This window comes from Sporosarcina sp. P19, from assembly GCF_002743165.1.
GTDB classification, from domain to species: domain Bacteria; phylum Bacillota; class Bacilli; order Bacillales_A; family Planococcaceae; genus Sporosarcina; species Sporosarcina ureae.
Genome location: NZ_PDYR01000015.1, coordinates 1 through 57,671 on the forward strand (window position 1 = coordinate 1; position 57,671 = coordinate 57,671).

At 42.5% G+C, this 57,671-nt stretch carries 62 protein-coding genes, 1 other RNA gene, 1 riboswitch and 1 other annotated feature (1 of these 65 running past the window's edge); of the genes, 12 read left to right on the plus strand and 51 right to left on the minus strand.

Annotation, left to right across the window (positions count from 1 at the left end; translation table 11 throughout):
* The 3 genes from CSV74_RS13805 to CSV74_RS13815 all read right to left on the minus strand — a co-directional run.
* Nucleotides 1–415: glutathione S-transferase N-terminal domain-containing protein (locus tag CSV74_RS13805; RefSeq protein ID WP_199170358.1), on the minus strand; the 415-nt coding region annotated here is incomplete at its 3' end.
* 194 nt (nt 416–609) lie between these two features.
* Nucleotides 610–1,026, minus strand: a complete 417-nt coding sequence (locus tag CSV74_RS13810; RefSeq protein ID WP_158231808.1) for a DUF5412 domain-containing protein — start codon at nt 1,024–1,026, stop codon at nt 610–612.
* Between the two features lie 32 nt (nt 1,027–1,058).
* Nucleotides 1,059–1,610 carry a hypothetical protein gene (locus CSV74_RS13815; protein WP_099692137.1) on the minus strand — a complete coding sequence of 184 codons (552 nt, stop codon included), beginning with the start codon at nt 1,608–1,610 and terminating at the stop codon, nt 1,059–1,061.
* Nucleotides 1,611–1,755: 145 nt separating this feature from the next.
* Here CSV74_RS13815 and CSV74_RS16670 point away from each other — a divergent pair, with 145 nt between their 5' ends.
* Nucleotides 1,756–2,025 (plus strand): hypothetical protein, encoded by a 270-nt coding sequence (locus tag CSV74_RS16670; protein WP_158231809.1) that lies wholly within the window; start codon nt 1,756–1,758, stop codon nt 2,023–2,025.
* Nucleotides 2,026–2,534: 509 nt separating this feature from the next.
* On the plus strand, nt 2,535–2,951 hold the full coding sequence (gene arr, locus CSV74_RS13830) for an NAD(+)--rifampin ADP-ribosyltransferase (protein WP_029055251.1): 417 nt from the start codon (nt 2,535–2,537) through the stop codon (nt 2,949–2,951).
* Nucleotides 2,952–3,199: 248 nt separating this feature from the next.
* Here arr and CSV74_RS13835 read toward each other — a convergent pair whose 3' ends face one another.
* The gene (locus CSV74_RS13835; RefSeq protein WP_099692140.1) at nt 3,200–3,706 is read right to left on the minus strand and encodes a MepB family protein; all 507 of its coding nucleotides are present in this window, start codon (nt 3,704–3,706) and stop codon (nt 3,200–3,202) included.
* A gap of 367 nt (nt 3,707–4,073) precedes the next feature.
* On the opposite strand from CSV74_RS13835, the gene CSV74_RS13840 reads away from it, so the two are divergent.
* Nucleotides 4,074–5,048, plus strand: coding sequence for a siderophore ABC transporter substrate-binding protein (locus CSV74_RS13840; RefSeq protein WP_233190963.1), 975 nt, complete (start codon nt 4,074–4,076; stop codon nt 5,046–5,048).
* 144 nt (nt 5,049–5,192) lie between these two features.
* Here the strand turns inward: CSV74_RS13840 and CSV74_RS13845 are convergent, their stop codons facing one another.
* From CSV74_RS13845 to CSV74_RS13890, 10 genes are all read right to left on the minus strand, one after another.
* Nucleotides 5,193–5,495 (minus strand): TIGR04104 family putative zinc finger protein, encoded by a 303-nt coding sequence (locus CSV74_RS13845; protein ID WP_099692142.1) that lies wholly within the window; start codon nt 5,493–5,495, stop codon nt 5,193–5,195.
* A 70-nt stretch (nt 5,496–5,565) separates the two neighbouring features.
* The gene (locus CSV74_RS13850) at nt 5,566–6,126 is read right to left on the minus strand and encodes a class I SAM-dependent methyltransferase (RefSeq protein WP_099692143.1); all 561 of its coding nucleotides are present in this window, start codon (nt 6,124–6,126) and stop codon (nt 5,566–5,568) included.
* Nucleotides 6,127–6,320: 194 nt separating this feature from the next.
* Complete coding sequence (locus tag CSV74_RS13855; protein WP_099692144.1) at nt 6,321–8,543, minus strand: transglutaminase domain-containing protein; 2,223 nt, start codon at nt 8,541–8,543, stop codon at nt 6,321–6,323.
* Nucleotides 8,540–9,586: a DUF58 domain-containing protein gene (locus CSV74_RS13860; protein WP_099692145.1), complete on the minus strand. Its 1,047-nt coding sequence runs from the start codon at nt 9,584–9,586 to the stop codon at nt 8,540–8,542. The genes CSV74_RS13855 and CSV74_RS13860 overlap by 4 nt, the downstream gene beginning before the upstream one ends.
* A gap of 11 nt (nt 9,587–9,597) precedes the next feature.
* On the minus strand, nt 9,598–10,542 hold the full coding sequence (locus CSV74_RS13865) for an AAA family ATPase (RefSeq protein ID WP_099692146.1): 945 nt from the start codon (nt 10,540–10,542) through the stop codon (nt 9,598–9,600).
* A gap of 3 nt (nt 10,543–10,545) precedes the next feature.
* Nucleotides 10,546–12,177, minus strand: coding sequence for an ABC transporter ATP-binding protein (locus CSV74_RS13870; RefSeq protein ID WP_099692147.1), 1,632 nt, complete (start codon nt 12,175–12,177; stop codon nt 10,546–10,548).
* A complete protein-coding gene (locus CSV74_RS13875) occupies nt 12,150–13,019 on the minus strand; it encodes an energy-coupling factor transporter transmembrane component T (RefSeq protein WP_099692148.1) in 870 nt (289 codons plus the stop codon). Before CSV74_RS13875 ends, CSV74_RS13870 begins: the two co-directional genes overlap by 28 nt.
* Complete coding sequence (locus tag CSV74_RS13880; protein WP_099692149.1) at nt 13,020–13,574, minus strand: DUF4430 domain-containing protein; 555 nt, start codon at nt 13,572–13,574, stop codon at nt 13,020–13,022.
* A gap of 9 nt (nt 13,575–13,583) precedes the next feature.
* Nucleotides 13,584–15,419 (minus strand): prenyltransferase/squalene oxidase repeat-containing protein, encoded by a 1,836-nt coding sequence (locus CSV74_RS13885; RefSeq protein ID WP_099692150.1) that lies wholly within the window; start codon nt 15,417–15,419, stop codon nt 13,584–13,586.
* Between the two features lie 18 nt (nt 15,420–15,437).
* On the minus strand, nt 15,438–17,483 hold the full coding sequence (locus CSV74_RS13890) for a DUF4430 domain-containing protein (protein ID WP_099692151.1): 2,046 nt from the start codon (nt 17,481–17,483) through the stop codon (nt 15,438–15,440).
* Between the two features lie 155 nt (nt 17,484–17,638).
* A riboswitch (cobalamin riboswitch) is annotated at nt 17,639–17,780 on the minus strand.
* Between the two features lie 250 nt (nt 17,781–18,030).
* On the opposite strand from CSV74_RS13890, the gene rpmJ reads away from it, so the two are divergent.
* Both rpmJ and CSV74_RS16785 read left to right on the plus strand, forming a co-directional pair.
* Nucleotides 18,031–18,096: a 50S ribosomal protein L36 gene (gene rpmJ / locus CSV74_RS17140; RefSeq protein WP_369802809.1), complete on the plus strand. Its 66-nt coding sequence runs from the start codon at nt 18,031–18,033 to the stop codon at nt 18,094–18,096.
* 88 nt (nt 18,097–18,184) lie between these two features.
* Entirely contained in the window at nt 18,185–18,340 is a 156-nt protein-coding gene (locus CSV74_RS16785; protein ID WP_169535192.1) for a hypothetical protein, read from the plus strand.
* Nucleotides 18,341–19,357: 1,017 nt separating this feature from the next.
* On the opposite strand, the gene CSV74_RS17170 is transcribed toward CSV74_RS16785, so the two are convergent.
* From CSV74_RS17170 to CSV74_RS13925, 8 genes are all read right to left on the minus strand, one after another.
* Nucleotides 19,358–19,456: a hypothetical protein gene (locus tag CSV74_RS17170; protein ID WP_483315651.1), complete on the minus strand. Its 99-nt coding sequence runs from the start codon at nt 19,454–19,456 to the stop codon at nt 19,358–19,360.
* A 148-nt stretch (nt 19,457–19,604) separates the two neighbouring features.
* Nucleotides 19,605–19,733, minus strand: coding sequence for a PIN domain-containing protein (locus CSV74_RS17175; RefSeq protein ID WP_483315652.1), 129 nt, complete (start codon nt 19,731–19,733; stop codon nt 19,605–19,607).
* Between the two features lie 6 nt (nt 19,734–19,739).
* Nucleotides 19,740–19,922 (minus strand): UPF0175 family protein, encoded by a 183-nt coding sequence (locus CSV74_RS13900; RefSeq protein ID WP_099692153.1) that lies wholly within the window; start codon nt 19,920–19,922, stop codon nt 19,740–19,742.
* A 235-nt stretch (nt 19,923–20,157) separates the two neighbouring features.
* Nucleotides 20,158–20,820, minus strand: a complete 663-nt coding sequence (gene deoC / locus CSV74_RS13905) for a deoxyribose-phosphate aldolase (protein WP_099692154.1) — start codon at nt 20,818–20,820, stop codon at nt 20,158–20,160.
* 19 nt (nt 20,821–20,839) lie between these two features.
* Nucleotides 20,840–22,144, minus strand: a complete 1,305-nt coding sequence (locus tag CSV74_RS13910; RefSeq protein ID WP_099692155.1) for a pyrimidine-nucleoside phosphorylase — start codon at nt 22,142–22,144, stop codon at nt 20,840–20,842.
* Nucleotides 22,145–22,181: 37 nt separating this feature from the next.
* A complete protein-coding gene (locus CSV74_RS13915) occupies nt 22,182–23,363 on the minus strand; it encodes a NupC/NupG family nucleoside CNT transporter (protein ID WP_099692156.1) in 1,182 nt (393 codons plus the stop codon).
* Between the two features lie 196 nt (nt 23,364–23,559).
* Nucleotides 23,560–24,501 (minus strand): DNA-binding transcriptional repressor DeoR, encoded by a 942-nt coding sequence (locus CSV74_RS13920; RefSeq protein ID WP_099692157.1) that lies wholly within the window; start codon nt 24,499–24,501, stop codon nt 23,560–23,562.
* Between the two features lie 808 nt (nt 24,502–25,309).
* Nucleotides 25,310–25,570, minus strand: coding sequence for a hypothetical protein (locus tag CSV74_RS13925; protein WP_029053750.1), 261 nt, complete (start codon nt 25,568–25,570; stop codon nt 25,310–25,312).
* Between the two features lie 99 nt (nt 25,571–25,669).
* Between CSV74_RS13925 and CSV74_RS13930 the strand changes: the two genes are divergently transcribed.
* On the plus strand, nt 25,670–26,686 hold the full coding sequence (locus CSV74_RS13930; RefSeq protein WP_099692158.1) for a DUF1646 family protein: 1,017 nt from the start codon (nt 25,670–25,672) through the stop codon (nt 26,684–26,686).
* Nucleotides 26,687–26,770: 84 nt separating this feature from the next.
* Here the strand turns inward: CSV74_RS13930 and CSV74_RS13935 are convergent, their stop codons facing one another.
* From CSV74_RS13935 to CSV74_RS13965, 8 genes are all read right to left on the minus strand, one after another.
* Nucleotides 26,771–27,208 (minus strand): hypothetical protein, encoded by a 438-nt coding sequence (locus CSV74_RS13935; RefSeq protein ID WP_099692159.1) that lies wholly within the window; start codon nt 27,206–27,208, stop codon nt 26,771–26,773.
* 73 nt (nt 27,209–27,281) lie between these two features.
* Nucleotides 27,282–27,938, minus strand: a complete 657-nt coding sequence (locus CSV74_RS13940; RefSeq protein ID WP_099692160.1) for a bL19 family ribosomal protein — start codon at nt 27,936–27,938, stop codon at nt 27,282–27,284.
* Between the two features lie 47 nt (nt 27,939–27,985).
* Entirely contained in the window at nt 27,986–28,159 is a 174-nt protein-coding gene (locus CSV74_RS16790; RefSeq protein WP_199170360.1) for a hypothetical protein, read from the minus strand.
* A 22-nt stretch (nt 28,160–28,181) separates the two neighbouring features.
* Nucleotides 28,182–28,400 (minus strand): hypothetical protein, encoded by a 219-nt coding sequence (locus tag CSV74_RS13945; RefSeq protein ID WP_099692161.1) that lies wholly within the window; start codon nt 28,398–28,400, stop codon nt 28,182–28,184.
* Nucleotides 28,401–28,419: 19 nt separating this feature from the next.
* A complete protein-coding gene (locus tag CSV74_RS13950) occupies nt 28,420–28,890 on the minus strand; it encodes a GNAT family N-acetyltransferase (RefSeq protein WP_099692162.1) in 471 nt (156 codons plus the stop codon).
* A gap of 27 nt (nt 28,891–28,917) precedes the next feature.
* Entirely contained in the window at nt 28,918–29,340 is a 423-nt protein-coding gene (locus CSV74_RS13955) for a hypothetical protein (protein WP_099692163.1), read from the minus strand.
* A 336-nt stretch (nt 29,341–29,676) separates the two neighbouring features.
* A complete protein-coding gene (locus CSV74_RS13960) occupies nt 29,677–30,687 on the minus strand; it encodes a proline dehydrogenase family protein (RefSeq protein WP_099692164.1) in 1,011 nt (336 codons plus the stop codon).
* An 88-nt stretch (nt 30,688–30,775) separates the two neighbouring features.
* A complete protein-coding gene (locus tag CSV74_RS13965; protein WP_232321234.1) occupies nt 30,776–31,396 on the minus strand; it encodes a DUF3298 and DUF4163 domain-containing protein in 621 nt (206 codons plus the stop codon).
* 116 nt (nt 31,397–31,512) lie between these two features.
* On the opposite strand from CSV74_RS13965, the gene CSV74_RS13970 reads away from it, so the two are divergent.
* Nucleotides 31,513–31,890 carry a nucleotide excision repair endonuclease gene (locus tag CSV74_RS13970; RefSeq protein WP_085426351.1) on the plus strand — a complete coding sequence of 126 codons (378 nt, stop codon included), beginning with the start codon at nt 31,513–31,515 and terminating at the stop codon, nt 31,888–31,890.
* 34 nt (nt 31,891–31,924) lie between these two features.
* On the opposite strand, the gene CSV74_RS13975 is transcribed toward CSV74_RS13970, so the two are convergent.
* Together CSV74_RS13975 and CSV74_RS13980 are read right to left on the minus strand one after the other, a co-directional pair.
* Nucleotides 31,925–32,275, minus strand: a complete 351-nt coding sequence (locus CSV74_RS13975) for a YolD-like family protein (RefSeq protein ID WP_099692165.1) — start codon at nt 32,273–32,275, stop codon at nt 31,925–31,927.
* Between the two features lie 107 nt (nt 32,276–32,382).
* Nucleotides 32,383–34,095 carry a methyl-accepting chemotaxis protein gene (locus tag CSV74_RS13980; protein WP_099692193.1) on the minus strand — a complete coding sequence of 571 codons (1,713 nt, stop codon included), beginning with the start codon at nt 34,093–34,095 and terminating at the stop codon, nt 32,383–32,385.
* Between the two features lie 232 nt (nt 34,096–34,327).
* Between CSV74_RS13980 and CSV74_RS13985 the strand changes: the two genes are divergently transcribed.
* Nucleotides 34,328–34,753 (plus strand): MarR family winged helix-turn-helix transcriptional regulator, encoded by a 426-nt coding sequence (locus tag CSV74_RS13985; protein WP_029053741.1) that lies wholly within the window; start codon nt 34,328–34,330, stop codon nt 34,751–34,753.
* Between the two features lie 122 nt (nt 34,754–34,875).
* Here CSV74_RS13985 and CSV74_RS16675 read toward each other — a convergent pair whose 3' ends face one another.
* The 3 genes from CSV74_RS16675 to CSV74_RS13995 all read right to left on the minus strand — a co-directional run bounded on the left by CSV74_RS16675 (nt 34,876) and on the right by CSV74_RS13995 (nt 37,011).
* Complete coding sequence (locus CSV74_RS16675) at nt 34,876–35,052, minus strand: hypothetical protein (protein ID WP_158231810.1); 177 nt, start codon at nt 35,050–35,052, stop codon at nt 34,876–34,878.
* A 127-nt stretch (nt 35,053–35,179) separates the two neighbouring features.
* A complete protein-coding gene (locus CSV74_RS13990; protein ID WP_099692166.1) occupies nt 35,180–35,932 on the minus strand; it encodes an SDR family NAD(P)-dependent oxidoreductase in 753 nt (250 codons plus the stop codon).
* Nucleotides 35,933–36,012: 80 nt separating this feature from the next.
* On the minus strand, nt 36,013–37,011 hold the full coding sequence (locus CSV74_RS13995) for an EAL domain-containing protein (protein WP_099692167.1): 999 nt from the start codon (nt 37,009–37,011) through the stop codon (nt 36,013–36,015).
* Nucleotides 37,012–37,234: 223 nt separating this feature from the next.
* Between CSV74_RS13995 and CSV74_RS14000 the strand changes: the two genes are divergently transcribed.
* Nucleotides 37,235–37,648 carry a DUF948 domain-containing protein gene (locus tag CSV74_RS14000; protein ID WP_232321273.1) on the plus strand — a complete coding sequence of 138 codons (414 nt, stop codon included), beginning with the start codon at nt 37,235–37,237 and terminating at the stop codon, nt 37,646–37,648.
* A gap of 5 nt (nt 37,649–37,653) precedes the next feature.
* Nucleotides 37,654–38,091 carry a DUF948 domain-containing protein gene (locus CSV74_RS14005; protein WP_099677266.1) on the plus strand — a complete coding sequence of 146 codons (438 nt, stop codon included), beginning with the start codon at nt 37,654–37,656 and terminating at the stop codon, nt 38,089–38,091.
* Nucleotides 38,092–38,284: 193 nt separating this feature from the next.
* Here the strand turns inward: CSV74_RS14005 and CSV74_RS14010 are convergent, their stop codons facing one another.
* The 5 genes from CSV74_RS14010 to CSV74_RS16680 all read right to left on the minus strand — a co-directional run bounded on the left by CSV74_RS14010 (nt 38,285) and on the right by CSV74_RS16680 (nt 41,054).
* Nucleotides 38,285–38,536 (minus strand): hypothetical protein, encoded by a 252-nt coding sequence (locus CSV74_RS14010; RefSeq protein ID WP_099692168.1) that lies wholly within the window; start codon nt 38,534–38,536, stop codon nt 38,285–38,287.
* Between the two features lie 767 nt (nt 38,537–39,303).
* On the minus strand, nt 39,304–39,798 hold the full coding sequence (locus tag CSV74_RS14020; protein WP_233190966.1) for a DUF948 domain-containing protein: 495 nt from the start codon (nt 39,796–39,798) through the stop codon (nt 39,304–39,306).
* Between the two features lie 19 nt (nt 39,799–39,817).
* Nucleotides 39,818–40,240 (minus strand): DUF948 domain-containing protein, encoded by a 423-nt coding sequence (locus CSV74_RS14025; RefSeq protein ID WP_029053733.1) that lies wholly within the window; start codon nt 40,238–40,240, stop codon nt 39,818–39,820.
* Between the two features lie 316 nt (nt 40,241–40,556).
* Nucleotides 40,557–40,688 carry a protein YhfH gene (gene yhfH, locus CSV74_RS14030; RefSeq protein WP_099627541.1) on the minus strand — a complete coding sequence of 44 codons (132 nt, stop codon included), beginning with the start codon at nt 40,686–40,688 and terminating at the stop codon, nt 40,557–40,559.
* 216 nt (nt 40,689–40,904) lie between these two features.
* Nucleotides 40,905–41,054 carry a hypothetical protein gene (locus CSV74_RS16680; RefSeq protein WP_158231811.1) on the minus strand — a complete coding sequence of 50 codons (150 nt, stop codon included), beginning with the start codon at nt 41,052–41,054 and terminating at the stop codon, nt 40,905–40,907.
* Nucleotides 41,055–41,375: 321 nt separating this feature from the next.
* Between CSV74_RS16680 and ilvA the strand changes: the two genes are divergently transcribed.
* The gene (ilvA, locus tag CSV74_RS14035) at nt 41,376–42,644 is read left to right on the plus strand and encodes a threonine ammonia-lyase IlvA (protein ID WP_029053731.1); all 1,269 of its coding nucleotides are present in this window, start codon (nt 41,376–41,378) and stop codon (nt 42,642–42,644) included.
* Nucleotides 42,645–43,559: 915 nt separating this feature from the next.
* Entirely contained in the window at nt 43,560–44,102 is a 543-nt protein-coding gene (locus tag CSV74_RS14040) for a GDYXXLXY domain-containing protein (protein WP_158231812.1), read from the plus strand.
* Between the two features lie 49 nt (nt 44,103–44,151).
* On the opposite strand, the gene CSV74_RS14045 is transcribed toward CSV74_RS14040, so the two are convergent.
* The 11 genes from CSV74_RS14045 to secDF form a co-directional block, all read right to left on the minus strand.
* Nucleotides 44,152–45,570, minus strand: coding sequence for an NAD-dependent succinate-semialdehyde dehydrogenase (locus CSV74_RS14045; RefSeq protein WP_099692172.1), 1,419 nt, complete (start codon nt 45,568–45,570; stop codon nt 44,152–44,154).
* Between the two features lie 14 nt (nt 45,571–45,584).
* Nucleotides 45,585–46,352, minus strand: coding sequence for a tRNA threonylcarbamoyladenosine dehydratase (locus CSV74_RS14050; protein WP_099692173.1), 768 nt, complete (start codon nt 46,350–46,352; stop codon nt 45,585–45,587).
* A gap of 133 nt (nt 46,353–46,485) precedes the next feature.
* Nucleotides 46,486–46,666, minus strand: a non-coding RNA gene (gene ssrS / locus CSV74_RS14055) — 6S RNA.
* Nucleotides 46,667–46,741: 75 nt separating this feature from the next.
* Nucleotides 46,742–48,511 carry an aspartate--tRNA ligase gene (gene aspS / locus CSV74_RS14060; protein WP_099692174.1) on the minus strand — a complete coding sequence of 590 codons (1,770 nt, stop codon included), beginning with the start codon at nt 48,509–48,511 and terminating at the stop codon, nt 46,742–46,744.
* 419 nt (nt 48,512–48,930) lie between these two features.
* The gene (gene hisS, locus CSV74_RS14065) at nt 48,931–50,193 is read right to left on the minus strand and encodes a histidine--tRNA ligase (RefSeq protein ID WP_099692175.1); all 1,263 of its coding nucleotides are present in this window, start codon (nt 50,191–50,193) and stop codon (nt 48,931–48,933) included.
* A 74-nt stretch (nt 50,194–50,267) separates the two neighbouring features.
* Nucleotides 50,268–50,486, minus strand: a binding site (T-box leader).
* A 240-nt stretch (nt 50,487–50,726) separates the two neighbouring features.
* Entirely contained in the window at nt 50,727–51,167 is a 441-nt protein-coding gene (dtd, locus tag CSV74_RS14070) for a D-aminoacyl-tRNA deacylase (protein WP_099692176.1), read from the minus strand.
* Between the two features lie 14 nt (nt 51,168–51,181).
* Entirely contained in the window at nt 51,182–53,380 is a 2,199-nt protein-coding gene (locus CSV74_RS14075) for a RelA/SpoT family protein (protein WP_029053724.1), read from the minus strand.
* Between the two features lie 149 nt (nt 53,381–53,529).
* Nucleotides 53,530–54,042: an adenine phosphoribosyltransferase gene (locus CSV74_RS14080; RefSeq protein WP_085130996.1), complete on the minus strand. Its 513-nt coding sequence runs from the start codon at nt 54,040–54,042 to the stop codon at nt 53,530–53,532.
* Nucleotides 54,033–56,378, minus strand: a complete 2,346-nt coding sequence (gene recJ, locus CSV74_RS14085; RefSeq protein WP_099692177.1) for a single-stranded-DNA-specific exonuclease RecJ — start codon at nt 56,376–56,378, stop codon at nt 54,033–54,035. The genes CSV74_RS14080 and recJ overlap by 10 nt, the downstream gene beginning before the upstream one ends.
* 433 nt (nt 56,379–56,811) lie before the next feature.
* Complete coding sequence (locus CSV74_RS14090; protein WP_099692178.1) at nt 56,812–57,171, minus strand: LapA family protein; 360 nt, start codon at nt 57,169–57,171, stop codon at nt 56,812–56,814.
* A 73-nt stretch (nt 57,172–57,244) separates the two neighbouring features.
* Nucleotides 57,245–57,671 carry the final stretch of a protein translocase subunit SecDF gene (secDF, locus tag CSV74_RS14095; RefSeq protein WP_099692179.1) on the minus strand. 1,841 nt of this gene lie beyond the right edge of the window, so 427 of the gene's 2,268 nt are visible here — the last part of the coding sequence; its start codon lies beyond the right edge, outside the window; the stop codon is at nt 57,245–57,247.

A 57,671-nucleotide genomic window follows, 5' to 3' on the forward strand; every position in this document is an offset into this window, starting at 1 on the left:
TTTCTGTCCGTCCATGAATATCTGTCGGGATCAGTTTATTAAATTTCTCAGCCAAGTAAAGCAGAATTGACCCTGATTCAAAAATTTCCACACGTGGACTTTGACTTTGATCCACTAGGGCTGGGATCTTAGAATTCGGATTGATCTTGACAAAATCTGAGCCGAATTGTTCGTCGGCACCAATATTGATTTTATACAAATTATAGTCTGCACCGTCGACATCCAACTCTTTTAATTCTTCCAGCATAATCGTCACTTTAATACCGTTGGGCGTTCCCAGTGAATAGAGTTGGAACGGTGCCTCTCCGACTGGTAGTTTTTGTTCGAAACGTTCACCGGCTGTCGGACGATTACCACCTTTATTCGAATTCTCTTCTTCCCACTGCCACACGTTTGATAATTCATATTTTGTCATCTGAACATGCCTCCTACTAACTATTTATTAACTCCATCATACTAACGGTGTAAAGCTATTCCTACTATTTAGTTTGCCATCTATTTAGCATACGGCTTATCGTTAGTCATCTTAAACTAAACGTTTTCAACAATATTGGCTCGTTTGGTGCGTACTGGTTGTTCAGTTAACGCGTCCAATCATCATGTAATATGTCATTGCTTTCTAAAATTAAAATGATCTTTTGGTACATTTAATGAATGCCCATTAATAATTACTGTATCATTATCTGTCCAAGTAATAATTACTGTATCCTCTTTATAATTCCAATAAATATTTTTCGTTTTATTATTTCCTTGATTGAAAACCAATTCCCCGCGAATAGCATAAGGCACAGTAGCCCCTCCGTTGGCGACATAGGCTTTTACTGTGTATTTTCCATCAGGAGATATCTCCTCCGTCAAAAATTCTCCTGTCGGCAATCTACTCATATCATAAAACGCCCAATATACCCCATAACCAATAAATGCACCTAACAATAAACTGACGACCAAAAACAGTTTTAACGTATTTTTTTTAATCGACTTTGCCCACCTTTTATATGAATTTCCCCCAAAGTATCCAAAGACCACCACTTTCCAGCCTTGGCAAATATGTAACCCATTTACCGTACAGTCGACTTAATCAACACTTTAATCTCCTCTTTATTTTCCTTAGCCAATTCCTCCAATAACTGATTCGCTTCCTCATTCATCTTTTCATTGCCGTATTGATAGCCGTCTAATTTTTCTTCAAGAAAGGTAATAAGATTCGCATTTAGTTCATTTATTCTCCTGGCATACTCCTTTTGGTATTCTTCTGGATCCATATGCAGCTTTTTTGCTTGAGATTCAGCAAAATTACGTATTTGCTTGCCGCCTTCATCTTCTGTGTTTTTAGGAGGCAGTTCTGCAAACCAGTCTGGATCCGTTTCTAAATTCTCAGTTATATCAAGACCCATTTCTTGTACTTTTTGTTTTACTAATTCTAATTTAATTGTTCCATCCAAATAATCCAATGCAGTCTCATCAGGATATAAGAACCGTAAATCCCCTATCGTAATTTCCTGCCCTTTCACAATGGCTACCGGTTCATGATCGTCATATTTCGATATGCCGCTGCAACCGGATAGAAGGAAAATAAGTAGGAAAAGAATATATCTGAAAAAACTTGTCATCATTACACCTCCTAATCCTTAATTGTAAAATTAGCTGTTTCTAAGACAACTATGTACGACTATCGCAACCGTTTGTTACATTTATTATGGTTGAGCTATTTCTTCTTTTTTAAATATACCAATCAACAACATAACGAGTCTGAGTATGAAAATGATTGGGAAAATATACAGCATGGTGAATGTCGCCCAGAGATTTTCAACAATTGCGGCATTAGTTAAACCTACTGCAAAAGCAATCGCCGGTGGTATTGGCAACATAAGAGCAATTCTCCACACTCGGCACTTTCGTTTTTTCGACTTCCCTTTACTTAAAACATATGCAATAACAGCACCAAACAAAGCAATTAAATATCCCGCACCGATCAACTATGCGCGTATGTCAAATTCACTTCCATTGACGTACCCTTTTGCTTAATTACTTCAACTCAAGAGTTATAGCCGAATGAGATAATAACTATCATTGCAATCAAAGATACAACGATAAAAATCGTAGATAGTAAAGTTATAATTGCGGTTGAACTTTTAGGTATGTTAGTACGATTTTTCCAAGTAGCTACTAACAGGAAAATACTCAGTAAAATTATGATAAGAAAAAATGATAAGAATCCAGAACGCTCTTTAAGCATAAACCACAAATCCATTTCGTCTGCTCCTCTCCGATCACACTTAACTCAATTTTATCCGATTGAGTCGCAGCGGTATTTCAGCTAACGCACTCTATTGTTTAACTTATCGCTATTCAAATCAAAGCTATAAGTCAATCCATAAAGCCCCAACAACCATTTAAAAAGGTAATTGTATAACTCTCTCTTCTTATATCATAATACAAGTTATAAAATATTTATTGACTACCTTTTCTACCTTTTCTATATTTTCTATTCTATACTGAAGTATGCAAAACTAAACAATAAGGGGTGTATCAGCATGAATGGCAAAACAGATGTCCTAGACAATGGTCCTTTCTTCCACGGTACTAAAGCAGAACTGAAAATTGGTGATTTTTTAAAACCACAATACTTATCAAATTACCAAGAGAAAAAGTCTAATCATATATATTTTACTGCAACATTGGAAGCTGCTAAATGGGGTGCAGAATTGGCAGCTTCTAATTCAAAAGAAAGAATTTATATTGTAGAACCATTAGGTGATTTTGAAAATGATCCGAATTTAACTGACAAAAGATTTCCTGGAAACCCAACGCGTTCCTATAGGTCTAAATCTCCTTTGAAAATAATAGCTGAATTAGGTAAATGGGAAAGACATTCCGAAGAAGAAATAAATAATATGCTAACATCTTTAAAAAAGTTAAGTGAACAAGGATTAAATGTAATATACGATTAATCTTTAAAAATTCATAAGTCATGACTTCTGAGAAAAATTAAGTAATTGTAAAAAAGACCGATTTCTCAGTATCAAAATTGAGAAATCGGGCTTTTTTCGTCACTCTGGAAAATGGCCCGATTACTGAAAGATCATAAATACTTCATAATACAATCGCGTTCATTACATCTACAGTCCTCTAAAACTCTGATGTTTTCTAGGTCTTGAACTAATTGTGAATATTACAGGCACCTGATCGCAGTGAATTATCACAAATACAGTTCCATTATTTTGTCTTTGGTTACTTCATTTAATGTCCTCATATCTACAAAATAAGGTAACTGCCACTGCTGTGTTTTCAACGCTTGTTTACTAGCAGGATGATCCCAGCTCGGATACACTCTTAATGCCATTTTCCCTTTTGTTGAACTGGAGCTAACCATATCCTGTTGCAACATCACGTCCTTTGGGAAAATAAATTGTCCAAACTCATGTGTATTTTTAAAAGTAGTAATCACGAACAAATCAGGTGCTTCCTCGTATGAATAAGGTTGATTTTTATTATTGTCGTCCTTTTCCCAAAACGCAACAAACCGCCCTACTTTTCTAGGTGTTGCATTCGCTACTCTAAATCGAACGGTTCTAGAAGCTATTTGAAATGTACCAGCTCCGTACTTAGCATTTTGCTTTTCTTCTTGAATTAATTGTAAAATCAAATGATTTGGTTCATACATCATTTCATTAACATAGGTTACTGCACTATAAAAATCTTTCATGGCGTGGCTCCTCGAATTCGTTATAAATTACAATATTATCCTACTACTTATTCTTACTAGCATAGCATTTTTTTATTGGAAGTAGTGTTCAGTTCATGTGATACTTTTTACATCTTTAGAGCGAGAAATACTATCGATTATTTACTTCTCGAACGCTTTCTGAATACTACTAAATCCTTCAACTTTCATTTGAAAATGATAGTCATTATCATTTGTTTAATGTATAATGAATGTAGCCTTTTCCTTATTCATTTCTTGTAACGAACGAAATGAATTCCAAGCATACCGATCATTAGATTGAGAGCGCGAGTAATTTCAAGCTTTTGCTTTAGGAAATGCTATTTGATACAAAGAGGAGTAAATTGTCGTGAAAAAATGGTCATTGTTTGTATTACTATTTACTTGTATGCTAGTGATCTCCGCATGTGCATCTAAGAAAACGGATAACCAAGCGGACGAATCGTCTAGTACTACTCAAGAAGGTGCGGAATCAACTGAAATAAAAGTTCAGCATGAACTTGATGATCAAGAAGTGGTGTTGAATAAAGTACCAGAAAGAATTGTTGTATTGGACTTTGGTGTTTTAGATACGTTGGATTCATTGGGCATTGAGGTTGCAGGTGTTCCACAAAATGCGGTACCTGAGTATCTTAAAAAATATGCTGGATCTGAATATACAAATGTAGGAAGTTTAGTGGAACCAGACTTTGAAGCAATTGATGGAATGAAACCGGATCTAATTATTATCGGAGATCGTCAAGCCGAAATGTATGATGAATTTAAAAGTATTGCTCCAACTGTTTATATGAGTGTCGATTTCACGAACTATATGGATTCATTTACAGACAATATGGAAACCATCGCCAACCTATTTAATAAAAAAGAGCAAATTGATAAAGAACTGACGGTAATAAATGAAAAAGTCAATGCTATTCAAGAGAAAACGAAAGATCTTGATGCGAAAACTTTGATTGTTATGGTAAACGAAGGAAAAATAAGTGCCTATGGACCTGGTTCTCGTTACGGTGGATTCATCCATGATGTCGCTGGATATAAAGCGGTGGATGAGAATATTGAAAAAGCCAAATTTGGTCAATCCATTAACTTTGAATATATAACAGAGAAAAATCCAGACATCATCTTTGTTGTGGATCGTAGTGCAGTACTAAATACCGCTCATGAAAGCACAAAGGAAATGTTTGAAAATGAACTTGTGAAAAGAACGAACGCTTATAAGAATGACCATATAATTTATCTAGACACAGAAGCATGGTTCTATGGCGGTGGATTGCAATCATCGAAAAAGATGATTGAAGACACAAACGCCTATTGGAAAGAATAAATTCACATTCCCTAATTTCATTTCTCTATTTATAACCTAAAGAAAAACCATTTAATGCTTTCGGAATATCTCCGTTTGCATTAGATGGTTTTTTCTGTGTAATCAAGCGTATGATGCTGAAAACTAGTGTATGTAACAGCCTCACTATTCCCCTATGTATGTCTCTTGGCTACTTAACTTCACAACAAATGGATATAGAATGATGACGAAAATGAATAAAATAGGAAATAAGCTGAGTAATATAGCTCCTGGCACATCAAAAAACAATTGAATGAGCAGTGGCAATAAAACGATCGGAGTTAACATACCCACTCTCCCTCTAGATTTTTGCGTTTGATACTGTTTTTCACCGCAGTATGGACAAGTCATGGCAGGGTTCAATGTCGACGTCTTTTTTATTGTTTGTTTCCAACTCCATTGATTAGCACATTTTTCACACGTAGGCATTCTATTACCTCCTGTTTTCCAAATGGCTCGATTGCGTGAAATAAGCAATCGAGCTAGTTTGTATAGAAATTTATTTTCTACTAGTGGCTATGAACATGGAGGCATCTTGGTTCGCAAAAAGTTGTTTTCCATGATAGAAGGTCTTACATGTACTAGATGTAAATCCTACTTCGGTTAATATATCTTTTAGTTCCTCATGCGTAAATCCACTATGAATTTTCGGATGACTGACTTTTTCATTTTTGTCAAAATCCACAATAATTAATTGGCCGTCATTTGGTAAAATGCTAAATAACTTTTGCAAAATCAATGTAGTGTCAGGAATATGAAGAAGAACTAATGATACTAGCACGATGTCCGCCTTAAGTTCAGGCATGTCTTCAGTAAAATCTGAATACAGTACTTCGCAATTTGTAATACCTCTTGCCTCAATTTTATCTTTGGCATCCTGTAACGCTTGTTTTGAAGAGTCCACGAGCAGTATCGAATCTACTAAATCCGTAAGTTCTAAACTAACTAAACCAGAACCACTGCCGTAATCCACTAACTTTTTTGATTCACTACCTTGTAATAGTGGTCTTACTTCTTCCACAATAACATGAACTAATTCCATTCGTTTTTCCGTTTCCATACTTCACTCTCCTGTATCCTTTATCGTACAGCCTGACGCCAACTTGTATCATGTTACGCTACAAGCATTGCTCTACTATTCATACGTTTAGAGTGTGTGAAAGGATTCATTTTTTTGGTACCAGATCCCCAAACAATTCTGAATAGTTCGAGGACCTGGCACCCAAAAAAGCACCGCCAAAAGCGGTGCTTAGTTCATTGGTGACGCACAATAAACCGTAATCTCTTAATCCCTTTTTTCGATTTCTTCACAGTGCTAAGAACATGCGCAAACAATGTTTCTACCATCACACGCTCTTCATCGGTCACGCCATGCGGACTGTATTTGGCTTTTTGATAAATCTTCAATCCGTCCTCCACTTCTTGTCGAAGTTGTGGATCGATGTTACCAACTGCTTCAGGTATTGTTTCGAATGAAGGCAGCTTCGCGACGACTTGTTCTTTCTCTAGCATTTGCACCATGTACTGAACATGATGGATGACAGCCAATCGGTGATCTTTCACCCCGAGTTTTTGCTGACGTTTTCTTTTTCTTACGTAGTACAGCACGAACAGGATCATTATGACGAACACAATGACGATATTCAACCAAAACCATACAGTAGTGTTTGGATTCACTTGCTTGGAATCTTCCGGCTTGTCTTGATCTTCCTGCACTTGTGTCGGATCATTCGATTCAGGTTCGACCGCGCTTCCGCCAGTTGCGTCTGGTGAATCGGATCCGTCTAATGCTGGATAGTCTTTTTTATTGATCTCCGGCATTTTCTCGGCGTAACCCGGTGTCACTTCAATCGGCACCCAGCCAACCATGTCGACGTAGATTTCGGTCCACGCATGGGCATTTTTCTCGCTGACGTTCACTTCGCTAAATGACTGTAAGTCTTTCACATCATCCAGTCCGACGATATAGCCTTCTGCATAACGCGCAGGTGTGCCAAGCATTCTAAATGCCAATGTAGCAACCGTCGCATAGTGAACGGAGTACCCTTCTTTTGACTCTTCCAAAATCCCCGTTAGGAAATCCTGGTCCTTTATTGGTTTGGCATTTTCGTTGTAACTTATCGTTTGTGCCAGGAAGTTTTCTACTTCCTGAATCGTTTTCTCATACGGTAAACGCGTTTCTGTATCAAATACGCTTTCGTCCATATGATTGCGCAATACGTTTAAACTGTCTTGTGGCACAGCGAGGTATTCATTGTAGACATATTGATTGTAATGACTTTCACGACGTAAATAGTCGGTGTCTTTTGTCGCGTACAATGCATTTGCGATTTGCGGATAATCGGTATACGGTGTCAGCATATAATTCATTTCCACTGTACGTCTGCCGAAAATACCTGTCGCGTGGAGCGCGTCGGCTTGTTTAGAACGAATAAGATTGGCTTCTAGCTCCGCCAATTCATACGGTGCATAAATATATCGACTGGATGCACCGACGTTTTGAATGACGAGTCTCGCTTCTTCATACCGATCCGGCAAACTACTTTCTGCAGCTAAGCTCAGTTGTTTCGCTCCGGTGAAATCTTCTTTCTGTAACGCTTCAAGTAGAGACTTCACTTCCATATACGCTTCCCCGTCGATTTCCTTCCAGCCGCTTGGCGTGTAAGTCGAACCGACGAATCCTTTTAAATACAGAGGACTTGGATTTTCCATCGCCACTTTTAATGCCGTATGGTCGCCCGGTGTAAACGCGGAAAGTCGCTGGAAGTTTCCAGCTTTCAGCACAGGCTCTTCACCTTTATAATAGCGCCACTTCTCCCCTTGATAATGTACTTTGTCTTCGATTTTCGAACTGCCTGTAAACTCTTCATTGCCGTTTGGACTGATCACCATGTAGACGAACATGAGCACGACTAACGAAACGGGCACGATCGCAATCCGTTTCCACCAGCGTAATGAAAGTTGATTCATATATAGCAATGTCACAATCAGCACTGAGAAAAACAGAATATCGAGGAGCAATGATGGTGACGTGCCAAGTATTAATTGTATTGACCAAATCACGAGTGCAAGCGCAACAGGGATCCAACGTTTTTGATTCGCTACGGCGTAATACATTGCACTGCCGATTAACAAAGCGATTTGACCAAGGATCATGCCGTTTAGCCAAGAAGTCGTTTCATTGACGGACAATAGATCCATATATATATGCTTATGTTCCGCAAGTGTGATGAACAACTCGTTGATCGTTCGTTTCACGTCATCTATGTACGTTGATAAGAAAATCAAACTGAAAATAACACTCGCAATCAAGACGATATCGCCGCCACGCTGTTTCCACTGTATACGCGCGACCATCCACAGGAAGACGAGAATGAGCGCAGGTACGATACTCACCTCTGGAAACAGCATCGCACGAATCACGAGGAAGGCCGCTACGAGGACACTATACGCAACTACTCCATCTACCCACTTCATACAGTCGATCCCTCCTTCTGATCCGAGATGACGACCGTCTGATATTCGGTACTACGCGCGATATTCGTCGTCAATACGATACAGTTTGGATACGTTCGTCTAAGCTTTTTCCACTGTTCATCTGACATCGATAACTCTGTAGCGTTTCTCGTCAATACTCTTTTTATGGCGTTCGCTGCATCCCGTTCATTGTCGATTGTCAACTGCTCACCCGTCGAATGATTCAAAATAAATTGCACTTCATGATCGCTTGCGACGTAGGAATAGAGCAGTGCGGAAAACGTCTCGATGAATTCGTCATAGAGCGCCACTCGATTCGTAAACGACGTGAAGTCGAGCGTCATTATGACCGCATCTCCTGTCAGCGTTTCATGCTGTTTGACGAATAGCTCATCGACCTTACTCGATAATTTCCAATGAATGTGTTTAACCGAGTCACCTAGTCTATATACCGACAACTCCGCCAGCTCTTCACCATCCATTTTCTTCATCGGGATTATACCCGGTATTTGCAAGACGTGTTGATTTTGCTCAATGCGTTGAAGTTTTAAGAAATACGGATTCGGCACGATCAACATCGCAGACTGCGTATCTAGTTTCTGCACGGAACGGAAGAACGTGAAACTGTCTTTGATCGTCAGTTGTGTAATTCGTATATTCACTTGGCCCATATATTTCTGCGGCAGAACGAATGCAAATTCTTCCGTACTTTTCGCTGGGATAGACAAGACGTGGTGGTGACTCTCTTGCCTACCTGTAAATATATGCTCGATGACTAGATGTAGTTGTAGTTGTGTAACAGGTAAACGGCTCGTATTGTGTATACGCAGTTGATAGCCCATCTGTTCATTTTTGTAGATTTCATTCACCGTGATAATCTCGCACTGGATTTTTCCTTTGACGAGATAAACGCTCAACACGAGCCACAGCCAGACAATAAGCGAACCGACTGCGAATAATAGAGCGAAATGCGTCGTCGTGAAGATGAAAAATGCGAGCGTAAACAGCAGCCACACGACGCTAATGAGTAGTGTCCCTATCATACGATCAGCCCTTAAAATGTCGCAAGCATTGCTTGATCGGGCGTGGCAACACTTTGCAGTAATTTTTCAAGTAGCGTATCCTGCTCATGTTCCGCACCAGGGACGCTCGACATGACGATGCGGTGTCGGCTCGTTGGCAACCACACGGCGTGGATATCTTCCGGAATAACGTAATCACGCTCTTGTAAGAAGGCATGTGCTTTCGCCATCTGGCAGAGAGCGAGAGCGCCACGCGGGCTGATTCCTTGATGGATCGATGGGTGATTTCTCGTTTTTTCGGTTAGTGCGGTAACATAGCGTAAGATCTCCTCATGAATGAACAAGTTCTGTACTTGCTGCTGTAACGCAAGCAATTCGTTTTTCGTTATGACTTGTGTAAGTGAAGATAACGGATCTGCCTGCTGACGGTTTTTCAACATCTCAACTTGGTCTTCAAAATCTGGATAGCCTACGCTCAACTTCGTCATAAAACGGTCAATTTGCGCGGTTGGTAGCGGCTGTGTACCGATTGTGCCATACGGGTTTTGCGTTGCGATTACGTGGAACGGTGCTGGTAGTGGATATGTCACGCCGTCCACTGTCACTTGTTTCTCTTGCATTGCTTCAAGTAATGCCGCTTGCGTTCTCGAAGACGTCCGGTTGATTTCATCGCCGAGTAATAAGTTGCACATGACCGCGCCTTCTTTAAAGACGAATTCGTTTTTCTCTTTGTCGAACATCGTGAAGCCGATGACATCAGATGCGACGACGTCTGGTGTGAACTGGATGCGGTTCGAATCAAGACCGACGACTCGGCTAAATGCTTTCGCAAGTGTCGTTTTCCCGACTCCCGGTAAATCTTCTAGCAGTACATGTCCTCCAGCTAAGAACGTCATCCATACTTTTTGTATGACGTCGTCTTTCCCGTTAATTACTTTTTTCATTTCATTAAGTACTTGTGTTGATGGATTGCTCATTTTTTAGTTCCTCCTGTTGTTCAAGTTCACAGCAGTAACGATGTCTTCCGCTGTGATGGCATATGGGAATAATCCGCGTGCGATTTTGCTAGCTGCGGTTGTGTAAAAGCGGTTTGACGTGAAAAATGTTTTTGGATGATTGATCGCGATGAGTGATTGATCAAACAGCATGCCGACGCGTGTAGAGACTTCTGCGGCAAATTCAATATCATGCGTTACAATAATTGTCGTGATGTTCTGTTTTTTTAGCGTTCGGATCAACTGTGTCACTTCTTGTTTCGACATGACGTCCATTCCTTTAGTCGGCTCATCCAGCAATAAAATATCCGGTTTATGCAGCAATAATTTTGCAAGCGCTACCTTCTGCTGTTCTCCTCCACTTAAGTCAAATGGATTTCTCTCTGATAAATGTTCGATATGTAACTGTTTCATCATATTTGATACTGTCGATTCCCTCTGTTCTTTCGGCAATTTTTGCACAGGAACCGCGTGAATTAGCTCTTCTTTCACAGTCGAGTACATGAATAACGCTTGCGGGTTTTGCGGCAATAAGACAATATTCCCTTTCCACTTGCCTGGTGCGACGTCATCGATCCATACTTTACCTGCATACGGCTTATGCTGTCCGGCGAGTAACCTTAGTAACGAAGACTTACCGACTCCATTGCCACCGACAATCGTGAAGATTTCGCCGCGATGTACGGTGAATGTCATATCGGCGAGTAGATCATCACTCTTCCGATTGTATCGGAAATACAGATCTTTCACCGTGATGAGCGGTGGATGCTTTTTTTTCATCGGATCTGTCGGTAGAACGGCCGGTGGATAGTGCCGAATGAAATCAATCCCATCACGCACCGTAATCGGCGTCTCATCACGGAAGCCGAGCTTATAATAGACACGCATCGCCGTAGTCAGCGCGTCGAGCATCGGATTTTCAAGCAAGGAGTTTCCAATCGATTTCGGTGTCGTATCATATAGAAGCGAGCCGTTTTCCATGTACAATACTCTGTCGCACACCGGTAATAACTCTTCCAGTCGATGCTCAACTATTAACATCGTCATGCCAAGTTCGCGATTGATTTTCTCAAGAAGTGACAGAAACTCAGACGCTGCAATGGGATCGAGTTGGGAAGTCGGTTCGTCGAGCAATAAAATATCCGGCTCCATCGCAAGCACAGCCGCAAGATTGACAAGTTGTTTCTGTCCGCCTGATAAATCACTCATACTGTCATGCAACCAGTTTTGGATGCCGAAGAAACTAGCCACTTCAGCGATTTTCCGCTGCATGTCTTCCGTCGACACGCCCATATTCTCGAGACCGAATGCCAACTCCTGCCACACTTTCTCCATGACCATTTGTTCATCTGGATTTTGCATCATGTAGCCAATCGCAGTCGCCGTAGTCGACGCAGGCAGATCATCGATTTTTTCACCGTTGAAGTACACCGTGCCACTTAGTTTACCGCTTGGCCGCATTTCCCGCTTCAACATTTTCAATAACGTAGACTTTCCTGAACCAGTTGGACCGAAGAGTGTCACGAATTCTCCGCGCTTAATACAAAAGGAAACATCTTGCAACACATGGTGCTCTTCATAACGGAAGTTCAGATTTTCGACTGTAAGTATCGCCATTTGACACTCTCCTTCGCTTCATAGATAAACGGTAATAGCATAAGCAAGCCGATGATGACGTAATGCCCTGCACCTAGTGTCTGCTGACTGATCTCGGGATAATAGTGCGTCCTGTGCTGCGAGAAGTACCCAATATAGTAAAGAAGAAATAACACAAGGCCAATCGTCAACATTCCGTCTCGTTTCGTGAACCGCATCACTCTATACTGCGTTCTCGCTTTCGTCATGCCATACCCCCGTGCCTTCATAACATCTGGCTTCACGAAAACAAACTCCGCTGTCTGAACGAGCGTCTGGCGCCACAGTGCGAACGCGCGGCGGAATTTTTCCACTCTGCTGTTTACTTTGTAATAGCCGATTCCGCGTTGTGCCATTTGCTTTTCATGCCATTTCGTTTTGAATATCGGAATGAAACGCCACAGCATGGAAACGAGGATGCCGAGGTTAGCGGACACTCGTGTCAGTACGGCAAGCACTTTATTCGTCGTAAAAATCTCGAAATAGTTCTTCGTCCAAAAACACGTGGCGACAACGGCACCTGCCAGGACAAGTCCTTTCGTTACCGCTTCAAGCGTCACCGCGTGGTCATTGAGGAAAAACAATGGGGTGAAACCGTTATGTACATACGATGGATAGGCTGCGGCAATTAGCAGGAAGACGAAAAAGTAATAGACCACGTCTTTACTTGCGGTCCGAATTCCGTGCAGCATGAAGAAGTACAGAATGCTGCCGATCAGAGCAAGCGCCACGATGATCGGATGAAAAGAGCTGAACATCGTGACAACAACGACTGTAACGTAGACAAGTAGCAATATAGGGTGAAAGTTTGAGAATGCGCTCATCTAGTTTCCTACTTTCTTTGATTTACGTATATAGCCCTCTAGATCTCTACCTACATCACATGTGTAATGAAACTCTACTTCATCGCCGTCTTGCAGCTCGTATTGACTAACACCACGGCTCGGGAATTCGCCGTTCACTTTGTACATCCAGCCACTTAACGGACCACAATTGAACTCATATAAATAATTAATGCCTTGGACGTAAATACTGTTGTAAATATTGTAGTCAGCTCCTTGGTACTCCATCGGGATGCGGTGATGACGTGTCGCGCGGTCGAGTAAATCAAACGCGGTATCGCCACTACGCAGCACGTACTCCGTTTTTTTAAGGATCTCGCCGTCTGGTTCTACATATTTCTCAAGACCCGGTTTCAGCTTGTCCATCGCGTCGAGAACGGTGTCACTGCGTATTTCAAGCGTCACCGTCTCCGAGTCTTCCGTAATTTCGTCGATATGGGTCAAGTAATACTCTTCCACGGATTGAATCTTCGTTCCCGTGACGAGCCAGCCGACGATAAAGAGGATGAATGCTACAACTAATAGATCTTTCTTCATTATATCCCTCTAATCTCTTTGACGCCTTCTTTTTTGGATTCTACTCATCACTACGATGATTAAACCTACTGCAATGATTCCGAGTACCCATGAAATGCGCTTCGCTCTCACAGCATTGTCAATTTGCGTTTTCGATTTTTTGAGGTCTTCATAGTTCAAGACCTTTCCTTGATCATACGGAGATAGCGCGTTGAATCGCTCGAGAATCGCATCGACGTTGTCTCGGTCTTTACTTGTTAATTCATTGAATGGATACAGTTGATCGAGCACCATATCATTAATGCTCTGAATCTCGGCTTCCATTTTCTCAATTTCTTCTTTGTACTCGTATAGCTGAGCCAATTCCTTTTCAAAGTCGCCTTTATTGTCTGCTTGTTCGAACTGATCGATCATCGAAACGACGTCAATATAATGCTCTGTCGTCAAGGGTGTAGAAATCGCATCGATTTTTTCTACATCTTGTTCGGTAATATTTCGTGGCGCGGTTTGCTCCTGATAGATCGGTGCAATCGCGCCATTGCCTTTCGTATTAATTTCATACGCTTCGCTGAATGCAGGAAGATCGAGTTGGATCGATTGCTTTGTTGCAGCTTCCGCGAGTTTATGGAAGTTGTAGACATAGGAACGCTCCTCTATAGGGAAGTTTTCATATGTATCGAGCAATTGCTGGAGTTGCTTGGCGTTGGTCTGTTCATCGATGTCCTGAATATCTTCCATCAATGTAAGCATTTGCTGCTTCATCTCTTGCGGGTTTTCAGGACGGAAATCATACATCGTACGGTAGCCGTTTTCGAGTCGGTAGAGCGACACCAGCGCATAGAGAACTTGCTCCGAAGCCATCGAGTTCGATTCATCCGGTAAGGAAGAAGGATTATCCGCGTTATACGTTTTCGCGTGGACAAAACCTCCGTCTTCCATTTGATAGTCCATAATGAAATCGAGCAACGTGTGATCGCCTTTTTTAAAGCGTTCGTCTTCATCGGGATGGATACCGAGCGACGTCAGCGCAACGAGTACTTGTGCCGCACTTTCGACGTTGTCGTCTTCTTGCGTGCTGAAGCCACCAGTTGATGTTTGCATATCCGATAACTTTTTTAGTGCTTCGTCGACAATCATGTGAATCGTTTTCGTAACATTCTCACCTGTATCTTTTTGTGTATAAGTGAACTCTTCCATGCTTTGGTAATATGGCGCGAGCGCTTGAATTGCCATGGCGGTCATATCAGTTTCTGCTTCGTCTTGATAGAACGAAAATCCGCCATCTTCAAGTTGCAGTGAGATAATTTCTTTAATGATCTCGATTCTTGTCATGTCCGCGTCATCCGGCACTTTATAACGCATACTGTCGAGTGTGATCAGCCCCCAGATCCAGCCGTTGATACCTTGTGCACCTAGAGATGTTTTCATTCCACGGTTATACGTGCCGTCCGCGATCAAGTTACTATCCCCAACCGCCGTCGGATCACCGCCAGCTGCCAATATCGCCAATGAAATCCGGTGCCATTCCGTCGCTTTCATATCGCTGAGTTGATCTTTCGTTTTATAGCGTTCTATCACATTGTTCTTGATGACCGCGAGATACGCCTGGTAATCGTCAGGATAGCCAATACGGCCGAGGCCTATCGGATACCAGTCACCGTTCGTGTTCCCCGCATGCGCAAGAAACGGCTTGCTCAGCAATGGGTCAGAATCTGCAATATTCTCATCTTGTTTTTTCCACGCAATAATTTGTTCAATTGTGTGCAGCAATGATTCTTCACTTTCAGGTGTCGCGAACGCAACAGACGGCAGGAGTACCGCCGTCATTATCACGACTGTCACTAGCCATGCATAAATATTTCTCATTCCGTCACTTCTCTTTCCTTACCATTCTTTATTCCAATTCGCTCCGCTTTCACCTGAACTGTCATGCCCGCCAATATCTTTCCCATAATGAAGTGTGTAGCGAACTCGCACCACATCTCCATCGAGGAAATACGCATCCGAGAATCCATAGTTCGGGTAATCGCCATTGACGCTATACATCCAGCCGGAGCCGTTAGCGAAATCGAATTCACTTAGGCTGTCTGGTGAGTAGATGTCCCGATTTGAAGTGGTGGACACCTTCTCGACTACTTCCCACAGATCATCAGGAATATGGAGTCCGTTCAACATGCCTGGCTTACTGACGTCGCGCAAATAGAAACTACTGTCGAGGTTTCCAGTTTTACCGTATTCATAACCATTATTGCGCAGTAGTTGATCCAGAATATAGGAACCTCTTTGGCCTTGGTGTATATCCATCTTCGTCGGTTTGATGAGATAGGGGATTCCTAATACGGAAGCTTCTAGACTGATAGTTACTTGTCCGATGACACCGTCTTCTGCTGGCGCTACTGATGTAACCGTGAATGTTTCGGTCACCGTGCGCCCTTCATCGTCCCATACTTTAATCGTGACGTTGTTTTGTCCCGTCTGCAATGTCAGTTTATAACTCGTTTTCGAGCTGTCATCCCAGGTGAATGGAATATTTCCCCCATTAACTTGCACTTGGACGTTTTTCCCTCGAATCCGTTCACCTGAAGCGGTCACCGGCCAGACGTTGATCGTCTTAATATCCCCTTTGACCGTGCTACCTGACTTTAGATCGGTCACTAGTTTCGGTGCATCCGGATCGACTTGTGGTTTTTCGTTCACATTCGGATCTTTATAAGTGATTGTGTACTGTCTTTCCAATTGTTCGTCTTGATAATGTCCAGCGACTTTGACAGTATTCGTTCCATTGATCAGCTGCACACGATAATTCATGCCGTCTGACGATTTTACTAGTTGATCATTGACGGTAATCTCAAGGGGTACATCCACTTCATTCGCGGTCGCTTTCGCGTAGAATGAAAACTCTGCGCTATTTGCTTGTTGGTCTTTTAAGTCTGTTTCCAATGAAATAGTGATTTTTTCTTTCTCATAGATCACGGTGTAGGTCTGTTCCTCTTTTTTTCCATGTAGTTGCGCGGTGAGCTTGAGCGTGTTTTCCCCTTCAACTAATGTAGCTGTATACGAACCCCCAGCTAGTGGTTTTAGTTCTTGATGATTACTTAACACTTTCAGCTTCGCGTCTTTTTCCCCTTGCACAGCTTTCGCGGTGAATGTCAGCGTCTCTTCCATCACTGTTTGATCTTTTAAGTCTGTTGTGATGATGATATCATCACTATTTAACGTCACACGGTACAATTGACTGACACGAAGTAGTTTATTGTCGGATTGTTTATAGATAACTTGGAATTGAATGTCATTCGTACCTTCAATGAATGTGATTTCGCCTGTAAAATCATTCAGTTGCTTGCCGTTTAACGTCACGTTCATTTCCTGGGGAATGAGAGAATCGTCCAAGTGGTTTACGGTGACGACATATACCGGATCGGTGACTGTTTCATTATTTTTGATGTTCGTCGTGAAGTAGCGATTTTGTTGATCCGCCACATCGACGATTTCTATATCTGTATTCGTATTCGGCTTTGTTTTTTCTGGTGCGGGTTTGTTGTTGCCCTCAGCAGGTGTATTGGTCTTGTCATTCGTTTTCGATGAGTTAAGTGGTGCATGGGTAGTTCCTAGTTTGTTGAGTGGTTGATTTTGCGGCTTTTCTTCCGGTTTCTCTTGTGACTTGTCCGTATTTGTCAGTTCTTGTGATTTCGATAGATCTTCTGGATTGGCATCACTTTCTATCATCTTATTGGTATCAGTATTGGAAGATTCATCCCCGCCGCCAGCTAATTTCAGCGTAGAAGCCTCTACTTTTTCATTGAAATCAAATGCAGCGGCTTGTTCATTAGAAGTCGTCGCATATGTAATTGTGCTAAATAGCAGCAAAACGATGAGGCTGTAGTAGATATAGTTTTTGTATTTCATGAATGCATTCTTCGTATTTTTCATTCAACTCTTCCTTTCTTCATTATAAAAGGTATACGGTGCGCAATAATATTGAATTCAAAAAGTCCCCACCTCCTGAATGAGATGGGGACCATGTATGTTCAATAATTAAACTGCACAAATTGAATGATACACAAATCACCCTTTACCGGAAGGTGTCATGTTTACATACTTTGGCAAGTCTCCTGACTTTAGGGCACATTTTCTCCCTATTACAGTGGCCGGACCGCTCAGGATTTTCACCTGATTCCTATTTACTCTTTGCATACTAGACAAAGAACCAAAATACTCTATGTAACTGTTACTAAGCATATAGTTTTTGTAATGTAAAATCAATAGACGGTGTAACTGGAGTAGGGTTCTGTTTTTAGCGTTTTTATAACTAAAACCTCTTATTTCCAAAGAGGTTGCCATTAATGCGAAAGCTTTTTCAAATCAATGTACATAATAAATGAAATATAGGAAATCATACTTATATATTCAGTTAAAAGATTGCAGTGCCTAGATGTTTCCACTATTATCACACACCTATATAAAGGGGATAAAAACCATGAAAGTCAGACCATCTGTCAAGCCAATTTGCGAAAATCCCAAACATAAACAAAGTCAAGGCTAATATAGGATGCTCTATGCCAGTCATAAAGAGTATAGGGAACATTAATAGGCGCCTATTCGAAAAATAGAACGTAAAGGGAGATTATCATATGGATAAGAAAAAATATACGGTAGCTGGAACGAATATAGACGAAGTAAAAAAACTTAATGCAGAATCTGGTCTATCCTATAATGAAATTAATGAAGTTCTTAGCAAAGAAATTGAACAGAGAAAAAGATCAAATGCTGCTCAACATAAAAAGTAATTGGCAATATAAAACTTACCAAGTTTCAAATCGTAATTGGTTTCTCTAGATAATTTATCACCATGATCGCTGTATTCGTTTATGTAGTTATCAAAGTGCCTTTCCACCGTTTCTTCTCACTATATTTAATTGCTACAAAAATCAAAGTAGCACCTGAATAATAGACAATATAACTAATAAAACCTTTTTCAAACCTCCATCCTAGTCCCTGCCTATTAACCTAATAAGAACCCTTGAATTGTAACGAGCGGAGCCAATTGAGACGCTGCCAAACATAGCCAGCCGTAAACTTTGCACCATCTCCCATAACAAAAAAGGTCGATAAATATATTTACATTTCACTTACAAACATCTTCGTGTGAAGAGTAATATCCTTAAAGTCTTTATTTCCATCTTTAATTAAATGGTAAATTGTCTGGCCTGTTTCACGCCCAATAATTTTTCCACAAACACTGCCGATTATATAAATCCTTTAAATTTTTATCGCTTTGCAAGGCGAAACAAGGCGGGTCATTTTTTATATCTTGGAGGGAGTTAAATTAACCTCTCCAGAAATACAAAGTAAAGTGCCCCGAACTTACGAAAAGTAAATTGAGATTTTACGAGAAAGAAATCTAGTTATTGGCGACATGAATGAAAGTCTTATCTTTTTTAAAGAGAGTTAGCTATTATAAATTTTCCGTTTACAGTCTCACACTTAAGCAAAATGATAACAAGGACTATTCCTAAATGGAGTAAGCTTTTTAATAAAGAAAATTTATAATTTTGACCAAAAGCTTCGTCATTTGAAAATGCTATAGGGCTGCTGTAACTAGAGCAATCCTGATCAGCTAATCCATTCAGAACTATGTCTATTTTGTATGTCACATGCCTTCCATGTGAAGCTCGCTTCCCTAGATGTCGGGAAGCTTTCATTTTGTCCACTTTTCTTCCGCTTCAATTAGCACTTGATTATAAAGATTTTTTAATAAATCCCAATAGCTATTAATAGATCTAACAGTGGATTTACCTCTTCTTTTAAGCAAACTGCAGAATACCTATCGCTCCTATGAGGCAAAATAAAAAGTTTTTCGAAAATGATCTCGCAGCACGCTCGTCGAGTAAGTTATTTTGCAATCCAAGCTTTTTTGCACCTACAATGACTTCTAATTCACCCTCGTGTAGTTTTCCGTATAAATGTGTTCACAAGCTGCTTGTTTTTTATCTGTAGGCGCTGAAATTGATCCCCCTTTACAAACTTCTTTAATTCTTTCCTGCCATAGTCCTAATTCGATCTACTATTCATTTTTTTTTGATAGACGGCCTCTGGTACATACACTTCCTTAAATAGTTCATGAAATAAGAAGAGCTTTCCAATAATCGACAAGCTAACGATTGGCGTAGAATTCGTTATATTTTTTCATACTGAACCATTTTCCGTTATTATAATATCCCGAATTGCTTGGAGGTCATCTTCTAAATGCTCATCTGTGTATTCCATCCAAGGAATGTTCGTAGTCTTTAGTAAACCAATAAAGTCAGCAAGCGGTAATTCTGCTAACTCTGCTACCAGTGCAACAGTTACTTGTTTCTCAATAAACATGCCAATCGCTAAGGATCATTTCACTTTGTACTGTTTCTTTTCCTTTCATTTTACCATCACAGCACATGTATATATGAAACTTTTCAGAAAATATAAAATGACCGGACACACACGACCGGTCAATCTGGTTGAAGCGAGAAATACACTATCAATTGCCGGAGACAGTACAGGTCGGTTTGTCCCATAAAAACAGGACTGCCCTGCATATATGCAGAACAGTCCTGTTAAGGAACTATTAATAATTCGAGTCTGATACTTCGCCTTTTACAATGCTTATCCCCGAGCTTGCACCAATACGCGTAGCCCCTGCTTCGACTAGCGCATCGAAATCTTCTCCGCTGCGCACGCCGCCGGACGCTTTGACACCAATGTCTGGGCCAACCGTCTTCCGCATAAGAGCCACGTCTTCTACCGTCGCGCCACCTGTTGAGAACCCAGTTGACGTCTTGACGAAATCAGCGCCGGCTTTGACGGATAGCTCGCATGCACGGACGATTTCTTCATCTGTCAGCAAGCATGTTTCGATGATAACTTTGACCAATGTACCGTTAGCTGCTTCGACTACCGCACGAATATCTGATTCGACCCATTCGTCATCCTGGTCTTTCAGTGCTCCGATATTGATGACCATGTCGATTTCTCCTGCTCCGTTCGCCACTGCATCTTTAGTTTCGAATGCTTTGACTGCAGAAGTAGTCGCTCCAAGAGGGAAACCGATTACCGTGCAGACTAACACATCGGTGCCTTTTAACTGTTCAGCGGCATATGAAACCCAGCCCGGGTTAATGCATACTGATTTAAACTGATAGTCTTTTGCTTCTTGTATGAGCGCCGCGACTTTGTCTTTCGTTGCGTCGGCTTTCAATAATGTATGGTCGATCATTTTTGCTTTATTCATTTATGAACCACTCCTTTAATTATTTTGTAATTTCGTCATGCACGAGTGTTACAGGCTGTACTTTAGAAGCCGAAACTCCGTAAGCATGATAGATCTTTTCTTTTACGTCTTCGATATCTTCCGTGTTGCTATGAATCGTTACGAGCGATTCGCCCACTTCTACGGAGTCCCCGATTTTCTTGTGCAGCACTAGCCCAACCGCCAAATCGATTTCGGATTCTTTTGTTGCGCGTCCCGCACCTAGAAGCATTGCAGCCGTGCCGATTTCATCCGCAGTAATCGCAGAGACATATCCCGCTTCTTTAGCTGGCACGTCGATTGTATACTGGGCCGTAGGAAGCTTCGATAGATCGTCAATGACGGATGTGTCGCCGCCTTGGGATTGCAAGAACAGTTTAAACACTTCAAGCGCTTTGCCGTTTTGGATAACTTCTTCGAGCATTTTTCGTGCTTCCTCCGTCGAGTCCGCTTTTCCTGCCAAACGAACCATATGGCTGCCGAGCGTCAAGCACAGTTCGTGCAAATCTTCCGGGCCATTGCCTTGCAACGTTTCGACGGCTTCTTTAACTTCGAGTGCATTTCCTATGGCATAACCGAGCGGCTGGTTCATGTCCGAAATTACCGCCATCGTCTGACGGCCGATCTTGTTTCCGATCTGCACCATTTCACCCGCGAGTTCACGAGCCATGTCGAGGTCTTTCATGAACGCGCCAGTTCCGACTTTTACATCGAGAACAATTGCATCCGATCCCGCCGCAATCTTCTTGCTCATGATTGAGCTTGCGATCAACGGAATGGAACTGACCGTTGCCGTGACATCACGCAGACTGTAAATCTTCTTGTCTGCAGGGGTAATATTGCCGGATTGTCCGATAACCGCAATTTTGTTTGTATTGACGAGATCGAAGAATTCTTTGTCTGTAATTTCGATATGGAAACCGGGAACGGACTCCAGCTTATCAAGTGTTCCGCCCGTATGACCCAATCCACGGCCCGACATTTTGGCTACCGGGATACCGAGTGCAGCAACAAGTGGCGCGAGCACAAGAGTTGTCGTATCGCCAACTCCGCCTGTAGAGTGTTTATCCACCTTAACGCCCTCGATAGCAGACAAATCGACTTGGTCGCCTGACTCCACCATCGCCATTGTGAACTGCGCGGTTTCTTCCAACGTCATCCCCTGGAAATATACCGCCATTTGAAAGGCTGACATTTGGTAATCTGGAATCGAGCCGTCCGTATATCCATTGATGACAAATGAAATTTCTTCGTTTGTCAACGCATGTCCATCTCGTTTTTTCTCAATCATATCTACCATACGCATAGCATCCACCACTCCTGTTTTTAAATTTTCATTTCTATTATAAAAATAGCCCGATGACAGTCGCTGAAAGAACTGACGCCAATGTTGAACCCAAAAGTAATTTCAAACCGTTTTTCGCCACTTCGTCCCCTTGTTTTGAGCTCAACGCCTTGACAGCGCCTGTAATAATCCCAATGGAACTGAAATTCGCAAAACTAACGAGGAACACCGATATCATACCTACCGCTTTCGTTGACAAGCCTGCCGAAATTTCCCTAAAACTCAACATCGCCACAAATTCGTTGGTGACAAGTTTGGTCGCCATGATGCTGCCGGCTTGTACACTGTCTGCCCAAGGCACGCCCATTACAAAGGCGATTGGTGCAAAGATATACCCCAAAATGGTCTGGAAGGAAACGTTGAACAGCATTTCAAAGAGATAATCGATTCCGTTCATCAACGCGATGAAACCGATCAGCATGGCAGCGACAATAACCGCGACTTTAAAACCATCCATAATACTTTCACTGATCATCTGGAAGAATGACAACTTCTTCTTCGACTCGATCGTTAGCGTATCTTCTTCTTCCGATAATTCATAAGGGTTGATGATACTTGCGACAATCAGTGCCGACATAATATTGAGCGCAATCGCCACTACGACAAACTGCGGTTCGATGATTTCCATGTATGCACCAACGATGGCAACACTGACTGCACTCATCGCGGAAGTACAAAACGTATACAAACGTCTTTTCGAAATATCATCCATTTGGTCCTTGATAGTTAAAAATACTTCGGACTGCCCGAGAACTGCAGAGGATACGGCTATGTAGTTCTCCATTTTCCCCATGCCATTCAACTTACTCAGTACGATTCCTACATATTTAATGATGAACGGTAAAATCTTGAATTGATTTAATATACCAATCAACACGGAAATGAAAACGATTGGCAATAACACATTCAAGAAGAATACGTATTCCCCTTCATTTTCCAATCCGCCAAACACGAAATTGACGCCCGTTACCCCAAGGTCAACCAGCTTCGAGAATAAAGCCGAAACAAAGCCTATGGAGACTACGCCCACTTTTGTATTCAACAAGATAAATGTCAAGACAAGCTGGGTCAGCAGCATAATCACAATCGGTTTATAGCGGATTTTCCTGCGGTCCACACTGACAATCAAGCCCACGATTAACACGAGCAACAATCCGGTTATATAAAATACAACGTTCATCATATTTCCTCCCTTGCATGTTGGTTACGCTTACACTTTGCTTCTTGCACACCATTTTCCTTAGGATGCCGTTGCGACCTGACTTTATGTATAGTATATCATAGACTTTGAGCATATGTGCAGAGGAGGTGAAACATTGTTCATTCCGAATAAAAAAAAGAATCACGCTTATCAATAAGCGGATTCCCATATGTTTCTATTGGTGAAGCAACAAAGCCTGTGCCGTATACTGATCCGTTATAAAGACGTTCGCATAGCCTCCATTAAGCGCTCCATGGATGGCCTCTACTTTGCGGTTCCCACCAGCGACGAGAATGGATTTTTCTTTTTGCTTTAACTCTTCTAGCCGGATGCCAATCGTCCGGTCATTGACGGTAGTATCACATACTTCGCCTGTACGTTTGAAGAAGCGTGAACAAATATCGCCAATCGCTTCTTGATGGAGTTGCTGTTCTTCTTCTGCAGTCAAATAGCCGAGACGGAACAGCAATGATTCGTTGTCGACAGCGCCCACCGTGAACACGGCGATATTCGCTTGTCTCCCGAGTTCAATGAGCCGGTGCATATACCGGTCCGATTCAATCACGACTTTGACTTCAGGTGTGTCGACTAGGACGGGGAGCGGCAAGTAACGGGGGATGGTATGGAAGGCTTCCGCAAATTTGTAAACCGTTTCAGAATCGTATGTATTAACGTCCGACAAGCCGATGCCTCCTTTGAGCTGGATGACCTCGACTCCTTTTACATCTTTTTTCTTCAATTCGTTGGCCACCCGATACATCGTCCGGCCCCATGTCACACCAAGAATATCACCGTCTTTTACGGTTCGATACAAATAGTCCGCCGCTTCTGTGCTAATAGCCTGGATCACATCCCGCTCATCTTCCACTGCCGAGTACGCAATTTTCACTTCTTCGATTTGATATTTGTGCTGCAAGGATTTTGCTAATTGATTATTATCATGAAATGGATCGATGATGTCGATTTTCACGTAGCCATTTTTTTTCGCTTGCTGTAGGAGCCGAGAAACCGTCGGCCTTGAGACGCCTAATTTTTTTGAAATAGCGAGCTGGGTATAATCAAATTGATAGTAAAGTTTGGCTGCTTCTATGATAAGTTGCTTTTTATCGATCTCCAATGCAAGTCCCCCTTATGTAACGGCCTAATCATGAGTCCGAATCTACATATCCAGGCCGATTATACCACAGACGTTAACCAGCGGAAAGCCGCTCTCACTCTTCTTCCTCGCGAGGCAATTTTTTTACTCACTAAAGTTCAGCATCAGCTTCTCTGGTAATCCGTACACTTTCAGGACTCCGATTAATCCAATGATGACAGGGATAAACAACTACTACCGTTTAATTCCAAAAACCTCTCACATCACAACTAACAAAACTCATTCTCTATGATTTGATTCTTATACTCATCAGCTCTGTTTTGGATCAACTTTTATTTTCTTATATCCTTTTACAATATCAAAAACACTTATGAAAAACATTATTCAAACAAAAGGATTTGTTAAAGATAAATCGACTCGTGAAATACCCCCTACTAAAGGAAAGATAATAATTAATATAAAGAAATACGTCAATAATATAACTTGCCATAGAGGATTGAATCTTGAGACATCCTCTTTTTGAAAGTAATTCATAATGAGGCTGATGAAGGAAATCAATAGTATGAGTCCAATAAGTATTGATTGGTATATATATATAAGAAACCAACTTTGGGAAGGAATCATAAATTAGTAATAATGTTAGTACTACTAGTGCTATAATGCCCCAAAAGTGACGTCTCCGTAAAAATTATAGGATCAAATAGCAAACTACAACAGTAAAGACCGTGATTAACTTCAGCATCTTTGGCAATTCATATACGCACCAAACAACAAATCCCCTCATTCATGTCCATTCATGACACAAACAAGGGGCTTATTTTTGTGAAAATCACTTCTCATCTTCCTCATCACACGGTGGCTTCCTAACAATCGTCTTCCCACTCGAATACAACCCACTCGCTGACAACCCCATAATCAACCCGCCTAGAATTCCCGACTTCCAATCATGCGGAAACAAGTAGAAGATCCCGCCACCAATGCCTAGTAGTAAAGAAAAGATCGGAATCAGTTTCTTTGGCAATCCATTCATTTTTAAAATTTCTGTTAATCCGATAATAACGGGGATCAGTACAATATCTGAAACTTCCAATGCGTGTCCTCCTCTTTTTCTATTCTATTCAGACTGTATGCAAGATGAATCGGCGTTTTGCATAGAGTGTAGAAGAAAGATTGATGAAAGGAGATGCCTATGGTCACAGGATTGCTCATTATTTTAAGTTTGGTGCTATTGCTGCCATTTACAATCCCTCGCATTGAACGTAATTTGGAATTGTTTTTATTCGTCATGGGTTGTGCTGCGGCATTTGTTAGCGGAGTGTTTCAGTGGGAGTTGTGGAATAAGGCGTTACACGATCCTTTGCATATTACGTTTGCGGTCCTTGTAGCAGGAATCGTGTTTCGCTGGATACGACATCCGTTTGAGAAAGCAGTATTATCAGGGAGCAGAATCATTCCATTCCGCTTATACTTAGCGCTAATTATTATGGGATTAGGCTTAATTTCCAGTATTATCACCGCGATCATTGCGGCGCTAGTCCTCGTAGCTATCGCGTCCGTCTTGCAAATGGACCGAATATCAGAAATCCGCTTTGTGATATTAGCGTGTTACGCAATCGGCATGGGCGCGGTGCTGACACCGATCGGGGAGCCTCTTTCAACGATTGCAACAAATAAACTGGATGAAGACTTTTATTACTTAATGAACTTGCTTGGTACAGATATTATAGCCGGTGTATTCGTCTTCGGACTGCTCGCATTCTTCCTGATCCGCCCACGCAACCGCTCGCGGCACCGTTCTTCCGGACAAGCGGCAGAGTCATACATAAGTATTTTCGGGCGCGGAGTGAAAGTGTATATATTTGTTTTGGCTTTGACATTGCTTGGTGCGGGATTTGAGCCATTGATCACACTATACTTACTTGATCTTCATCCATTGACGCTTTACTGGATCAACATGATTTCAGCTGTACTCGACAACGCGACGCTCGCTGCTGCGGAAATCAGTCCCGCGATGGACGAATCCACGATCCAAGCGCTGCTACTCGGTTTACTTATTAGTGGCGGGATGTTGATTCCGGGTAATATCCCCAATATCATTGCGGCAGGTAAGCTTAATATTCGCAGTGGCGAATGGGCACGGGTCGGTGTACCGCTTGGATTGCTCGCGATGGCCGTCTATTTTGTTATTCTACTTAGCAGACAATGAAAAAAGACCGCGTTGTGAAGTGCACCCCAAGAGTTAGATTGCGACTCTAACTTTAGGGGTACCTCAGCTGGCGGTCTTTTCGTGTTACTCGATTACTTTCACCCAGACTCTATACTTTTTGTCATCCGTCTGAACCAATTTAGTATTAGGACTCGGTGCGTTATTCTTCTTTGTGAAACCCGTTTCAAACGAAGGAGTTTTGATACTCTCCCCTATGTTCTCCTCGGAAGGCATGCCGATTCCAATTGCATCCGTTACCGTCCATGTATCATCTTTCTCTTTGTTCAACTTTGCGACAAATATTTCTTCCGTGCCATCCAATATCCCTTTATAGACATTGATTACTTTATTATTATCAACTTCCAACGTTCGATACACTTTCACGACTTCCGCAAAACCTTCTTCAGCATGAAGCTGTTCAATTGCCTCTTGTGGCGTATTCGATGTACTGTTCTTATTTGCGGTCTGACAACCAGTGAGTACCACCGCCATAAACGTAATATAAAATAGCTTTCGAAGCATGAGATCCTCTCCTTATCTATTTTATTGAATACCCTATTGTCGGCTATATTCAATCCTCATTTTCTTATCTACATTAAAAAATGCGTTCTTTCTTTCCTTCTATTATCTTGAAATGTACATCTGATGTTGATCCGCTATAGATACGATCCGGCACGTTCGAGACGTCCAAAATTTCATTGAGCTCAATGAATTCTGTCCGATTCCCTTCAATTGTCATCTTATAGGGACCTGCTATATTCATCAGTGATACCATTTTCATTTCATCTTGGCCAAACCCACTGTCCAAGAACTCCAGCTCGAAAGATACGGGGTTTTTGCTGTGATTTTTCAAAGTCAACTGGCAGTCCCCACTCATCCGTTCATTATCGTCCAACGTATCAAATGCGCACTTGCCTTTCTGGTCGTAGGAAATGGCTCCAATACCGCTCGCTAATGTTTCTTGATACGCCGTAATGAGATATACCGGGATCAATGCATACAGGAAGAGCACAAGCACAGCTAACACAACATAAAATTTCTTCAATCCGTAAATCAGCAGCGCCATCGCGATCAGGAATAAAAGAGTGCCTACTAGTCCTTTCCAAACGAGTCTGTCATCGGCTTGAATGGGAAACGACATGAATGTCACGGTAGCTCCGATTAACGGATTATTTGGGTAGGGGAAAAATAAAAACATGCAAATGGCAAGAAGTACCACAGCACTTATAAGTGCGGTTCTATTTTTTATCACGGTGTTTCTCCTTCTATTTGAATTGAAAATGGTTCATCTTCTTACTTCTACTTATTGAGTCTGTCTGCGATCGATTGAAGGATTTCATTTTTGCGTTCTTGTAGTTTAAGGAATTTCAATGCAAACCATACAGTGAAAATAAGGAATGCGATCGGGATGATGTATATGAATACGCTTAAAATAGATAGAAACGAAAAAATCAGATTGTTGTCGTTGTGCATATGTATTTCCTCCTTTCACGATTTATGTTGACTGCTCCTTTTTTGGAAACAGATAAGATACTAGCAATAAGGCTATTGCGGCTCCCCATCCTATATACATCCATAGATTTAACAAGTTTTCAGGGATCGTATACGCCACTTCCGTAATATACAGTATCAGACGAACGACCTGTGAACCCAATACAATGAAGAGCGCCAAGTATTGCAATACATCGCGGGTGTTTTTCTTTTGTTTCTGCACTTGTACGACCTCCCACTGCTCAGGATAGCGATTTCTCCATAGAAACTACGGCAATCGACGTACCATCCGTTCTATGTAGTACAGATTCTTCACACACGTGATAGCCGATCGATTGATAGAGTGAGATGTTTTTCGGCACATCTGCTCGCACTTTGCATACTATTACCCTCTTCCCTTGTTGCGTCGCATACTCCTCTAAATATCGCAGTATTTTTTTCGCGATGCCTTGACCTTGTCTTTCTGGCACTACAGAGAATCTAGAAAAATAGAGGCTTTCATCTTCCAATCGAAAACGAACCATCGCGACCGGCTCCTCTTCTATATAGCCAATCAACGCCTCTACACCACTTTGCATTTCAGCGGCGATACTTTCGACGGTTTCTTTCAAAGCACTCGTCGGAGGTGTGGCCTGCTCATATTCACGAAACGCGCGAATCATCACGTCACGGATGATAGGAACGTCAGATATGTTCGCTTTTATAATGTTCATAACTGTCCTCATTTCATTTTATATTAATTATGAATAGATAGAAGTGAATGCCGCCATATCTCCATTCTCAAACAGCTCGATCGTTTCATACTCTTTGTCTAAGTAAATTTCATAGAATTGCTGTTCTTGAAAAGTTTTTGATTCGCCTTCGTCTTGATTTTTATCATACAGAATGTGCAACGTGTCTCCATCGCTTTCTACGTCAAAGTTGGTAAAGTCCACGGCGTAATCTTCCTGATTTTCATGAGAGGTGTTAAAATAAATGACCAATTTATCGTCTGACGTGTCGTAAAATAAATACACGCCATTTTCAGCCTGCGCGTGTTGGTAGAATACCTGATCACCCTTATCCAAGTCCTTCATGGTGACTTCCTCGTAAGATAATGTTCGATTCGTATTACATCCGATCAGTAACGCTGCACAGAGAACCATGACCAAAAGTTGTTTCATCAACTCTCCTCCTGTCTTTGGTGTTCTGAAGAGTGAATAATACTTTAACTACCTCTAACACTACTATTTCCCATGTTTTCTGTAAAGTGAGTACAAAAAAACACTGCGGGGAAAGCAGTGTTTTGAAAGAAGAAGAAAGGGTAACTCAATCACCGTTACTATCTTGCATTTAGCTCAGAGAGTAGTAGAGACGCGACCGTGTATTGAGCGATTGCAGGCCTTGATAGAGCGGATATCACGTAACATTGAGCGATCAAGCATAAGCTATGAGCGCTTGAACGAATGTATGAGCGCATCCACCTGAAATGTTAATCCACGTTGGCCCTATCCTACCGCTCAACGATACTTCACCCAACCACCATCTTGTTTCTGGTCACTCCCACGCTTGCTTAATCGCCCAAGCACAAACGCGCCGGCGACTAGACCAATCATAGTATTCGTTTTCTTATTGAACACTTGCTTCATCATCAAGTTCATATTTTGCGGACGCTCCGCCAGTCTGCGCATGAAGTACCCGTACCAATCCTCGCCAAACGGTACGTATGTACAGAAATTATAGCCCTCTTTCGCCAACTGCAACTGCAACTCATGGCGGAAGCCGTACAGCATCTGGAACTCGAATTGATCACGTGAAATATCATGTTCTTTCACAAACTGCTTCACATGATTGATGATGTTATGGTCATGTGTCGCAATCGATGTAAACGCTCCGTGCAATAAGTGTTCTTCAATGATCTTAATATAATTTTCATCAATATCTTGTTTATCTATATACGCAACGTCCGGTGACTCTTTATACGCACCTTTTACTAGACGGATGCGTGTATCGTTGTATTTTTTCGTATCACCCAACGCCCGGTGAAAATAAGCTTGGATAACGGTTCCGACGTTTTCATAGCCCTTTGCTTTTAATTCGTCTAGTAAACGGAACGTCGGTTCAAGTCGTGAGTGATTTTCCATATCAAAATTAACAAACATTCCTACCTTGTTTGCTCGTTTGACGATTTCTTCTACTTGTTGTTCGCAAAACGCATAATCAATATCGAGGCCGAGCTGTGATGGTTTGATCGAGATGTGCGCATCTACTTCATGTTCTTGGATTGCGTCCACTACCGCTAAGATTTGTTCTTTCGCTTCAATGGCCTCGCTCTTTTCGTACACAAATTCACCCAAATTGTCGATCGTGCATGAAATGCCTGCTAGATTAAGTTCTTTGACACTAGTAATCATTTCTTCGATGTTAGTTCCTGCCACGACTTGTTGGGCCCCTAGTTGAAAGCCGTATTTTTGGGCAGCTTGATTCAGTAGTTGATTTTCAGATAAACCGATAAAGAAGTTTCTTAGCATAGTTTCCACCTCATTTGTATATTTCGTATATCGAAATTATAACACTATTCCGTCATGTAAGCCTATACATTTGTTTATTCAGTTATTTTCAAGTTCCTATGAACGGTAGCATTCGGTCTGCTGGACTATTCGGTTTAATGATCTCCTGTAAATCGAGCAAGGGAATCGGAAAATATGGGAAGCCGGCTACGTAAGGTGAAATTTCGTATAGTTGGAAGTAGACCACTAGACTCGTGTCTGCGATGTAGAAATCTTGATCAGGTTTGATTTTAGTGAATGGCTCAAGCACCGGAGTTTTCCATTGCTGAATATGGCGTCTGACATATTCCGATATCCGCTGCACATAAGGACTGCCTGGCTTGAACAGATCTTGTAGATTGTATTGCCTTCCCGTCTTCGTATCAAACGTCAGAGATTTGACGTAGGTCATTCCATGCGCTCCACCAGTGAACGAGTAGACAATTAAGTTAATACTAAAGAGATCACGCTGATTATTTTTGATTTCGTACGTTGCGACCATCTCCACAAGACTTGGGTCATAATAATTATTATCCTCTAGCATTTTATTCATTTCCTTGAACAGTACTTGATTTAGTTTCTGTTGAACTTTTGGATCATCCAGTTGTGTGATGACGGGATAAGACACATCCACTTTTGGCCTTCTATTTGATATGTGATACGTTTGAATAACAGCAGGATTTTTCATCATTTCATCCTTCCCAAGACATTTGTCTACTATATGCAAGGGACGGACAGAAAGTTTCTCGCTTTTTTCGGGGTCGTATGATAGGATAAACACTGACTGATATAAGGATGTGAAGTAAAATGATCAATATTACATTACCTAAACCGGACGTAACGATCGTTCGCAGAAAACAAGAAATGGGACCTGATGAAACGCCAATTAAGCCAATTTATGGTTTCATCGATTTTCATGATATTCCACGTGATAAAGGCGGCCTTTTGTTGTTCTTCAACCAAAGCGACGAGTTATTATTCGTAGGAAAAGCACGAAAATTACGTCCACGGCTAAAAAAGCATTTTGAAGACCAAGTGTCTCCATTACGTAATCACCGTGAAGAAGTAGCGAAAATTTCCGCTGTTATTATCGATGACCCAATGGAACGCGAAATCTACGAAACGTACGTAATCAACACACAGCAAGCTAAATACAACGTAGAAAAAGCATTTTTCAGAGACTGAGCTGTCTGCCTTCGCAGACGGCTTTTATTTTTGGTTAAAAACCATCTGCTCCTTTCGATAACTGGACATCTACCACATCTGCTACATGAATTCTTTCCGTTCCGAATGGATCACGCAGCACAATGGTCATCGTCTGCAAGTCGAGCGCTTCAATCTCCCCTTGATGAAAGCGAACTTCTCCATCATGCCAAGTTTTAATCCATGTCTCACCACGTCTGCGCCAAGCTATTTCAAGTGTCTCTTGCATCGTTTGTAGTTCCCAATCGGTTAACTCGGGCCGTTCAATATACTCATCTTCCCATTGCCAATCGCGTAGTCTCTCGAGGTGTTCAGGCAGCATGAGCGACGTCCACTTCAATTTCCCTCTATCTCGGTTCCTTTCCATCACATATTCCCCATTTCCTAAGCGTATGTATGTTCGTATTATACAGAACGTACATTCGAAATTCAATGGTAAAAAAGGCCATCGCTTTACATGCGATGGCCAAGTGTTTATTTAGGTAATTCGAATGAACCGACAAACACTTCCAGTTCACGCGCCATTTGATTGGTCTGCGTAGAACGTTCTGAAATTTCTTCTATACTCGCTGTCGTTTGCTCGGCAGCTGCTGCAATATTATTGGTCATGTCTTCAATATTTTGTACAGCGTGCGTCAAGTGCTCAATCAACTGTACCGCTTCTGTTGATTTCGCGGCTTCTGACGTCATCAAGTTTGAGATATTCTTGATTTCCGTGACAGTTTCTCCAACTGCCACGGAAATATTACTCAATGACTGAGACGTAAGCTTCACTGTTTCAGTACCCTTCGTGATGTGTTTCGTATTTTCCGATGTAGAAGTAATGACTTGCTGGATGCGATCCGAAATATCCTTCACCAGCTTCTCTACTTCGAGTACTTCCTGATTCGATTGCTCAGCCAAGTTCCGTACTTCTTCCGCCACTACCGCAAAGCCTTTACCGTGTTCACCTGCACGCGCCGCTTCAATGGATGCGTTCAGTGCAAGTAAATTGGTTTGAGCTGCAATTCCTGCGATGGAACCCGTGATGTTTTGGATCTTCGTCGTAGATTCAACCAAGTTTTGAATCGTATCTCCAACTTGTTGTGAACCATTTCGAATTAATTCCATATCATAGCTAATTTCCTCTGCGCGTTTCGCGCCTTCTAGTGCAATCTTCATCGTTTCATTGGAGTTAACGAGCATCGAATCAGCGCTTTGTTTCGTATTGTCTAAACCACTTGCTAATCCCGTAAGAATACCCGTTGCGTGCTCCGCAGTTGACGTACCTTCCGTAACAGCTGTGACGACTTCTTCAATATTATGTGCAACCATCGTAATCGCTTCACGCATTTCAGAAAGTGATGCAGAAGTTTCCCCTGCGTTTTCGGATAAATGCTGCGATGTCGTATTCATCGTCGCGATCATATCTTGTAGGTTCACCGTCATACGATTCAGTGTACGAGCCAAGTCGCCCACTTCGTCTTGTGATTTCACTTCTGTCGGTTGGACCGCCAAGTTACCATCCGCAATTTCCTTCGCCTGCTCAATTAAGCTCGTGATCGGCTTAGTTTTCCGGCGAATCAAGAATCCTGTTCCAATTGAAGCAAGTATCATAGGAATAATACTGATCATGATTCCGTCGCGTACAACGTCCCAAGTACGATGTTTGACGATGTTGGCATCGAAATCAATTACGCTGACTGCGATGATTTCTTTACTCGCATCCTGGTCTTCGTGTATTGGCGCATAACCCGAAAGCCGCTCTATACCGCCATACTCGTAAGGCTGAGAGTACGTCGAATGTCGATGTTCGAGTAGATCGGCAATCGCTTCTTTGTCTAAATGGAACTGGTCTCCCGGCTTAAATCCACTTGCTTTCAGATTATCGTCGAGGGCAATGATTTTTCCATCCAAATCCAAAATATATTGTGTTTCAAATATATTTTTGTGTTCAGTTGTCCAGTTCAATGTCTTCCCAAGTTCATTTTGTGTGTCGACGTCACCAGCCAATGCCTTTTCCATATCACCAGGTCGAATCAATCCAGTAGTAATATTGGCGCAGCCGTACGCCTCAATTCCTGCAGCATCATACAATTTGTCATAAGCAGTCTTATATGTAGCAAGTGATGTAATGATTAACATCACCACCAAGATTCCAGCTATAATAGAACCTAGCTGAAACGTTAACGAATCTTTAACTTTCATCAAACCTTATGCCCACCCTTCCTATTTGGTTTATCTAGTTCATTCGTTGTCTTTATCATACGCTATCAGTCTACAATTAAAAAGAAGAAAATGAAAAACTCTTTAATTTTAAAATAATGAGTAAGATGTAGGTATTATTATCGTGTCACAACTGTTTTATTTCGTATATAATATTGTATGATGAATAGTATATAAGCATAAAGTTTTTTGAAGGAAAAGGAGGTGTTCTTTTTTGACTGAAGAACAGACAATTTTCAATTTGGTACATTTAATGGATCAAGTGACAAATAAAATGCTGATCCGTTTCCAGCAAGAATCCAAGCTGTCCCTAGGAATCTCCCATATTCTTGTATTGCTAGAGTTACATAACAAAGGTGAACAACGTCCTTCTGACTTGGCTGAGACACTAGGCTTCACGCCCGCTTCATTGACGCACTTGTCGTCAAAGCTCATTAAGAGCGAATTTATTACGTTGCGTAATGATGAAGAAGACCGACGAACAAAGTATTGGGAAATAACTCCTAGAGGCCTAGAGATTTTGGGCGAAGCGCAGAAATGCGGAGTAAAAGTGCGTTCGGAGTTCTTTAGTCACTTATCGGAGGCTGAACGAAATAGTTTAGTCCAAATTTACACTAAATTAAATAACACGTTTGTTTGAGAGAAGCTGTTCCGTTGTGGAGCAGCTTTTTGTATTGGTAGAGCTCGTTGCTCGATAGATACGCCCGTGCGCTCTATGGCGTGTGGTATTCGCTCTATCTATGGCCGCGTGCGCTCATACTTTTACCACGAACGCTCTATAGCACGCGCTAGCCGCTCTATCAAACACCGCGTGCGCTCATACTTCCACCACGAACGCTCTATAACACGCGCCAGTCGCTCTATCAAACACCCCATCCGCTCATACTTCCACCACGAACGCTCTATCACACGTGCCATCCGCTCTATCAAACACCCCATCCGCTCATACTCCCACCGGCAAACGCTCTATAACACGCGCCAGCCGCTCTATCACCCCCCCACCCGACCATACTCCTACATACAAAAAAAGACTGCCCCATAAATCAGGACAGCCTCGAATGTTGTTTTAACGTAATTTGATAGACCCACCGTCTACCATCATCGTTTGACCCGTGATGTAAGAAGCGTCTTCGCTCGCTAGGAATACTGCTGTGCGACCGATATCTTTTTCTGGATCGCCTAGGCGTCCAAGTGGGTTTCTCGCAAGAATAGCTTGATAAGATTCCGGATTCTCTTGTCCCCAATGCTCAATGCCTGGTGTTTTGGCAATTGGGGAAATCAGGTTACACGTGATGCCATATTGACCCCATTCATTCGCCGCCACTCTTGTGATCCCGCGGATGGCTTCTTTCGCCGCAGCGTATGAACCTTGGTTCACATCGCCATTTAATCCTGCGCCGGATGAGAAGTTGATCACGGTTCCTTTTGACTCTTTCAAGTGCGGAAGAGCCGCTTGCATCAAGTAGAGCGTTGGATAGAATCCTGTATTGAACGACAGATCTATGTCTTCTTGCGTCATCTCTTCAATAGATTTCATACGTGAAGCATGTGCGTTGTTGACTAAGATGTCCAATTTTCCGAGCTTCGTTACAACTTGCTCGACAATGGAAGGTAATTCTTTTCGAACAGTTAAGTCCGCTTGAAGAAAAATCGATTGCGGAGAGATTTTCTGCAATTTTTCAATCGCTGCGTCGCCTGCTTCTTTGTTTAAGTCAACGATCGCGATAGTCGCGCCTTCTTTAGCGAATGCTGTAGCAATGCCTAACCCGATGCCGCCAGCTCCACCTGTAATGATTGCAACTTTTTTGTCTAATTTCATATGTACCATCTCCTTATTGATTATAGTTTAACATTAAATCAATTTCAGTGTACACTAATTAACCTCGACAACGCGCAAGCCTATATGAAAATTTCTGTCTGTGGAACTGCCGACGGTTTGCCGAATAAATAGCCTTGGAATAGTTGATAACCTTTCGCTTTCAACCATTCAAAATCTTCTACTGCTTCTATTCCCTCTGCTAAAGGAATCGCATCCACCGCCAGTGCTTTATCAAGAAACTCCCCTGCTATAAGCTGCTTAGCAGGATCAGTCGCCACACCTTGCACATACTTAATATCGAGCTTCATGTAGTTCGGTCGAAGGAAAGAAAGTACTTCAGCCGTGTTATAACCTTCCCCAACATCATCGAGGGCATACTCGAATCCTTTTGAATGATAGTACTCCAAAATCGTTTTTAAATGGTCCATGTCTTCCACTTTTTCCGACTCCACTACTTCAAAGATTAAACGGTATGGGTCAATTTCTAATTCGTTAGCTAAAATAATCGTCGATCGCAAGCAAAACTCCGGCGAATAGATAGAGGTTGGAATGAAATTAATGAATGCCTTTTGCGTAATATGTTTGGCATGGCGAACTGCTGTTAGACGACACACTCTGTCAAGAGCATATAATCTACCGCGCTCTTTTGCCGCGGAGAAAATTTCATTCGGATAAATCACTCTACCGTCTTTATGATAGAAACGCGCGAGCAATTCGTAAGCATAAATCTCGAGGTCGGGTGTAACAATAGGCTGATAATGGCTCGTCAATTGTTCATCTTGAATGACTTGATCAATCCACTGCATTTCGACTACGTGCAGGACTTCCGAGAGAGGCCGCCAGTCGGTTTGGTCGAGACGAAATTGAATAGTATCCATTTCTACTGCATGATCGACGCAAAAGTCGTATAATTCTTTTATCCCTTGTTCTTTCACATGAAATGTTTGATCTTCCTGGTTCACCAGCATATGAGCTCGTTTCAAATGATCTTCTATTGATTCGAACAGTGCTGTTTGCTTACAATTTTCAAATGAGACTTCATAATCAATCTCACGGACAATGCAACCTTTGCAAGGCATGTATTTCACCCCTTCAGTATTTGATGTGAAAATCATATCATATTTCAGGTACTTTTCTCACATAGGGGTGTGGAAATATAGTTTTTCTAGTTAAATAGCAGGCCAGTGTTTAGATTACTTTCATTTGTGGAATGACAAGGATATAGAACGTTTACACGTTTTGACGGAAGTTAGACGTTCAAGTTAGAAACGCACTTATTATGTGGAGGTGACTAGATTGAAGGTGCTCTTGTATATTAGTGCCATAGTCGCCGTTGCGGCTTTAGTGGTTATCGCAATTGCTATTATTAAAACAGCCAAAGCGGTCAAAGAAGCAATGACAGATGTAAAAGAAACGATGAAACGTGTGGAACTGAAAGTGGGCGGCATCACGGATAAAGCCGATCAACTCATGACTCAGACGAACCAAATTGCGGATGATGCGAATGCAAAACTGCAATCGGTTGACGGATTGGCGGCTTCAGCGAAAGAACTTCGCGAATCCACCCAGTATGTGCAGAACTCTATCGCTAAAATGGCGGATCAAGTATCAGCGCCTCCTGGCAAGTATGCCAAGTTGATGGAGCAAACGACTGCATTGTCAGAAGTGGCATCAAAAATGTACTACAAGATGAAGCAGAATAACGGAGAGAGGTGAACTTGATGGATTGGGTACTAGGAATAGGCGTATTGCTCATCGGCATCGCGCTAATTATTGTCGCAATCGTGTTAATTAAACCACTTGGAAAGTTGACCGAAGTATTGGAAAGCGTCAAGAAGACGACCGATACCCTACCGTCAACGGTAGCGGAAGTTACGGGTCAGACTCAGCAAATTCTTCATACGACGAATGATACGATTAGTAATGTAAACAAACAGATTTATGAAGTAACACCGGTCTTCCAGATCGTTGGGGATGTCGGCGAAGCTTCACGTGAAGTGACGACTGCCGCACTCGATACAACGATTCGTTTTAAAGATCGTGTAGGAAATGCGAGTGAGTTTGTTCGCGAGAAAGAGTATAAAGGATTGTATGGAGTGGCTACGTTGGCATTTTATTTGATGCAACAACGTAAAGAGCTGAAGAAGATGCGACCATAAGTGGAAGAGCTGTTCAGAGGGTCTTGTAGAGACTTTGTGAATGGCTCTTTTTCTATGATAAGAGGAGAAACCGTTGATTGACGTACTAGGCGGACGCTTTACTACACGGGAGTCGCCATCCGAAACAAAGAACAACTACGTTACGGCACATAAATCTTATAATGCAATTGCCACCGTTCATTCAATTCAATCGTTATTTTTTAATTAATTTTATACTATCTTGCTTACCTTTGAACTTTATAGTGATTCTGTATTCATCGTCCTCATATGTTTCATTATTAACAGTCCCCACTAAAAAGGAAATCGTGTTACCTTCAACTTTTGTCTTCATATCTTCAACATTCCCCGTAATCACGCCATCGTTACCTTCCAATTCAATGTCAATGTTATTTATATCCTCCCGAGATAACTCTAAATCCTTTAATTCGATTTCAACCCAATTCACCTTTTTTCCTCGTACAATATTGGATTGTATATGTAGCTTACATTCCAATACTTTCCCTCTCCATAAAAAACTACTTCATCAGAAACTACTTTTTGTGTGGTGGATGCACAAGCCGTTAACACGAGTATAAGAATAATGCTTACTATCCCTTTACACTTCATAATTAAACCCCTTTTTTGAAAAAGTTTATTTCATACTCACACTTTTCCCCCCTTACACTAACCATCCTATTCACATAATTGAGATGTAGTCTCTACTATTAGAATCCAAGTGTAAAAGCAAGAACTAGAAAAATCACTATACCTACACTTCGGGTAATCCATCCATTTATAGTCCAATTCCCCCTATGAGGATCCATTCTGCTCCAAATCATAAAAGCAATTATTAAAAAAGAAATAAACAATACCCAATTTGTCCAAACGTTATTAAAGTACTGTAAAGCCATAAAGCTAATTATTGCGTTTACAACAACAACAAAGACGGCATTTAGTATCAAGCTTAAGAGAAATGGTTTCCCCTGCTTACATATTCTTTCGCTAACGCCATATGAATACTTCCATTAATTGTTAATTGTCAATATTATAACACCCATCATTAATTTGATTATAAAATTTCTACTTTTTAAAATCGTGTAAGTTAATCTACCTGACATAGTTTTACTATTCATACTCAAAAATTTAACACTCGCCTGAACACAACACCCCAAAACCTAAAAAAAGACTGAAGGTCAAGCCCGATTGGGATTGATCTTCAGTCTTTTTCATCACTTAAAATGACGCATTTTCTGGTGCTGGTAACTTTTTTTGTGGGCGACCTTGTTCTGCACGATCCTTAGCAGCGCTCACAGATTGCTTGCGCTTCTTAAAGATGTAATAGCCTAACATGGCTGAGCCGTAGATGTTACCTAGTTTCTTGTTTTGCTCTGATGTGTCCTTGTGGTCTCCTTTTTGTTGAACAGAAGACGACACGTCCACTAACGAAGAAGTAAGTTGGTGTGTAGATTCTCCAAGGTCACCGATTACTTTGAACAATGGAGTCAGGTTTTCAATCTTAGTATTGATATCTGCTAATGAATCATTACTGTTTTTAATCAAATTTCCAGTTTCGTCCAATATACCGTCAAGTTGTTTCGGAAGCGCTCCTACTGTCTCATCGACGTCGTGCAGGATATTTCCGACTTGTTGTAATACCTTAGCGAAATAGATAGCTAAAATAACGAAGGCGATACCGATGAGTATGACGCCAATTCCAACGAGATCCATTTTCATACCTCATTTCCATTTACGTATTTTTTAAACTCTTCTTACCGCGTTGCCATGAATCGTAAACTTGGACACCAAACTCTCCATATTGAATGGCTTGAACGAATTTTTCCGTTCCTGGAAGAGAACCATCCTCTTCAAATTGTCTTGTCCGCTTGTTTATTTCTTCACTCAAGTACTGGCTTGAACGTCCGATATTTTCAATAGAAGAAAATAGAGGTGTCGTTGCAGCGAGTTTCACTTGAACATCTGTCGCCAGTTGTTCAGTCTCATTTAAAGTTCCATATAATTGCTCAATGCTCTTGTCGAGCTCTGCCTCTACCCCTTTTACTGTTCCCATAACTGTCAGCAATAAGTTCGAAGACTTCGTTAGTAACAATGAAAGGTAGATGGCGACAATCAATACCGAGATTGCGATTAATAATAAACCAATATACGCCATACACACATCCTCCTCTCTAACAAACTACATACACCTTATCATTCTATACCACTCTCAGTTTTTCTAAAACATTAATCATCCGAAGTTCTGCGATATGAGTGAATGAATTTAATTTTCGTGTGTAGTGAGAGCGAACGGAAACCAATGGTGATCACGAGATTACTACTTCTTATGTTTAATTTATATAGAAAAAGTTCAAACACTAATATGTAGATAGTGGATACACATTCACAGAATTCATTACCTGTAGTGTATGATCTTTCATCTTCAACGCAAAAAATCCTATGCTCCGTATGAGGGAGCATAGGATTTTTTGTTATTCTTCATGTCGTCCGACACAACGCTCGCATTCGTACATTACAGACTCTTGCTTTTCCTTGAACTGGTTCCCACATTCCGTACAAACCTTTTCCACCATTTGTCTTTTCTGCTCTGTGTTCTTTTTCATCGTCCATTCCCCCATTCGTTTTATTGTGATGCGCTGTACTGATACAGCGACTTTTCTTAAGACTAATATATAACAGAGTCGTCAGATTTGTCACTCTTTTCGGACGAAATCTGTTATTTTGCGATGGAATCCAAAAGAGCACGACGAATGAAGGTATTATAAAAGATGAAAATAAAAATGGCATGTCAATATCGAGACATACCATTTCTTTCCCCTTTACATCAGCAATCCGTAAACCATTACAGCTGCGATGATGACAAGAGTTATGACAAACACCGTCCATTGCATATTATCCGGCTTTTCTGGTCTACTATCCCATTTCTGCATGAATAAACGCTTCCTTTCTGGTGTTAGTGTCTCATTCATTAGTTTTCCCTTCTGTTTACGAATTAAACACCACTTATTTGTGTATAATCTAAAGAAATCTACATGTTTTATTTAAATTAATATATGTTTCAACGCTATTCCAAGATAGCAAAAAGCTTCCTTATTACCTAAATGTTTGATCCACTCTATTTGTTGAAAGCCCTTGCCAATCCAGTAAACGCTTACATTAACAGAAAGTTCCCAATAAAGTCACTACTATTAAAATAAACACACAATTTAGAACTTTCGTATGTTCATTCAGTTTTTTTCATGTTATTATGAGTAAACGTTGACTCAATAACGGAGGTTAGATGATAAGTTATGAAGGTGAAAAAAATGGAAACTCCAAGCGTTCAAGTAGAAGATATCTTAATTGCTAATCAGCTACTGAAAGACATCGTAGCTCATACGCCTTTACAGAAAAATGTTCGTCTATCGGAAAAGTATGACTGCCATGTGTATATTAAGCGGGAAGATTTGCAGCATGTCCGTTCCTTTAAATTGCGCGGTGCTTATTATAAGATGAAACGCATCGAAACAGAAGCACGTAAAAAAGGAATTGTCTGTGCGAGTGCAGGAAACCATGCACAAGGCGTAGCGTACGCATGTGCAAAACTGGACATTGACGGCAAGATCTTCATGCCTCAAACAACTCCTAGACAAAAAGTAAATATGGTGAAAATGTTCGGACGCGATCGTATTGAAATTATTTTAGTCGGAGATACGTTCGATGATTGTTTCGAAAGCGCGGTCGAATTGATGGAAAAAGAAAAGCGTATTTTCATCCATCCATTCAATGACAAGGATATTATCGCCGGACAAGGGACGGTAGCTGTTGAGATCATGAACGACATCGAAGAGCCGATCGATTACGTATTCGCGAGTATCGGTGGTGGTGGATTGATGTCAGGAATCAGCACGTACATTAAAAACTTGTCTCCGCATACGAAAATGATTGGTGCAGAGCCAGCAGGTGCAGCGAGCATGAAGGCTTCTATCGACGCGCAAAAGGTCGTACCTCTGGCAACGATCGATAAATTCGTCGATGGCGCGGCTGTCAAATGCGTAGGCAATCTGAATTACGACATTTGCAATAACTATCTCGAAAACACCGTCAGCGTCCCTGAAGGTAAAGTATGTACGGCCATTCTCGATCTATACAATGAACACGCGATCATCGCAGAGCCAGCAGGTGCCCTTCCAATTGCCGCACTCGATTTCTATAAAAATGAAATCAAAGGAAAATGTGTCGTCTGTGTGATCAGTGGTGGAAACAACGATATCGGTAGAATGCAGGAAATCAAAGAGAAGTCGATGATTTACGAAGGCTTGCTGTATTATTTCCTCGTGGACTTCCCACAACGTGCAGGTGCACTACGCCAGTTCCTTGATGGTGTACTTGGACCGGATGATGATATCACGATGTTCGAATATACGAAGAAGAATAATAAAGAGAGTGGTCCAGGTCTTGTCGGAATTGAGATTAAGCACAAGGAAGACTATAATGGCCTGATTGCACGTATGGAAAAGAACGGTTTCCCTTATAAAGAAGTGAACAAGGACAGTACGTTGTTCGGGTTGTTGATTTAATATGAGTACTGCCGTAAAAGTCATCGCGACTTCTTGCGGCAGTTTTTTTTATGGTTACACACATTATAGTGTAGTAATTAGACACCGCTGATTTGCGCTGCTGTGAGTGGTATTTTATTTTGGTTGTGGTTTAAAGTGGTAAAGCAAAACAAGTGATAGCGTACAGTACCCGACTAACAAACGCGTTTGGCGGGAGAGACTAGGCGGCTGCGGGTCTTTGCGACTCTTTGTTGGGACGTTGCTCGATTGGTTGGTGGGTACTGAAGTTAGTAAGTGTCTGCTTTTTGGACCCGCACAGGCACGTGGGGGATTGCCTACAGCCAGGAGCCAGCTGGCAAAGTGCCGCCAGTTGTCTCATGGCCACGGCCTACCCCGCAGTTGTGCCTGCGCTGCTAAGTGGTAGTTATTTAGGTTGTGGTTCTAAGGGGAAGAAGATCCGCGACTTGGTAATACTGATTTTGCACTTTTCGAAATAGAAGTATAGAAACTGCCTTACACTCGATGCAACGAAGGCGCCTGCTGTGGTAGGCGTAGCGAGGAGACAAAGACAGGCGCACTTTCCTGTCTCTGGCTCCTCGCGAAAGCCATCCACCAGCGCTGTAGTGGGGACAATGGACTTGCCACTTACATTGCCAGCTAAACAATAACCTCCTGATCAAACAAGAAACAGAAAATGCACGTGCAAGAACCACAACCCAACAGCGATTCTAATGCACCAATACTAATCTCTAACATAGCAAACCACAATTTTTGCCCATACCCATCCCACACGAATCTATTCACACCAACTATGAAAGGTTTCCGACATAAAAAAACTGGGTAATTAATTACTAAAACACATATAAATGGCACATGCTATCTGTACATAAGAAGAATACTTTTTATGAAAACTGCAGAAAAGGCGGTGACTCTAATATGGGCCCCAAACATAGTAAATTCAGTATATCCATACTCTTCATAATTCCCCTGCTCATCTTAGCTAGTCTCACGATTCCTCACTTCACAACGATTCAAAACGGTGCGGATGTTTATCTTCAATCGGAAACGATCACCGAGCAAGATGCGACCGAAAATTATGTTATGCTTCGCTACGACGTTGAAAAAGTACCAAAAGAACGTATGACTCCTAGTTTAGTGACAGCATTAAAAAAACCGGATGACCTCGGTCAGACACGGGTATTTGGCGTATTGGAACAAAAAGACGGTGTCTCTGAATTGGTTTCGTTGAGCGACAAAAAACCCGCTGAAGGTGTCTATTTAATGGGCTGGCTGGCACAGACGACCGATCGAGAGTATCGTCAAAACGATCATTACATCGTGAATTTCGGACTGGATCGCGTCTATGTTCCCGAGTTTGGCCACCGTGTTGCGGCAGACAGTGTGCAAGATCGAACGATGACAGCGCATTTTAAAGTACTTGACGGCAATAGCATTTTGCGCGAATTCCAAACCAATTAAAAGAAGCAAAAAGGAAGAGTACGGCTCTCCCTTTTTGCTTCCTTTTGCATTATAAACCTAGTGAGATATATTTTACTTCTAAATATTCATCCATACCTTGATGACCGCCTTCACGTCCAAGGCCACTTTGTTTAAAGCCGCCAAACGGAGCTTGTGGTGCTGACGGCAAGCCATCATTCAAACCTACGATACCATACTCTAATGCTTCACAAATCTGAATACCTCGTGTGATGTTCTCCGTGAAGACGTATGCCGCTAGTCCAAACACTGTATCATTCGCTCGCTCAATAACTTCTTCTTGTGTCTCAAACGTCGCAATTGGCAATACCGGACCGAATGTCTCGTCCTCCATACAAAGCATATCATCCGTTACACCTTTTAAGACAGTTGGTTGATAGAATAACCCCTCAATATGTTCGCCACCAGTGACGACTGTCGCTCCTTTGGATTTCGCATCTTGCACATGCTCATCCACTTTATCGATTGCATCCTGGTCAATTAACGGACCAATCTCGACGCCTATTTCTTTGCCGTCGCCGACTTTCAATTTCTTCGTTTTCTCTGCAATGCGCGTTGTGAATTCCTCCGCGATCGATGAATGAACATAAATACGGTTCGCACAGACACACGTTTGTCCGGCATTACGGAATTTCGCTGCGATAACGCCATCTACTGCTTTATCAAGATCCGCGTCCGCCATAATAATCGCTGGTGCCTGTCCGCCGAGTTCCAATGAAATCTTCTTCATCGTATCGGCTGCACCTTTCATCAACGTCTTACCGATTTCAGTAGATCCTGTAAACGTCAACTTGCGCACACGACCGTCTTCTTGCCACGCCTCTGCAATTTCACTCGCACTGCCCGTTACGATGTTAAGCACACCGTCCGGAATACCCGCTTCTTGTGCAAGCTCTATTAAACGAATCGCAGTTAACGGAGTCTGAGAAGCCGGCTTCATGACGACCGTACAGCCTGCAGCAAGCGCGGGACCAACTTTACGCGCAATCATAGCCGCTGGGAAGTTCCATGGCGTAATCGACGCGATGACGCCGACTGGTTGCTTGTGTACAAACATTCGCTTATTGGATTGCGTAGCTGGAATAGTTTCACCGTAAATCCGCTTGCCTTCTTCTGCAAACCAACTGATATAGCCATTTGAATAACGCATTTCACCAAGCGCTTCCGCTAACGGCTTCCCTTGCTCAGTCGTCATCGTTTCGGCTACGCTCTCTTCATTTTTCTCAATCAACGCATGCCATTTCATTAAATACGCACTGCGTTCATACGCCGACAATGCGGCCCAGTCTGAAAAAGCCGCAGAAGCCGCGTCGACCGCTTGTTTTGCTTCCGCTTTGCCGCCTTTAGGTACAGCACCGATCGTCTCACCCGTTGAAGGATTCACTACTTCGATTTGCGGTAAATCCGCACCAAATCGTTTTCCGTTAATGATCATTTCAGTTGATTTCATATTCAACCACTCCTTTATTTAGCATCATTGACACGTTCGACGGGAATATCTGCCACTATATCATTTAATACCCAACTGGCGAGAATTAAACCTGCGACCGATGGACAAAATGCGTTAGAAGCTGGAGGCATTTGTGCTTTTCGGATCGATGCATCGGCGTTCCCAACCGTTTCAAGGACGTCTTCCCGTACAACAATGGGGCTTTCATCGGAAAACACGACAGGCACACCTTTAGGAATTCCAAGCTTGCGCAAACGAAGACGCATCACTTTTGCTAATGGATCCGTATGCGTTTTCGAAATATCTGCAATCCGGAAACGGGTCGGATCTGTTTTATTGGCAGCTCCCATACTCGAGATCACTTTAATACCACGCTCGACACATTGCTGGATCAGATGAATTTTATAGCTAATCGTATCCGATGCGTCGATCACATAATCGGGCTTATATGAAAAGAATTCTTCAGACGTTTCCTCCGTGTAGAACATATGTAGATCGATCACTTCACACTCTGCGTTAATATCCGCAATCCGTTCTTTCATGACGGCTGATTTCGAACGTCCTACCGTCGACAAATAGGCGACTAGTTGGCGGTTGATGTTGGTGACATCAATCGTGTCTTTATCGACCAAAATAATACGTCCAACCCCAGTCCGCGCGCACGCCTCAGCTGCGAATGAACCGACTCCACCGACACCTAAAATCGCCACTGTCTTACCTTTCATTCTTTCTACGCCTTCTTTACCAATCGATAATTCGTTTCTCGAAAATTGATGTAACATCTATACCGCATCCTTTATGATTAATTGTATTCACTCTATCCTAAAACAGTCACCTGCACTCGCGCAACTAACTGAATTTTAGACAATAAAAAACCTTCTCGCTTTAGCAAGAAGGTGAATTGTTGTGAGAAAGTGAAATCCCGACTGTGCCGTCTTTGAATATCGCTTTGAACCCGCTAATAGCAGGTGGGTGTCCTGTATAACTCTTTTGGCGTCCCGATTAAAGGCATGTCATCCAAGCTATAACGTTGAACTCCCGACGATAAGATGTTGGGTCAAAACTAATTTACAAATGACGAACACTTCAGGATTTCTACTAACTTCATCTTATCATAAGTGTTTTTATAATTCAATCTATTTTAATGAAGTCTTTAAAAATAGTTGTTTACTCACTTTTTTACGGGTTCAGCGACTACTTTAATCCCGAGTTCTTTCAACTGTGCATCGTCAACAGAACTTGGTGCTTCTGTTAATAGATCACTTGCACTAGCTGTTTTAGGGAACGCGATCGTGTCACGCAAGTTTGTAGAACCTGCAAGCAACATCACGATACGGTCTAGACCGAACGCGATTCCGCCGTGCGGAGGTGTTCCGTATTCAAACGCATCCAACAAGAATCCAAATTGCTCACGTGCTTGCTCCTCTGTGAAACCAAGTGCCTTGAACATTGCTTCTTGTACATCACGTTGATAAATACGCAATGATCCGCCACCTAGTTCATAACCGTTCAACACTAAGTCATACGCTTGTGCTTTTACAGTTTCTGGGCTAGTTTTCAATTCTTCTACATCAGCCGGCATAGTGAATGGGTGATGCGCTGCATAATAACGGCCATCTTCCTCATCGTACTCAAATAACGGCCAGTCCGTTACCCACAGGAAGTTATACTGAGACTGATCAATCAAGTCTAGTTCTTTTCCAAGCTTCAGACGTAACGCGCCTAATGAATCGGCTACTACAGACTTCTTATCTGCTCCGAATAAGAATAAATCTCCAGGTTCTCCGCCGCCAGCTGCCTTAAGCGCCTCGCCAACTTCTCCGTCAAAGAATTTCGCAATCGGGCCATTGAAGCCGTCTTCCGTCACTTTCAACCACGCCATACCTTTTGCGCCATACACTTTGGCAAACTCGCCAAGTGCATCGATATCTTTACGAGAATACTGATCTGCTGCACCTTTAACGTTGATTAGCTTCACCTGTCCACCCGCTTCAACTGCGCCAGCGAATACTTTGAATGAAGAGTCTTTGACAATCTCAGATACATCTGTCAATTCCATTCCGAAACGAGTGTCCGGCTTGTCTGAACCAAAACGCCCCATTGCTTCGTCATATGGAATGCGCTTAAACGGCGTTTCAACATCTACTTGTTTGACGTCCTTCATTACTTTCTTAATCAAACGTTCGTTTAGTTCCAAAATTTCTTCGATCGACATGAAACTCATTTCCATATCGATTTGCGTGAATTCTGGTTGACGGTCTGCACGTAAATCTTCATCGCGGAAACAACGAGCGATTTGGTAGTAACGATCGAAACCGGATACCATCAATAACTGCTTAAACAACTGTGGTGACTGTGGCAATGCATAGAATTCACCTTCGTGAACACGGCTTGGCACTAAATAGTCACGTGCGCCTTCTGGAGTCGATTTCGTCAGAATCGGTGTTTCCACTTCCAAGAATCCTTCATCATCCAAGAAGTTACGTACTGTTTTCGTAATATCTGAACGCATTTTGAAAACTTTTGCTAGCTCAGGGCGACGCAAGTCTAGGTAACGATACTTCAGACGCGTTTCTTCGCCTACATCCGTTTCGTCTTCGATTGTAAATGGTGGGTTTTTCGCTTCGTTGATGACTTTCACTTCAACAACTTGGACTTCGATTGCACCTGTTGCGATGTTTTTATTCTTCGTACGCTCTTCACGTTCGATGACGAGACCCGTAACTTCGATGACGTATTCGTTACGCAATGTTTCAGCGATTTCGAGTGCTTCTTTTGAGATGTCCGGATTGAAGACTGTCTGAACGATGCCTGCGCGGTCGCGGACGTCGATGAAGATTAGTCCGCCGAGGTCACGGCGCTTCTGCACCCAGCCTTTGAGCGTGACTTCTTCTCCGATTTGTAGTTCTGATAAGTTCCCACAATAATGTGTGCGTTGCATAGTAGCTACACTACCCTTCTGATGTTTGAGTTTGTATTTTGTAATTCGAATAAAAATAGCGAGTGTTAATTAGTGTTGTGCATGGGATTTCCGCTTCAGAGGGGACGCTTTCCCGAGGGCCCGCGGTGAGCCAACCAGGTCGCTGTGCTCCCTTTGGTTGTCTCGCCTGTCGGGCTGATCCTCCGGGAGTCGCCCCTCTTACGCTCCAATCCTAAGTACAGACTATGATTAGTTAGTGCCTTCATTGAAATTCATAAGTGACTCAGCTTGTTGCTTCTTAAATCTTTTAAATTCAAATGCAAGAACAGAAACAAATTACGTCCCACTTATTAAGTAGGGATTGGAGTGCAGAGCGGCTACTCCCGCAGGAAAGCGTCCGCTCGGAACGGAAATCCCCATGACGTTTCCCTGTTCACGTTTTACTTCTTCAATTCCCCGATCAATTCTTCAACCGAAACTTTTTTCTGTTCGCCGTCCGCCATGTTCTTTAGCTGGACGACGTTTTCGTTCACTTCGTCTTCGCCAATAACGATCACGTGGTGCGCTTTTAGGCGGTCGGCGGACTTCATTTGTGCCTTCATCTTACGGTCCATATAGTCCATCTCGCTGCGTAAACCGTTCTCGCGTAGTTTGCCAAGAATTTCAAAGCCTTTTTCTCGTGCTGCGTCGCCAAGTGTGACGATGTAGACGTCTAGTGAAGGTTCGTCGGTGAAGGACTTTTCTTCCGCTTCAAGTGCTAGTAATAGGCGCTCGATGCTGAGAGCAAAACCGATACCTGGTGCTGCCGGGCCGCCGATTTCTTCAGCAAGTCCGTTGTAACGTCCGCCGCCACATAGTGTTGTGATCGCGCCGAATCCTTTAGACGTGCTCATGATCTCGAATGCAGTGTGATTGTAGTAATCCAGACCACGTACAAGATTCGGATCGTATTCGTACGCGATGCCTGCGATGTCCAAATAGTTTTTCACTTTCTCGAAGTACGCGCTTGATTCTTCATTGAGATAATCAGCTAATGAAGGGGCTGTTTTCATCAATGGGTGTTCTCTATCCACTTTACAGTCCAAAATGCGCAATGGATTTTTCTCCAGACGGTTTTGGCAGTCTGAACAAAATTCCCCAATGTTCGGGCTGAAGTGCGCAATCAGCGCTTCGCGGTGTGCGTCGCGTGATTCTTTGTCGCCAAGTGAATTCAGTACGAGTTTGATATCCGACAAGCCGGTTTTCTTATAAATATTCATTGCCAACTCGATTACCTCTGCATCGATGGCTGGATCATCACTGCCAATTGCCTCTACGCCGAACTGGACGAATTGACGGTAACGGCCAGCTTGTTGACGCTCATAGCGAAACATCGGACCTGTGTAGTATAGCTTCACAGGCTGATCTGCATAGCCAAACATCTTGTGCTCGACGAATGAACGCACAACAGGCGCTGTACCTTCTGGGCGCAACGTCATCGAGCGATCTCCTCGATCCGTGAATGTGTACATCTCTTTTTGCACGATATCTGTCGTATCACCGACTGTGCGTTGGAATAATTCCGTTTGCTCGAAAATCGGTGTGCGGATTTCCTTGTAATTGTAGACATCACAAATCGAACGAGCGATCTTTTCAACGCGCTGCCACTTCCAGGAAACATCAGGAAGAATATCCTGCGTACCGCGGGGGACTTTAAAATTCATTAGTAAAACTCCTTTCGATCATCTAATAACGGGCGAACTTTCTGAGAACACAAAAAAGCTCCCATCCCTAATAAAACAGGGACGAGAGCTTGTAGCTTCCGCGGTTCCACCCAAATTGACACAAAAGTGCCCACTCGAATCCGGATAACGGCCGGTTCCGTCCACGCCTACTAATTTCAGCATGAATCCTCCGTGGTGTTGTTCGCTTTACGGTTCTGTCAGGGAATTTCAGCCAAGTTCCCCGTTCTCTTTCCAGCCTGTAGTAAAGGTATTTTCCACATCATCGGTGTATGAATTAATTCGATTACTATCTATGTTAGTCGTAACCGCTAATACTGTCAACTTGTTTGATGAATTAAGTATGAAGATCAGAACTAGCAAATGCTCATAGAAAACGTACATCCGCTCTATTACCATACATAAGCGCTCTATGACACGTCGCAACCGCTCTATCGCACCAGCTATCCGCTCATAGACTCGCGGCGAGCGCTCTATCACACCCCGCAACCGCTCATTTACCCCAATCCAACCACTTACCTAGACTCAACCATCAACGTCACAGGACCATCATTCGTCAACTGCACGTCCATCATCGCACCAAACTGTCCTGTTTCCACGTGAAGTCCATGACCGCGTAGCTGTTCATTGAAGTATTCCCACAAAGGTTCTGCTACATCGGTTTTCGCCGCCTCGATAAAGCTTGGACGACGCCCTTTTTGTACGTTGCCATACAAAGTAAACTGGGAAACCGACAGAATCGCGCCATCGACTTCTTTAATTGAACGATTCAATTTCCCTTCGTCATCTTCATAAATACGCAAGCCGGCGACCTTATTGGCAATATAGTTGGCATCTTGTTCGGTATCGTCATGCGTGATGCCGACAAGCAACACATAGCCAGTTGAAATAGAGCCTGTAATTTCTCCGCCAACTGTTACGGAAGCATCTTTCGCACGCTGTAATAATACTCGCATGTTCACACCTCCTATTAGTTCATAACCCGTTCTACGGAATACACATCTTTGATCTGTTTGATTTTATCGACAGTGCGTTGCAAATGCGTGATGTTTTGGATCTTGATCGACATATGGATATGCGCGATATCATCTTTATCCGCTTTGCCACTTACTGCGATAATCGGCGTATTCATATCCGCCACGACCATCATGACTTCATTGAGCAACCCTTGTCGATCGAATGCGGAAATTTCAATATCAACCTGGAATTCTTTGCGAACTTGATCGTCTTGCAATGCCCATTGGACTTCAATGATACGCTCTTGCTGTCCTTGTTCAGACAAAACGTTCGGACAATCGGTACGGTGAACGGAAACGCCTCGGCCACGTGTAATGAATCCAACGATTTCATCTCCTGGTACTGGGTTACAGCACTTCGAAATACGAATCAGCATATTGTCGATGTCTTTGACAATTACACCGGACTCCGTCGATTTCTCTGGCTTTGGTGTTTGAATTTCTGAGACGATTTTATCAATCGTTTCTTTCTTCACGCGTTCTTTGCGCATTCTCTCAGCTAGTCGATTGACTACTTGTTGTGCGGTTATGCCGCCAGAACCAACCGCTGCGTAAAGGTCTTCTTCAGAAGTGAAACTGAATTTATCAATAGCACGCTGCATATTTTCATTACTTAACGCTTCTTTGATATCATACTCTTCTTCTTTCAATTCTTTCTGAATCATCTCGCTACCTTTGTCGATGTTCTCGTCACGCAATTGCTTTTTAAAATATTGGCGAATCTTATTTTTCGCTTGGGATGTATGTGCCAATTTCAACCAGTCACGGCTTGGACCAAATGACTGTTTCGACGTCAAAATCTCGACGATATCGCCTGTCGATAACGACGAATCAAGTGGTACGATTTTCCCATTCACTTTAGCACCGGTCGTCCGGTTACCAATTTCGGAGTGAACACGATAGGCAAAGTCGATCGGTACGGAACCTTGCGGCAATTCGACGACATCCCCGTCCGGTGTAAATACATAGACCATGTCCGAAAATAAGTCGAACTTCAATGACTCCATAAATTCCTGTGCATTGGACGATTCATTTTGAATTTCCAATATTTCACGGAACCAAGTCAGTTTCGAATCAATATCACTGGAAAGCTTTGCGACTTGTTTACCTTCTTTATATGCCCAGTGCGCTGCCACACCAAATTCGGAAATCCGGTGCATTTCTTCCGTTCGAATTTGTACTTCGAGCGGATCTCCTGCGGGTCCAACAACTGTCGTATGAATGGATTGATACAAATTTTGTTTTGGCATCGCAATATAGTCCTTAAATCGTCCGGGCATCGGCTTCCATAATGTATGGATGATTCCAAGTGCCGCATAACAATCTTTAATGCTTTTTACGACAATACGAACCGCCAGTAGATCATAAATTTCATTGAACTCTTTTTTTTGGATGACCATCTTTTGATAAATAGAATACAAATGCTTGGGTCTGCCGTGAATTTCTGCAGCGATCCCCATTTCATCCAGTTCGACGCGCATTTGGTTCATGACGTCTTTCAAATATTGTTCACGTTCTGTCCGCTTTTGCTTCATGAGATTCACGATACGGTAATATTGTTGGGGATTGGAATAACGCAACGCAATATCTTCGAGTTCCCATTTGATCGTGGAAATTCCGAGACGGTGAGCGAGTGGAGAGAAGATTTCTAATGTTTCTTCCGATACACGACGTTGCTTCGCTGCCGGAACATGTTTCAGTGTACGCATATTATGCAGGCGGTCTGCAAGTTTGATTAAAATGACACGGATATCCTGTGCCATCGCAATAAACATTTTGCGGTGGTTTTCCGCTTGCTTTTCTTCATTGGATCTAAATTTCAATTTATCGAGCTTCGTCACACCATCAACGAGCATTGCAACTTCATCACCGAATTCACGGATAATATCTTCGCGGCTAATATCCGTATCCTCCACCACATCATGCAAGAAGCCGGCTGCGACCGTTTCTGGATCCATTTGAAGACCCGCCAAAATGCCTGCGACTTGAATTGGATGGTTAATATATGGTTCACCTGAAGTCCTAAACTGCCCTTCGTGCGACTTTTCAGCCATCACATATGCCCGCTTAATGAATTCGACGTGTTCTTCGTTCATATATTTCGCGACCAAGTCGTATATGTCTTGTTCTGTCAGGTCTTGATTTTTCGCCATTGACTTACCCCTTTCAACCTATTTCGTAAATATTTAGATAATAATTTTTAGTAGTATATGTATAATATCACCTATATGTAAAGCGAATCAAACCCAGTGCCTATATTTATATAGCAAGAATCCTCCGCATTAAGCGAAGGATTCTCCAATCAGTACGTAATTAATGCCTTAATGTTTTCATTCGTCAACTTTTCGCGACCGTTCAAGTACGATAGTTCGATTAAGAATGCACAGCCAGCTACTACACCGCCTAGTTTCTCGATCAATTCGACTGTTGCGCCGACTGTACCGCCAGTTGCAAGTAAATCATCGACAACGAGTACACGTTGGCCGGGCTTGATAGCATCTTTATGAATCGTTAATTCATCTTGTCCATACTCTAAGTCATAAAAGACCGAGATCGTTTCGCGTGGTAATTTGCCAGGCTTACGGACCGGTGCAAAACCGATTTCAAGCGCATAGGCAACAGGACATCCGATGATAAAACCGCGCGCTTCTGGCCCCACGATAATATCTACGTCCAATCCCTTCGCATATTCGACAATTTGGTCTGTCGCATATTTATATGCTTCTCCGTTATCCATAATCGTCGTGATGTCTTTAAAGCTGACACCCGGTTTCGGATAATCGTCTACAGTCGTTACAAACTTTTTTAAGTCCACAGTTTTTCCTCCTCAACAGCTTCCGTCTCGCGTAAAGAGTCGAATACTTTCTTTAAGTCCTGATACGGAGCATAAAGCAACAACTCTTCCAGCTTGATTTGCTGTTGGCGTTTTTTATACGATGGCGCTTCTGCCAAATCACGTTTGTCTGCAGAAGTGAGCATCGTCACCTTACCATTCTCTAGTGTAACAAATTCTAGTTCATAAAACACTTTTGTCATGAACTTTATCATATCTTTTTTCCAACCTTTATGTTTAGAAAGCATATCGATTTGATTGTACAGATCAAATGTCTCACGTTTTTTCAAAAAGCTGTAATACCAACCAAATTGTTGACGATCTGGCATCTTTTCAAAGTACATCGAATCATGCACATGCAGGTGAAGATACACTCGGTTGGCAAGCGTCTTTTCCATCACTTGCTTCAACTGTTCTTTGGCCTGTGGCATATCGAGTAATACGACAGCAGAAGACGGGTGAAGTTCATCGCGTCCTATTAAAGAAATCGGTATTTCTTTGAAGAATGGCGCGAAATGTTGGATGGCTTCTTCACTAAATGCAATAAACTGTGCTTGATCTGGAATCAGTGGCAACCATCTAGCAGGCTCCCGAATTCCACGATAATCGAACAACTGCCACTCGTCACATTTCACATCTTCTACAAGTAACTGTGCTTTCTTGTTACCATTCCATTCATTGATCTGCAAATCACCCGTCAAACTAAGCTTACTTTGCGGCGCCATTTCGTCCGCCAATGCTCCCGCTCCGAAAAATATCGCATCTAGACGTTCACTACGATCGCCCATTTCAAGCTTTAAATGATCTTTCGCTGAACCGATTTTACGGACAGAGATCGTGTCGAGCTGCTCTAATAAGAAAACTGGCTTCGGGAATCCCATACCAAACGGCCGGATTTTCTCGAGCGCTTCGATGGAGGCGATATCAATTTCATCTAAAGCCAGTGGCACATCGATGGATAAAATGGGCTGTAAATCTTCTTCCGTCAATACTTCCTTCGCCTGTTCATTCAAATTTGAACGCAATAATTCGACGTCCTCTATTTTCAATGACATCCCGGCAGCCATCGCATGTCCTCCGAAATGTGGCAGAATCGACGCATTCTTCGACAGTTCCTTATACAAATCAAAACCTTCAATACTGCGCGCAGAACCTTTCGCAATTCCTGTTTCACGATCAAGCGACAAAATGATGGATGGACGGTAGTATTTCTCCGTCAGTCTCGACGATACGATACCGACAACACCCGGATTCCAGCCTTCACCTTCTATGACCAACACGTGAGGCACATGATCGCCATAACGGATTTCCACTTGCTCTTGCGCTTCTTTCGCGATTTCTTTCACTAATTGTTGCCGTTCTTTATTCAAATCATTCAATTCTTCCGCGATTCCTAGTGCTAGCTGCTCATCTTCCGCCTTTAATAAATCGACCGCTGGATCCGCATCGCCAAGTCGGCCTGGAGCATTCAGACGAGGGCCGATCGTGAAGCCAATCGTTTCTTCTGATAAAGCGCTTTGCTCATGACCACTCACTTGCATCAACGCTTTAATGCCAGGACGCTGTGTGAGACGTAATCTGCGGATACCTTCTTTCACCATATAACGATTTTCATCTTCTAACGGAACCAAGTCTGCGATGGTGCCGATCGCTACGAATTCTAGCAAGTCGAGCGGTGGTTCTCCAAGTAAAGCAGAAGCGAGTTTGAATGCCACTCCTACACCTGCGAGTTCTCCAAATGGATAATTACCTTCCGGATGACGTGGGTGAATGACCGCATCCGCATCAGGTAGTACGTCGCCCATTTCGTGGTGATCAGTTACGATAATCGTCATCCCAAGCGACTTCGCGAATGCGACTTGTTCGATGCCTGAAATTCCGTTGTCTACGGTGATAAGGACTTCTGTGCCTTCTGTATGTAGTTGTTCAAAATAGTCGCTGTTCGGTCCGTAGCCATGTTCGAAACGGTTCGGAATAGCGAAGTTCACTTTTGCACCGAGACGTTCGAGCGCTGTCGTTAGCACGGTAACGCTTGTTACGCCGTCGGCATCATAATCTCCATATATTGTAAGTTGTTGCTGTGTATCGATTGCATGTTGGATGCGATCGACAGCTTTTTGCATGTCATGTAATAAAAATGGGTCATGCAAGTTGGACTCGTCCATGTACAAGTACGCGTTTGCTTGTTCGCTTGTGGTGATTCCGCGTGCGACGAGAATTTTTGTCAGCATCGTGGAAAGGTTCAAGTCCTTCGCGAGCTGGTTGACGAGTTCTTCGTCTGGCCTATCGATTTGCCATCTCTTTTTGGATTGTATCAATGCTTTCACATCCTCTGTTCTTATTATAGCGAATGTGGATGGAGACTGAAAGGAAACGATATGCGAAGATTGGGAGTGGGATGGCGCCGTTGATCTGCGTTCCAGGCGGACGCTTCCCATGGGCCCGCGGTGAGCTAATCCATCGGGAGTCGCCACCTTCCACTCCGATCAACTACTGTCGTTTTCTTTCTATGCGACGTGAGGGATTGCCTTTCGACATAAGACAACTGATTGGATAATACGTAGCTTACTTTTTAGACTAAATAAAGTCCTGTTTTATGTTCATATAAAGAAAAGCACCTAACAAAACCACAACGAGAGCCACTTATTACGGACCCAAGCAAAATACCGTAACACTGTCGCATCCCCCCCTTAACAACGAACAAAAAACCACAGCAAGTCGCATATCACGACCTGCTGTGGCAACACGTATTCAATACAACTCTTTCGGAGGAATAATCTCCGCCTGAACCAACGGTGGTTCCATCAACGCATCGATACGCTCCTCCATCTCTTGCATCTGCTTACGCTGCGCTGCCAACTCCTCTTCCTTCATATGCAACTTCTTCTCCAACTCCTTCACACGTCGACCACTTCTATACGACTTATAAATAGCAAAGAAACCACTAATAATCGCGCCTAGCAATGCCGAGCCAAGAATAATTAGCACAAGTGGGATCATCTCTGTACCAAAGAAGTAATTCACCGGTACGGACTCCACATTAAACACTGCAAATACCGCGATCAATACAGCAAATAACAAACCGACTAAAACAGTCCATTGAAATTTCATATGCATCATTCCTCCATTCAAAAAAAGCAGGATATACCGAAGTATACCCTGCTCTTTATATAGTTCAAACGTATTACACAACAGGTTCGTCTGAGCCCCATTGTTTTTTCTCTTTTTCTACTTTCATTCCACCATTCTTCGAAATTTGCTTTCTCTTTAGATCGAACCAAAGTTGAGCAGAGATGAAGATCGAAGAATACGTACCTGCCAGCAAACCAATCAATAGAGCGACGGAGAACGGTCGAATTGATTCTGCACCGAGTGCCATCAATGCCACTACGACGAAGATGACTGTCAGAACCGTGTTAACCGAACGGCCAAGTGTCTGTCGCAATGATTTATTGACGATTGCTGCCAACTCGTCGTCAGTACTAATATGCTTCGAGCGATTCAAGTTTTCACGGATTCTGTCGAAGGTGACGATCGTATCGTTGATAGAATAACCGATAATCGTCAGTACCGCCGCAATGAATGTGATATCTACTTCAAGTCGCAAAATA

What these genes read in the sequence shown, in the direction of transcription:
- yhfH (WP_099627541.1), bottom strand. Translation starts at nt 40,688, where the DNA reads ATGAAAAAGAACACAGAGCAGAAAAGACAAATGGTGGAAAAGGTTTGT.
- CSV74_RS13950 (WP_099692162.1), bottom strand. Translation starts at nt 28,890, where the DNA reads ATGAACATTATAAAAGCGAACATATCTGACGTTCCTATCATCCGTGAC.
- CSV74_RS13860 (WP_099692145.1), bottom strand. Translation starts at nt 9,586, where the DNA reads ATGATAGGGACACTACTCATTAGCGTCGTGTGGCTGCTGTTTACGCTC.
- CSV74_RS14025 (WP_029053733.1), bottom strand. Translation starts at nt 40,240, where the DNA reads ATGGCGTATATTGGTTTATTATTAATCGCAATCTCGGTATTGATTGTC.
- CSV74_RS13845 (WP_099692142.1), bottom strand. Translation starts at nt 5,495, where the DNA reads ATGCCTACGTGTGAAAAATGTGCTAATCAATGGAGTTGGAAACAAACA.
- CSV74_RS13855 (WP_099692144.1), bottom strand. Translation starts at nt 8,543, where the DNA reads ATGAAGTGGGTAGATGGAGTAGTTGCGTATAGTGTCCTCGTAGCGGCC.
- hisS (WP_099692175.1), bottom strand. Translation starts at nt 50,193, where the DNA reads ATGAATTTTAAAGTCCCCCGCGGTACGCAGGATATTCTTCCTGATGTT.
- CSV74_RS16680 (WP_158231811.1), bottom strand. Translation starts at nt 41,054, where the DNA reads ATGAATGAGACACTAACACCAGAAAGGAAGCGTTTATTCATGCAGAAA.
- CSV74_RS13980 (WP_099692193.1), bottom strand. Translation starts at nt 34,095, where the DNA reads ATGAAAGTTAAAGATTCGTTAACGTTTCAGCTAGGTTCTATTATAGCT.
- deoC (WP_099692154.1), bottom strand. Translation starts at nt 20,820, where the DNA reads ATGAATAAAGCAAAAATGATCGACCATACATTATTGAAAGCCGACGCA.
- CSV74_RS13990 (WP_099692166.1), bottom strand. Translation starts at nt 35,932, where the DNA reads ATGAAATTAGACAAAAAAGTTGCAATCATTACAGGTGGAGCTGGCGGC.
- CSV74_RS13880 (WP_099692149.1), bottom strand. Translation starts at nt 13,574, where the DNA reads ATGAAGAAAGATCTATTAGTTGTAGCATTCATCCTCTTTATCGTCGGC.
- CSV74_RS13995 (WP_099692167.1), bottom strand. Translation starts at nt 37,011, where the DNA reads ATGCCTTGCAAAGGTTGCATTGTCCGTGAGATTGATTATGAAGTCTCA.
- CSV74_RS13955 (WP_099692163.1), bottom strand. Translation starts at nt 29,340, where the DNA reads ATGAAACAACTTTTGGTCATGGTTCTCTGTGCAGCGTTACTGATCGGA.
- arr (WP_029055251.1), top strand. Translation starts at nt 2,535, where the DNA reads ATGAATGGCAAAACAGATGTCCTAGACAATGGTCCTTTCTTCCACGGT.
- aspS (WP_099692174.1), bottom strand. Translation starts at nt 48,511, where the DNA reads ATGCAACGCACACATTATTGTGGGAACTTATCAGAACTACAAATCGGA.
- CSV74_RS14045 (WP_099692172.1), bottom strand. Translation starts at nt 45,570, where the DNA reads ATGAAATCAACTGAAATGATCATTAACGGAAAACGATTTGGTGCGGAT.
- CSV74_RS13865 (WP_099692146.1), bottom strand. Translation starts at nt 10,542, where the DNA reads ATGAGCAATCCATCAACACAAGTACTTAATGAAATGAAAAAAGTAATT.
- CSV74_RS13910 (WP_099692155.1), bottom strand. Translation starts at nt 22,144, where the DNA reads ATGCGTATGGTAGATATGATTGAGAAAAAACGAGATGGACATGCGTTG.
- CSV74_RS13835 (WP_099692140.1), bottom strand. Translation starts at nt 3,706, where the DNA reads ATGAAAGATTTTTATAGTGCAGTAACCTATGTTAATGAAATGATGTAT.
- CSV74_RS13930 (WP_099692158.1), top strand. Translation starts at nt 25,670, where the DNA reads ATGGTCACAGGATTGCTCATTATTTTAAGTTTGGTGCTATTGCTGCCA.
- CSV74_RS13960 (WP_099692164.1), bottom strand. Translation starts at nt 30,687, where the DNA reads ATGCTAAGAAACTTCTTTATCGGTTTATCTGAAAATCAACTACTGAAT.
- CSV74_RS14075 (WP_029053724.1), bottom strand. Translation starts at nt 53,380, where the DNA reads ATGGCGAAAAATCAAGACCTGACAGAACAAGACATATACGACTTGGTC.
- CSV74_RS14005 (WP_099677266.1), top strand. Translation starts at nt 37,654, where the DNA reads ATGGATTGGGTACTAGGAATAGGCGTATTGCTCATCGGCATCGCGCTA.
- CSV74_RS16675 (WP_158231810.1), bottom strand. Translation starts at nt 35,052, where the DNA reads ATGGGGTGTTTGATAGAGCGGATGGCACGTGTGATAGAGCGTTCGTGG.
- CSV74_RS14020 (WP_233190966.1), bottom strand. Translation starts at nt 39,798, where the DNA reads ATGGATCTCGTTGGAATTGGCGTCATACTCATCGGTATCGCCTTCGTT.
- ilvA (WP_029053731.1), top strand. Translation starts at nt 41,376, where the DNA reads ATGAAGGTGAAAAAAATGGAAACTCCAAGCGTTCAAGTAGAAGATATC.
- dtd (WP_099692176.1), bottom strand. Translation starts at nt 51,167, where the DNA reads ATGCGAGTATTATTACAGCGTGCGAAAGATGCTTCCGTAACAGTTGGC.
- CSV74_RS13965 (WP_232321234.1), bottom strand. Translation starts at nt 31,396, where the DNA reads ATGATGAAAAATCCTGCTGTTATTCAAACGTATCACATATCAAATAGA.
- CSV74_RS16790 (WP_199170360.1), bottom strand. Translation starts at nt 28,159, where the DNA reads ATGCACAACGACAACAATCTGATTTTTTCGTTTCTATCTATTTTAAGC.
- CSV74_RS13900 (WP_099692153.1), bottom strand. Translation starts at nt 19,922, where the DNA reads ATGTTTATTGAGAAACAAGTAACTGTTGCACTGGTAGCAGAGTTAGCA.
- CSV74_RS13850 (WP_099692143.1), bottom strand. Translation starts at nt 6,126, where the DNA reads ATGGAAACGGAAAAACGAATGGAATTAGTTCATGTTATTGTGGAAGAA.
- CSV74_RS16785 (WP_169535192.1), top strand. Translation starts at nt 18,185, where the DNA reads ATGGATAAGAAAAAATATACGGTAGCTGGAACGAATATAGACGAAGTA.
- CSV74_RS16670 (WP_158231809.1), top strand. Translation starts at nt 1,756, where the DNA reads ATGAAAATGATTGGGAAAATATACAGCATGGTGAATGTCGCCCAGAGA.
- CSV74_RS14040 (WP_158231812.1), top strand. Translation starts at nt 43,560, where the DNA reads ATGGGCCCCAAACATAGTAAATTCAGTATATCCATACTCTTCATAATT.
- CSV74_RS13975 (WP_099692165.1), bottom strand. Translation starts at nt 32,275, where the DNA reads ATGGAAAGGAACCGAGATAGAGGGAAATTGAAGTGGACGTCGCTCATG.
- CSV74_RS13875 (WP_099692148.1), bottom strand. Translation starts at nt 13,019, where the DNA reads ATGAGCGCATTCTCAAACTTTCACCCTATATTGCTACTTGTCTACGTT.
- CSV74_RS13935 (WP_099692159.1), bottom strand. Translation starts at nt 27,208, where the DNA reads ATGCTTCGAAAGCTATTTTATATTACGTTTATGGCGGTGGTACTCACT.
- CSV74_RS13870 (WP_099692147.1), bottom strand. Translation starts at nt 12,177, where the DNA reads ATGGCGATACTTACAGTCGAAAATCTGAACTTCCGTTATGAAGAGCAC.
- CSV74_RS14090 (WP_099692178.1), bottom strand. Translation starts at nt 57,171, where the DNA reads ATGAAATTTCAATGGACTGTTTTAGTCGGTTTGTTATTTGCTGTATTG.
- CSV74_RS13815 (WP_099692137.1), bottom strand. Translation starts at nt 1,610, where the DNA reads ATGACAAGTTTTTTCAGATATATTCTTTTCCTACTTATTTTCCTTCTA.
- CSV74_RS13970 (WP_085426351.1), top strand. Translation starts at nt 31,513, where the DNA reads ATGATCAATATTACATTACCTAAACCGGACGTAACGATCGTTCGCAGA.
- CSV74_RS14050 (WP_099692173.1), bottom strand. Translation starts at nt 46,352, where the DNA reads ATGTTACATCAATTTTCGAGAAACGAATTATCGATTGGTAAAGAAGGC.
- CSV74_RS13915 (WP_099692156.1), bottom strand. Translation starts at nt 23,363, where the DNA reads ATGAACGTTGTATTTTATATAACCGGATTGTTGCTCGTGTTAATCGTG.
- CSV74_RS13890 (WP_099692151.1), bottom strand. Translation starts at nt 17,483, where the DNA reads ATGAAAAATACGAAGAATGCATTCATGAAATACAAAAACTATATCTAC.
- CSV74_RS13885 (WP_099692150.1), bottom strand. Translation starts at nt 15,419, where the DNA reads ATGAGAAATATTTATGCATGGCTAGTGACAGTCGTGATAATGACGGCG.